The 57671-nt window shown below is 49.9% G+C and carries 44 protein-coding genes (1 of these 44 running past the window's edge); 9 read left to right on the plus strand and 35 right to left on the minus strand.

The window, feature by feature from the left end:
* The first annotated feature begins 185 nt into the window (after nt 1–185).
* Nucleotides 186–3227 (plus strand): glycoside hydrolase family 2 TIM barrel-domain containing protein, encoded by a 3042-nt coding sequence (locus KTH89_RS01890; RefSeq protein ID WP_238720425.1) that lies wholly within the window; start codon nt 186–188, stop codon nt 3225–3227.
* Nucleotides 3228–3407: 180 nt separating this feature from the next.
* On the opposite strand, the gene ilvC is transcribed toward KTH89_RS01890, so the two are convergent.
* The 16 genes from ilvC to KTH89_RS01970 all read right to left on the minus strand — a co-directional run bounded on the left by ilvC (nt 3408) and on the right by KTH89_RS01970 (nt 22596).
* A complete protein-coding gene (gene ilvC / locus KTH89_RS01895; protein WP_158344191.1) occupies nt 3408–4418 on the minus strand; it encodes a ketol-acid reductoisomerase in 1011 nt (336 codons plus the stop codon).
* A gap of 86 nt (nt 4419–4504) precedes the next feature.
* Nucleotides 4505–5005 carry an acetolactate synthase small subunit gene (ilvN, locus tag KTH89_RS01900; protein ID WP_158344190.1) on the minus strand — a complete coding sequence of 167 codons (501 nt, stop codon included), beginning with the start codon at nt 5003–5005 and terminating at the stop codon, nt 4505–4507.
* 162 nt (nt 5006–5167) lie between these two features.
* Complete coding sequence (locus KTH89_RS01905; RefSeq protein ID WP_238720426.1) at nt 5168–7597, minus strand: homocysteine S-methyltransferase family protein; 2430 nt, start codon at nt 7595–7597, stop codon at nt 5168–5170.
* 69 nt (nt 7598–7666) lie between these two features.
* Nucleotides 7667–9484, minus strand: a complete 1818-nt coding sequence (locus tag KTH89_RS01910; protein ID WP_238720427.1) for a bifunctional homocysteine S-methyltransferase/methylenetetrahydrofolate reductase — start codon at nt 9482–9484, stop codon at nt 7667–7669.
* A gap of 9 nt (nt 9485–9493) precedes the next feature.
* The gene (locus KTH89_RS01915; protein WP_238720428.1) at nt 9494–10480 is read right to left on the minus strand and encodes a Gfo/Idh/MocA family protein; all 987 of its coding nucleotides are present in this window, start codon (nt 10478–10480) and stop codon (nt 9494–9496) included.
* A 161-nt stretch (nt 10481–10641) separates the two neighbouring features.
* Nucleotides 10642–12630, minus strand: a complete 1989-nt coding sequence (feoB, locus tag KTH89_RS01920) for a ferrous iron transport protein B (protein WP_238720429.1) — start codon at nt 12628–12630, stop codon at nt 10642–10644.
* Nucleotides 12627–12854 (minus strand): FeoA family protein, encoded by a 228-nt coding sequence (locus tag KTH89_RS01925; protein WP_158344185.1) that lies wholly within the window; start codon nt 12852–12854, stop codon nt 12627–12629. The genes feoB and KTH89_RS01925 overlap by 4 nt, the downstream gene beginning before the upstream one ends.
* Before the next feature lie 115 nt (nt 12855–12969).
* Nucleotides 12970–14109 (minus strand): DUF6236 family protein, encoded by a 1140-nt coding sequence (locus KTH89_RS01930; RefSeq protein WP_238720431.1) that lies wholly within the window; start codon nt 14107–14109, stop codon nt 12970–12972.
* An 84-nt stretch (nt 14110–14193) separates the two neighbouring features.
* Nucleotides 14194–15708, minus strand: a complete 1515-nt coding sequence (locus tag KTH89_RS01935) for a peptidoglycan D,D-transpeptidase FtsI family protein (RefSeq protein ID WP_238720432.1) — start codon at nt 15706–15708, stop codon at nt 14194–14196.
* The gene (locus KTH89_RS01940; RefSeq protein WP_238720433.1) at nt 15590–17020 is read right to left on the minus strand and encodes an FtsW/RodA/SpoVE family cell cycle protein; all 1431 of its coding nucleotides are present in this window, start codon (nt 17018–17020) and stop codon (nt 15590–15592) included. The genes KTH89_RS01935 and KTH89_RS01940 overlap by 119 nt, the downstream gene beginning before the upstream one ends.
* Nucleotides 17020–19296, minus strand: a complete 2277-nt coding sequence (locus KTH89_RS01945) for a U32 family peptidase (RefSeq protein ID WP_238720434.1) — start codon at nt 19294–19296, stop codon at nt 17020–17022. The genes KTH89_RS01940 and KTH89_RS01945 overlap by 1 nt, the downstream gene beginning before the upstream one ends.
* Before the next feature lie 218 nt (nt 19297–19514).
* Complete coding sequence (locus KTH89_RS01950) at nt 19515–19922, minus strand: cell division protein ZapA (RefSeq protein WP_158344180.1); 408 nt, start codon at nt 19920–19922, stop codon at nt 19515–19517.
* A gap of 68 nt (nt 19923–19990) precedes the next feature.
* Nucleotides 19991–20992, minus strand: a complete 1002-nt coding sequence (ruvB, locus tag KTH89_RS01955; RefSeq protein ID WP_158344179.1) for a Holliday junction branch migration DNA helicase RuvB — start codon at nt 20990–20992, stop codon at nt 19991–19993.
* 109 nt (nt 20993–21101) lie between these two features.
* A complete protein-coding gene (ruvA, locus tag KTH89_RS01960; RefSeq protein WP_158344178.1) occupies nt 21102–21713 on the minus strand; it encodes a Holliday junction branch migration protein RuvA in 612 nt (203 codons plus the stop codon).
* A complete protein-coding gene (locus tag KTH89_RS01965) occupies nt 21710–22210 on the minus strand; it encodes a Gx transporter family protein (protein WP_238720435.1) in 501 nt (166 codons plus the stop codon). Before KTH89_RS01965 ends, ruvA begins: the two co-directional genes overlap by 4 nt.
* A gap of 11 nt (nt 22211–22221) precedes the next feature.
* A complete protein-coding gene (locus KTH89_RS01970) occupies nt 22222–22596 on the minus strand; it encodes a NusG domain II-containing protein (protein ID WP_158344268.1) in 375 nt (124 codons plus the stop codon).
* A 155-nt stretch (nt 22597–22751) separates the two neighbouring features.
* Here KTH89_RS01970 and KTH89_RS01975 point away from each other — a divergent pair, with 155 nt between their 5' ends.
* Nucleotides 22752–23222 (plus strand): tetraspanin family protein, encoded by a 471-nt coding sequence (locus KTH89_RS01975; protein ID WP_158344176.1) that lies wholly within the window; start codon nt 22752–22754, stop codon nt 23220–23222.
* Between the two features lie 148 nt (nt 23223–23370).
* On the opposite strand, the gene KTH89_RS01980 is transcribed toward KTH89_RS01975, so the two are convergent.
* On the minus strand, nt 23371–25467 hold the full coding sequence (locus tag KTH89_RS01980; protein WP_158344175.1) for an elongation factor G: 2097 nt from the start codon (nt 25465–25467) through the stop codon (nt 23371–23373).
* Nucleotides 25468–26077: 610 nt separating this feature from the next.
* Here KTH89_RS01980 and KTH89_RS01985 point away from each other — a divergent pair.
* Nucleotides 26078–26710, plus strand: coding sequence for a hypothetical protein (locus KTH89_RS01985; RefSeq protein ID WP_238720436.1), 633 nt, complete (start codon nt 26078–26080; stop codon nt 26708–26710).
* A 9-nt stretch (nt 26711–26719) separates the two neighbouring features.
* Here KTH89_RS01985 and KTH89_RS01990 read toward each other — a convergent pair whose 3' ends face one another.
* Nucleotides 26720–26986 carry a hypothetical protein gene (locus KTH89_RS01990; RefSeq protein ID WP_238720437.1) on the minus strand — a complete coding sequence of 89 codons (267 nt, stop codon included), beginning with the start codon at nt 26984–26986 and terminating at the stop codon, nt 26720–26722.
* 129 nt (nt 26987–27115) lie between these two features.
* Nucleotides 27116–27400, minus strand: coding sequence for a hypothetical protein (locus KTH89_RS01995; RefSeq protein ID WP_238720438.1), 285 nt, complete (start codon nt 27398–27400; stop codon nt 27116–27118).
* A gap of 491 nt (nt 27401–27891) precedes the next feature.
* On the opposite strand from KTH89_RS01995, the gene aroF reads away from it, so the two are divergent.
* The 4 genes from aroF (at nt 27892) to KTH89_RS02015 (ending at nt 32229) form a co-directional block, all read left to right on the plus strand.
* Nucleotides 27892–28905 (plus strand): 3-deoxy-7-phosphoheptulonate synthase, encoded by a 1014-nt coding sequence (gene aroF, locus KTH89_RS02000; protein WP_158348824.1) that lies wholly within the window; start codon nt 27892–27894, stop codon nt 28903–28905.
* The gene (locus KTH89_RS02005; RefSeq protein ID WP_238720439.1) at nt 28905–30002 is read left to right on the plus strand and encodes a prephenate dehydrogenase; all 1098 of its coding nucleotides are present in this window, start codon (nt 28905–28907) and stop codon (nt 30000–30002) included. Before aroF ends, KTH89_RS02005 begins: the two co-directional genes overlap by 1 nt.
* Before the next feature lie 43 nt (nt 30003–30045).
* A complete protein-coding gene (aroA, locus tag KTH89_RS02010; RefSeq protein WP_238720440.1) occupies nt 30046–31323 on the plus strand; it encodes a 3-phosphoshikimate 1-carboxyvinyltransferase in 1278 nt (425 codons plus the stop codon).
* A gap of 273 nt (nt 31324–31596) precedes the next feature.
* Nucleotides 31597–32229, plus strand: coding sequence for a GyrI-like domain-containing protein (locus KTH89_RS02015; protein ID WP_238720441.1), 633 nt, complete (start codon nt 31597–31599; stop codon nt 32227–32229).
* 91 nt (nt 32230–32320) lie between these two features.
* On the opposite strand, the gene KTH89_RS02020 is transcribed toward KTH89_RS02015, so the two are convergent.
* The 16 genes from KTH89_RS02020 to KTH89_RS02095 form a co-directional block, all read right to left on the minus strand.
* Entirely contained in the window at nt 32321–33334 is a 1014-nt protein-coding gene (locus KTH89_RS02020) for a hypothetical protein (protein ID WP_238720442.1), read from the minus strand.
* A gap of 557 nt (nt 33335–33891) precedes the next feature.
* Nucleotides 33892–35364: a stage IV sporulation protein A gene (spoIVA, locus tag KTH89_RS02025; RefSeq protein WP_158348477.1), complete on the minus strand. Its 1473-nt coding sequence runs from the start codon at nt 35362–35364 to the stop codon at nt 33892–33894.
* Between the two features lie 96 nt (nt 35365–35460).
* A complete protein-coding gene (locus tag KTH89_RS02030) occupies nt 35461–36696 on the minus strand; it encodes a DUF1015 domain-containing protein (RefSeq protein ID WP_238720443.1) in 1236 nt (411 codons plus the stop codon).
* Between the two features lie 152 nt (nt 36697–36848).
* Nucleotides 36849–38015: a phosphoglycerate dehydrogenase gene (locus KTH89_RS02035; RefSeq protein ID WP_158348473.1), complete on the minus strand. Its 1167-nt coding sequence runs from the start codon at nt 38013–38015 to the stop codon at nt 36849–36851.
* A 66-nt stretch (nt 38016–38081) separates the two neighbouring features.
* The gene (gene serC, locus KTH89_RS02040) at nt 38082–39164 is read right to left on the minus strand and encodes a 3-phosphoserine/phosphohydroxythreonine transaminase (protein ID WP_238720444.1); all 1083 of its coding nucleotides are present in this window, start codon (nt 39162–39164) and stop codon (nt 38082–38084) included.
* A gap of 157 nt (nt 39165–39321) precedes the next feature.
* Nucleotides 39322–40908, minus strand: a complete 1587-nt coding sequence (locus KTH89_RS02045) for a L,D-transpeptidase family protein (RefSeq protein ID WP_158348469.1) — start codon at nt 40906–40908, stop codon at nt 39322–39324.
* An 82-nt stretch (nt 40909–40990) separates the two neighbouring features.
* Entirely contained in the window at nt 40991–42673 is a 1683-nt protein-coding gene (ilvB, locus tag KTH89_RS02050; protein ID WP_238720445.1) for a biosynthetic-type acetolactate synthase large subunit, read from the minus strand.
* Nucleotides 42674–42696: 23 nt separating this feature from the next.
* Nucleotides 42697–44373: a dihydroxy-acid dehydratase gene (gene ilvD / locus KTH89_RS02055; protein WP_158348465.1), complete on the minus strand. Its 1677-nt coding sequence runs from the start codon at nt 44371–44373 to the stop codon at nt 42697–42699.
* Between the two features lie 70 nt (nt 44374–44443).
* On the minus strand, nt 44444–45526 hold the full coding sequence (gene leuB / locus KTH89_RS02060; RefSeq protein WP_238720446.1) for a 3-isopropylmalate dehydrogenase: 1083 nt from the start codon (nt 45524–45526) through the stop codon (nt 44444–44446).
* Between the two features lie 188 nt (nt 45527–45714).
* Entirely contained in the window at nt 45715–48537 is a 2823-nt protein-coding gene (locus tag KTH89_RS02065; RefSeq protein ID WP_238720447.1) for an ATP-binding protein, read from the minus strand.
* Between the two features lie 57 nt (nt 48538–48594).
* Nucleotides 48595–50064 carry a GntR family transcriptional regulator gene (locus tag KTH89_RS02070; RefSeq protein ID WP_238720448.1) on the minus strand — a complete coding sequence of 490 codons (1470 nt, stop codon included), beginning with the start codon at nt 50062–50064 and terminating at the stop codon, nt 48595–48597.
* A gap of 161 nt (nt 50065–50225) precedes the next feature.
* Nucleotides 50226–50528: a preprotein translocase subunit YajC gene (gene yajC, locus KTH89_RS02075; protein ID WP_158348458.1), complete on the minus strand. Its 303-nt coding sequence runs from the start codon at nt 50526–50528 to the stop codon at nt 50226–50228.
* A 144-nt stretch (nt 50529–50672) separates the two neighbouring features.
* The gene (gene tgt / locus KTH89_RS02080; protein ID WP_158348456.1) at nt 50673–51803 is read right to left on the minus strand and encodes a tRNA guanosine(34) transglycosylase Tgt; all 1131 of its coding nucleotides are present in this window, start codon (nt 51801–51803) and stop codon (nt 50673–50675) included.
* A gap of 128 nt (nt 51804–51931) precedes the next feature.
* Nucleotides 51932–53404 (minus strand): M56 family metallopeptidase, encoded by a 1473-nt coding sequence (locus KTH89_RS02085; protein ID WP_238720449.1) that lies wholly within the window; start codon nt 53402–53404, stop codon nt 51932–51934.
* Nucleotides 53401–53619, minus strand: a complete 219-nt coding sequence (locus tag KTH89_RS02090; protein ID WP_238720450.1) for a hypothetical protein — start codon at nt 53617–53619, stop codon at nt 53401–53403. Before KTH89_RS02090 ends, KTH89_RS02085 begins: the two co-directional genes overlap by 4 nt.
* Nucleotides 53612–54031, minus strand: a complete 420-nt coding sequence (locus KTH89_RS02095; protein WP_158348452.1) for a BlaI/MecI/CopY family transcriptional regulator — start codon at nt 54029–54031, stop codon at nt 53612–53614. Before KTH89_RS02095 ends, KTH89_RS02090 begins: the two co-directional genes overlap by 8 nt.
* Nucleotides 54032–54289: 258 nt before the next feature.
* On the opposite strand from KTH89_RS02095, the gene KTH89_RS02100 reads away from it, so the two are divergent.
* Both KTH89_RS02100 and KTH89_RS02105 read left to right on the plus strand, forming a co-directional pair.
* Nucleotides 54290–56689, plus strand: coding sequence for a cation-translocating P-type ATPase (locus tag KTH89_RS02100; protein ID WP_238720451.1), 2400 nt, complete (start codon nt 54290–54292; stop codon nt 56687–56689).
* Between the two features lie 739 nt (nt 56690–57428).
* Nucleotides 57429–57671: the 5' portion of a cupin domain-containing protein gene (locus KTH89_RS02105; RefSeq protein ID WP_158344377.1), read on the plus strand. 96 nt of this gene lie beyond the right edge of the window; only the first 243 of its 339 coding nucleotides appear in the window; the start codon lies at nt 57429–57431; its stop codon lies beyond the right edge, outside the window.

The following is a 57671-nucleotide window of genomic DNA, read 5'->3' on the forward strand; positions in this document are numbered from 1 at the left end:
GGAAAAACAGGCAATAACAATGAAACCCTTACAGGATACCTGTATGCCTGGAAAAACAGGCAATAACAATGAAACCCTTACAGGATACCTGTATGCCTGGAAAAACAGGCAATAACAATGAAACCCTTACAGGATACCTGTATGCCTGAAAAAAACAGGCAATAATAATGAAAGGAGTTTAATTCATGAAGCTTCCAACTTATCACGAAGATCTGTCCGTATTTCATGTCGGTACGGAGGATCCCCGTGCCTATTATATTCCCTTCTCTCCTTTATCCGCCTTGGGACCGGATTTTGAGGAGAGAAAGGATTCGGACCGGTTTCAGCTGTTAAGCGGAAACTGGCGGTTCCGGTATTATGAGAATACACGTCAGGTTCCGGAACAGGCGGTTCTTCCGGATTTCCCGATGCATTCCCTTGATATTATTCCTGTCCCGTCCACCTGGCAGTCTCTGGGCTATGAGCGTTACCATTACTCGAATCTGGAATACACGATCCCCTATGACCCTCCGTATGTGCCGGCCCAGAATCCATGCGGGCTGTATCTGACTGACTTTACCTGTTCTCTCCGGGACGGTCTGGAGCGGTACCTGAATTTTGAAGGAGTGGATTCCTGTTTTTATGTATGGGTAAATGGAAAACCTGTGGGATACAGCCAGATTTCCCATTCTTCTTCGGAGTTTAATGTAACGCGTTACATAAAAGAGGGAACGAATCGTCTGGCGGTTTTGGTATTAAAATGGTGTGACGGTACCTATCTGGAATGCCAGGACAAGATGCGTCTAAGCGGTATCTTCCGGGACGTCTATCTGTTAAGCCGTCCGCCGGAACATATCCGTGACTACCAGGTAACTACGGACGTACCGGAAGGCGGTACTACCGCTTTTGTTCAGATATCCTTTACTTACCGCGGCTCTTCTTTTCCCGTCCATTATGTGCTTACGGACCCATGCGGAGAAAAGATCGCTTCCGGTACCGCGGCAGACGGACCGCTTGTAATCGAGGTTCCTGATGCGAAACTGTGGAGTGACGAGTCTGCGCAGCTCTATTCTCTTCTGTTGTGCACAGACGGGGAATGTATTCGGGAAACCGTTGGAATCCGTACGATCTCGGTCCGACACGGACAAATTCTTTTAAATGATACTCCGATCCGTTTTCACGGAGTCAACCGGCATGAATTTCACGCACGGAATGGGTACACCGTCACATCCGAAGAGTTGGAACAGGAAATCCGTCTGATGAAGCAGCATCATATCAACGCGGTCAGAACCAGCCATTATCCCGCCGCCCCTCTTCTTTACACGCTGTGCGACCGATATGGGCTGTATGTAATCGATGAAGCGGACGTGGAAGCCCACGGCATCATCAAGCTCTACAAAGCCATGCAGCAAAGTACCAACGGAACGATAGCGGATAACCCCTGCTTCCGTGAGGCGATACTGGACCGGGAAACCGCGCTGGTAGCCCGGGATAAGAACCGCCCCTGCGTTCTGATCTGGTCCCTTGGCAACGAGACCGGCTACGGCTCCAATATGGAAGCCGGATGCCGCCTGGTCAAAGGATTGGACCCCACCAGGCTTCTGAATTATGAGAGCAGCACCCATCCGATCATGTGCCAGGACATAGACGGAATCGACGTACTCAGCCGGATGTATCTGCCGATCCCGGAATTGGAAGCCCTCCTTGCAGATCCCGCCACGAAAAAACCTGTCATTTTAACCGAGTATATTCATTGCATGGGCAACAGCCCCGGAGATATCGAGGACTATTTTCAGCTGATGAGCCGGTATCCGAACCTGGCGGGCGGATTTATCTGGGAATGGCGGGATCAGTCTGCGGATATGGGATATACGGAAGACGGACGGACGAAATATTTCTACGGCGGGGACTATGGAGATTTTCCCAACTGCGGCAACTTCTGCGTGGACGGAATCACGTATCCGGACGGCAGGCCCCACACCGGCCTGTTCGAACACAAAAATGTGTTTCGGCCTGCCAGGATCAAGGCCTGTGATCTGACCGCCGGGTCTTTTACTCTGACTAATCTTCTCTCCTTCACAGATCTGTCTGAACTGCTGGAGTTAAAGTATGAGATTACGCAGGACGGAATGCCATGGGAATCCGGCCGGATACCCTGTCCCGCTGCGCCCCCGCGCCAGACGGCAGCCTTCACGCTTCCTTATACGCTGCCGGAATCCGGAAGATGCTTTCTGAGAATCCGAATGATGGCTAATCGGAGCGTGCCGTTTGCGGACAGCGAAGAGGAATTTGAATATGGCTTTGACCAGTTCGAGCTTCCGATACCGGGAACCGGATTTGTCCCCGGATGTCTTGACGAAACGGGATCACTGACTGTCCGGGAGGAAGCGGATGCTTATCACATTTTAGGAAATGGATTTCTCTACCGTTTTAACCGCCTGAGCGCCTCGTTTGACCGTCTGTATGTGGATGGAGAAGAACTGTTGTCGGAACCGGCTGCGTACACGCTGTGGCGCGCCCCCACCGACAACGACCGGTATATCAGGGAGGAATGGGAGGCGGCCGGTTACGACAGGACCTTTCCCCGGGTTTATGAAAGCACCTGTCATATTATGGAAAATGTAGTCCGGATTGACTGCCATCTGTCCCTGACCGCGGTTGCCCTGCAGCCGATCCTGTATCTTGACGTCACGTGGCAGATCGACGCCGCCGGGCGCATCCGGGGATCTGTGGATGCGAATAAAGAGTCATGTTTTCCCTATCTTCCCCGCTTCGGCATTCATTTTGCCCTGCCCCGGGAATTTGATACGGTTACTTATTTTGGCTACGGCCCTTTCGAAAGCTACTGCGATAAACACCGGGCAGATTATGTCGGCCTGTTCCATGAGACGGTGGATGACCTCTTTGAGGACTATATAAAGCCCCAGGAAAACGGTTCTCACTTTGGATGTGAATATCTTAGCCTTGAGAGTCCGCGCCACGCCCTCACTGTTACAGCCCAACTGCCTTTTTCGTTCCAGGCGCTGCCCTACTCTGCCGCGGAACTGACCCGCAAGCGCCACAGCTGCGAACTTGTGAAGTCCGGCTACACCCATCTCACTGTGGACTACGCCATGAGCGGAATAGGTTCCAATAGCTGCGGACCTGCGCTGGCAGACGAATACCGGTTCAGCGAGACGGAATTCCACTGGGATTTTCTTCTTGCCTTTGAACGGTTGTCAGCACCGATGAGTCCCCGCTGTATATAATTCGTGCATAACACAATATATGCAGAAAAATGCACGCATAAGTAAGAAAGGCGGCCTGTTCTTTCGTCGAAAGAAATGTAGGCAGCCTTTCTTTTATCGCATAAAAACTCCCGAATTGCAATGCACATTCCTGCACAGCAATTCGGGAGTCTGATTTTAAATTCAGAGAGTAACCATCGATCAGTTGTCGATCAGTTTCTTCTCATCTGTCCAGCTCATCAGTTTACGAAGCTCTGCGCCGACCTGCTCCAGCTGATGCTGGGATTCCATTCTTCTCTTTGCGTTGAAGTTGGTGCAGCCGATCTGGTTCTCCAGCAGCCAGTTGCGGGCGAATACGCCTTCCTGGATGTCTTTCAGAACCTGACGCATAGCGTTCTTGGTATCCTCGGTGATGATCTTCGGTCCGGTGATATAATCGCCATATTCAGCGGTGTTGGAAATGGAATATCTCATACCGGCGAAACCGCTCTGGTAGATCAGGTCTACGATCAGTTTCATCTCATGGATACATTCGAAATAAGCGCTCTCCGGCTCATATCCGGCTTCCACCAGAACTTCGAAACCACATTTCATCAATGCTGTCACACCGCCGCACAGAACAGCCTGCTCACCGAACAGGTCGGTCTCGGTCTCCTCACGGAAGGTGGTCTCCAGGACGCCTGCTCTCGCGCCGCCGATTCCTAATGCATAGGCCAGACCGATGTCATGCGCTTTGCCGGTGTAATCCTGATGAACAGCGATCAGGCAGGGAACTCCCTTGCCTTCCTGATATGTACCTCTTACGGTGTGGCCCGGTCCCTTCGGAGCGATCATGATTACGTCCACGTTCTTCGGCGGGATGATCTGTCCGAAATGAATCGCGAAACCATGGGCGAACATCAGCATGTTGCCCTCTTCCAGGTTCGGGGCGATGGATTCGTTGTACATCTTCGCCTGTTTCTCATCATTGATGAGGATCATAACGATGTCTGCTTTCTTTGCAGCCTCTGCCGCGGTATATACTTCAAATCCGGCTGCCTCTGCCTTAGCCCAGGATTTGCTGCCCTCGTACAGGCCGATAATTACATGGAAACCGGACTCCTTAAGGTTCAGTGCATGTGCATGTCCCTGGCTGCCATAGCCGATGATTGCGATGGTCTTACCTTCCAGTAAAGCCAGGTTGCAATCTTCCTGATAAAAAATCTTTGCCATTTTACTCATCCTCCATTTTTTATAAAATGTACGCCGGTATCTTCCGGCAAAATATGGTTAAAGGTTATTTAAGCCTCTAGCACTCCTCAATCAAAATATCTGACGTCCTTCGAGCCCCGCGACAGTCCGGTAATCCCGGTCCTGGCCAGTTCCAGTATCTCATATCCGGATAACAGGCCGATAAACGCCTCCAGCTTGGACTGATTGCCTGTCAGTTCGATAATAAGGGAATCCGGAGCCACATCCACGATATTTGCCCGGAAAATATTCGCCACCGCTATAATCGCCTGGCGGTCCTCGGCCTGGGCTCTCACCTTTAACAGGATCAGTTCCCTGCTTACCGATTCCTTATCTACTAACTTTTTGATATCAATCACATCCACCAGCTTGCGAAGCTGATTCTCAATCTGCTCGATGATCACCTCATCTCCGTTGACAACTACCGTCATCCTGGAAAATCTGGGATCCGCCGTCACTCCTACGGTCAGACTCTCAATATTATATCCCCTGCGGCTGAACAAGCCCGCCACTCTGCTTAACACGCCGAAGGTATTGTCAACCAACATAGATAATACGGTTTGCTCCATACAGACAACCTGCTTTCTTTATAGAATTGTACTAAGTGTTATTCTATCAAGTCTTAAAATTTTTGTCAAATAGAATTTCAACACTTTACTGTGCTTAAGTAGGAAAGCAGGGAAAAATCAAGCGGCCTAAGCCTCTCCAGACACAGGCCTCTCTAACACAGCCTAGGCCTCCCCTAACAGCCGTTCGACTAATTTCACCGCCTCGGCGGCATCTTTGGAATAACCGTCCGCTCCGATTTCATCCGCGTAGCTTTGCGTGATCACGGCGCCGCCGATTATCACCTTGGACTCGATACCCAATTCCCTTACGTAAGCGATCACATGACGCATTTCCTGCATTGTGGTGGTCATCAGCGCGGACAGGCCGATGACGGCAGCGTGATGTTCCATGGCTGCTTTGGCGATTGCTTCCTTCGGGACATCTTTTCCCAGGTCTATCACGTCGTAGCCGCAGTTTTTTAACATCAGTCCCACCAGATTTTTGCCGATGTCGTGAATATCGCCCTCGACTGTGGCGATGACGATGACCGGCTTTTCTTTTTGGTCTTCATCCTGCTCCAGCATAGGTTCCAGATATTCGATCGCCTTTTTCATAACTTCCGCGCTGGAGATCAGCTGTGGCAGGAAATAGATCTGTTTGTCGAAAAGCTCTCCCACCTCGTGGATAGCCGGTATCAGCATTTCGTTGATAATGGAGGAGGGCGTGTAACCTTTTGCAAGGGCTGCGTTTACATGATCCAGAATACCGTTTCGGTTCCCTTTCATAACGCTTTCATATACCTTTGGCTGCTCTGATTTTTCTTCCGCCGACTTTGCAGGGCCGGTTATGGGAGTTGGAGCTTCATCCGCCTTTCTGGCATTCATCCGGTGAATATAGGCCAGATCCGCCTCCGGTTTGTTCATGAGCAGGTCTGAGGCCATGGCGCTGTTCACCAGAAGATCCTGGGAGGGATTCGCGATCGCCATCGTCAGGCCCTGCTGTATTGCCATGGTTAAAAAGGCGGCGTTGATAAAACTGCGCTCCGGCAGGCCGAAGGATATGTTAGACAGACCCACGATAGTGGCCAGACCTAACTCCTCCTTGCAGTAGCGGATGGTTTCCAGTGTCTCTAACGCAGCTTTTTGATTCGCACCCACCGTGGTTACCAGACCGTCTACGACGATATCCTCTCTGCAAAAGCCGAGGGTTAACGCGCGGTCCAGGATCTTTTGTATGATTTCTTTCTTTTCATCCAGCGATTTGGGCAGCCCCTCGTCGGACAGAGGGAGCAGGATGAACATGGCTCCATATTTTCCGGCAATGGGAAGCAGTTTCTCAAATTTCTCCGTTTCCAGGGAAATGGAATTGATCAGCGCCCGGCCCGGATAGCGTCTGAGAGCCGCTTCCATCACATCGATGTGGCTGGTATCCAGGCAAAGAGGAAGCGGGGTTACGGCCATCACTTCATCCATCACCTTTAACATGGTCTCTTTTTCATCGATGCCATTCATTCCCACATTGATATCCAGAACGGATGCGCCGCATTCGGTCTGATCCTCCGCAAAGGAACGTACCATACTATAATCTGCGTTCCGCAGTTTCTCCTGAAACTTTTTCTTGCCGGTGGGATTGATCCGCTCGCCGACGATATGGAACCGCTCGTTTAAGCCAAAAGCCAGCACCTTGCGCTCCGAAGCCAGCAGTCTTACAGGCTCTGCGGGCTGAAACGAGATGCGCCGGTCCGGAAGGGACTCGGATAGCTTTCTTATAAACTCCGGCGTCGTACCGCAGCAGCCGCCGAGGATCGTGGCGCCTGCTTCGATCAGCGCGTGCATGTGTGTTACATAGGTGTCGGCATCCATATCGTATACCGTCTCACCGGCCTCATTGATACCGGGAAGACCTGCATTGGGCTTCGCAATCAACGGCACCTTCGCGTATTTTTTCATTTCCCGAACGAAGTTTAACATCGTGTCCGGGCCGGAGGAGCAGTTTACGCCTACCGCGTCCGCCCCCAGGCTTTGAAGCACCACCACGGAAGTGGCCGGATCTGTGCCGTAGAACGTCCTTCCGTCGGTGTTAAACGTCATGGTAGCCATGACAGGCAGGCTGCAGACCTCTCTGGCCGCTATCAGGGCGGCTCTGGTCTCCTGAAGGCTCATCATTGTCTCAACGACCAGCAGATCAACGCCGGCCTGGTCAAGGAGGACGATCTGTTCTTTGTACACATCCACCAGCTCTTCAAAATCGAGGGTTCCAACGGGTGATAGCTGTTCTCCGGTCATGGTCAGGTCTCCGGCGATCAGGGCCCGGCCGGCGGAAGCCTCCCTGGATATGGACACCAGGGAGTGAATCAGTTCCGCCATCCGGTCTTCCAGGCCATATTCCCTAAGCTTGATCCGATTCGCCGTAAAGGTGGGGGCATAGAGAATATTCGTGCCCGCGTCTACGTATTCCTGCTGAAGCTTTCGCATCACTTCCCTATGCTCCGTGATCCAGGCCTCCGGGCAGACGCCGGACGGCATTCCCCGCTTCTGGAGATTCGATCCTGTGGCGCCGTCCAATATAACCAGATTCTTTGTTGTCCATTCTCTGAATTCCTGTCTTGTCATTTTTACCTCCATACTTGCGATATCCTGCACATAACCGCTTTCCGATCATGTTCTTACTTCTTAAATCCCTTATTCCCCGTCATCCCGCAGGCAGCGCGCCGCCAGATACGCTCTGTTAAACGGCAGCATAAAATAATATCCATCCGCCACATCCTTAAGTTCATCCATCATCCGCCGGGCGATTCTGACCCCGGCCTCTTCTCCCTGCTCCTTCGACATTCCGGGATCAAACGACCGGACCACCTGCTCCGGCACCTGTATTCCGGTCACTTCGTTTCGGATAAAGCAGGCGTTCCGATAGCTGACCAGCGGCATAATACCACAGAGTATTCTGGTATTTACTTCTTTTTTAATTTGACGGATCCGCTCTGTTTCTTCTATAGAGAATATAGGCTGGGTCAGAAAATAGGAAGCCCCTGCCTCTATCTTTTTCCCCATACGCCGGATCTCGGCGTCCAGATTTTTCCGGCCCTGATTGAGAGCGCCGCCGTAACAGATCGGCTCCTCCCGGAAATGCTCCTGGTTCATCTCTTTTAGGAACTGCATCAGCGTGATGGAGTTAAAGTCGAAGACCCCTGTGATATCTCCCCTGTCCCCTCCGGCTACCGGATCGCCGGTTACCACGAGGAAATTACGGATGCCGTTGACATATGCGCCCAGAAGGCCAGCCCGAAGCGCGATGGCGTTCTTATCCCGGCAGGCGATATGGGGCATAACCGGCAGCCCGGTTTCATGGAGCACCTTGGCACCCATCAATATAGAGTCCACTCTTCCGCGCCCCATAGGCGAATCCGCGAATGTAATGATGTCCACCGGGGCGGTTTTAAGGGAATTGGCATACTCCATGATCCGGTCCGTATTGGCATCATAGGGAGGGTCTAGCTCCACGGCGTTCACTTTTTGACCGCTTTGCATTTTCTGCAGCAGCGGATTGGTAACCGCCGCTTTTTTAAGAATCACCGGCGATGCTTCCGGTATATGCCGGACTGCAGTCTGCCGGAAATCCACCGTTTTTTCCACCGCTTCTATATAAGACGGATTCGTGCCGCAGCAGCCTCCAAGCAGGTTCACTCCAAGCTCTGCGATATCCTTCATCCTCTGCCCAAAATACTGCCTTGTATCTTTAAAATCCGTTCGTCCGGAACGTAAGGCCGGATAGCCCGAATTCGGAAATGCGGTGATTATCTTATCTTCCGGCAGCCGCAGTCTGCGCATCACCTGCCACAGATGTCCCGGGCCTATCCCGCAGTTAAAGCCGATCCCGTCAATCTCTTCCATTTGGGCGGCATCCTCAAGCAGCCGGGACGCGCGGATGCCATATTTCGAATAACCATAGCCGTTAACACAGAAGGATACGAAGACAGCCGCATCGGATTTATCCTTTAACCAATGGATCACAGGCTTTATATATTTCAAATCGGCAAAGGTTTCAAACATAAAGAGACCGGCTCCCTCGCTCAGGAAAGAGTCGCAGATATAGCGGTACTCTTCGATCACATGCTCCGCCGTCTGATGGATGTCCATGGGAATCGGGCCGATATCCGCCGCTGTCAGGATCGGTCCATGCTCAGCCGTTTCCTCTGTGTGCTCTCTCATATAAGCAGCAGCGGCAGACCGGGCGATACGGTATCCCGCGGCGGCGGCCTGTCCGGCTTCCCTGAGGCCGCATTCCAGTCTCCTGGTGTTGGCCGCAAAGGTATTGGTACGCAAAAATCGTGCACCGGCTTCCATATATGCCCGGTGCACCTGCTCTACCTTATCGGGGCGGCGCAGATTATCCCATTCGGGAATTCTTGCGGATCCGCCCTCAAGCCCGCTGTAATAGGTGCCAAAGGCACCGTCACCTAAGAGTCTGTGCTCTTTTAATCCTTTTAGCCATTCCTTCATGTTCAACCATTACTCCTCGAAATCAAACCGGAAATCCCATTGCTTCCGGCAGGTATCCATAATTTTCATCACGGTCAGAGTATCGTCAAGCGGGACCTTGTCACTTTCGGTCTTCCCCTCCCGCAGACAGCGCATAGCTTCCAGCGCCTCATATTCGTAGCCATTACAGATAAACGGCTCTTCAAAGTGCCGGATCACCTGATTATCATAATTAAGCACCTCGATCTTTGTGGCCTGGAAAAAGAATTCCTGGTTCAGCAGCACTTTACCTTTGGTTCCCTGGATATAGAAGAATACCAGTTTCTCCGGTCCCAGACCGCTGGAAAGCTGTGCATACGCTCCGTTTTCATACTCTAACACGACACTGTTGGTATAGTCTACCTTTTTTTCACCCATGAATGCATGGCTGATCACGTTCACCGGCGTCTGATGGAAAACAGACTGGGCATACATGATCGGGTACATTCCCAGATCCAGCAAGGCTCCTCCCCCGTTCTCATAAGAGTAGAGCCGGTGCGTCGAGGGAGCTGCGGTAAAGAAACGGCCCTCCGCCATTCGGATTTCTCCTAAGACCCCTTCCCTGATCCACTCCTGCAGCTTTAAAAAGGCAGGGTGGCATTTTGTCCACACCGCTTCCATAAAAAATAGTTTCTTTTCTCTGGCCAGAACAATCAGTTCTTCCGCCTGAGCCGCGTTGATCGTCAGAGGCTTTTCCGCCAGCACATTCTTACCGGCTAGCAGGCAGCTCTTGATTCCCTCATAATGATATCGGGCCGGAGTCGCTACGTAAACGATATCGACCTGTGGATCCGCCAGCAATTCCTCATAAGAACCATACGCCTTCTGAAACTGATTCAGTCCGGCAAACTCCTCAGCTTTTTCCAGAGATCTGGAACCGATCGCATACAGGGTCGCCTCCTCGCAGGCGCGCAGCGCCGCAGAAAAAATACCCGCAATCCTGCCTGCTCCCATAATTCCCCAGTTGATTTTATTCATTCCATCCGCTTCCTTTCCATCTTCGATCAATTTGGGACATGTCCGTTTCGGTTTGGGACATGTCCATTCCAATTTGGGACATGTCCGTTCCAGTTTGGGACATGTCCGTTTCAGTTTGGGACATGTCCATTTCGGTTTGAGTCGTCCCGCACAGTAGATACTTACATAAACAGACTACCGATTTGATACACCAGAACCGCCCCAATCCATGCGATCAACAACTGAAAGATCACCATTCCAATCGTCCATCGGGTAGAATTGGTTTCTTTGCGAATCGTTGCGATCGTGGCCATGCAGGGCGTATACAAGAGACAGAATATCATAAGCGCGTAAGCGTTTAAAGGCCCGAATCCGTAGGCGCCCAAAGCCTCCGACATCTGCATCATGCCTGCCGCGGAATTCACATTGGAGATTCCAAAAAGCACCGCGAAGCTGGATACCACAACCTCTTTTGCCGATAAACCTGAAATCAGCGCTACCCCAATCTGCCACAGGCCCAAACCAGCCGGGGCCAGGACAGGGACCAGGAACCGTCCGATGGAAGCGCCGAAGCTCATCGAGATATCCGATACCATACCGGTCGTTCCGAAGTTTAAAACAAACCAGATCACAATGGAGGCGATGAAAATGGTCGTTCCCGCTTTGCTCAAATAATCCTTAACCTTTTCCCACACATATACAGCGATGGTTCTGGCATTAGGAGATTTATATTCCGGCAGCTCGATCAGCAGGCTGTTGCTGCTTTTTCCTTTGAAGATCCGATTGGATAAGAGGGCGATCAAAATAGCTAGTACAACACCAATCACATAAAGGGAGAACGCGGCCAACATAGCGTAATCTTCAAAGAAAATATCGGCGAACAGCACGTAGATCGGCAGTCTTGCCGAACACGACATAAAAGGCGTAACCAGAATCGTCTTTTTCCGGTCCCCCTCGTGTTCCAGCGCCCTTGTAGCCATAACGGCCGGAACCGTACAGCCAAAGCCAAGGATCATAGGAAGAAATGCCTTTCCGGACAATCCGGCTTTTCCCATGATGCCGTCCATGACGTACGCCACCCGGGCCATATAACCGCTGTCTTCCAATATAGCCAGCGCCAGAAACAATATAAAGATGTTCGGCAGAAAAGTCAGAATTCCGCCGACCCCCGCGATGATTCCATCCACAATCAGTGAATTCATCCAGCCGGCCGCATGCAGGCCGGACAGCAGATTCGATACGGTAACCGAAAACCAGCCCAGCGCGACTTCGAACCCGCCCTTCAGGAAATCCCCCACCGTAAACGTCAGGAAAAAGACCAGCGCCATGATTCCCAGGAAAATGGGGATGCCCCAGATTCTGTGGGTCAAAACCTCGTCGATCCGGTCCGTACTGGCCAGCTTCTCTTTTTTATAAAAAAGGCAGTCCTCAATTACTTCCTCAATATAATCATACTTCTGATTAATAATATCTTTCTCATAATTACGGTCGATGATCGCGGTCACATCCACCGGATGATGCTTCATCACTTCCTCATCATACTCCAGGAGTTTGATCGCATGCCACCGGAGATTTGCCGCATCCGGATAGCGCGCTTTGATCACCACTTCCAGCTTCGCGATCTTATCTTCTATATTGTCGTCATAGGTAACGACATGTTCCGCCGGCCCTTCCTGATAGTGATGAATCACCGCATGAAGCAGAACATCTAGCCCTGTCCTCTTTCTGGCCGAAACCGGGACAACGGGAATCCCGCCTAACATCTCCGGAAGACGGTGCAGATCCAATTCCATCCCGCGCTCTTCCACTATGTCCATCATATTAAGCGCCAATATAACCGGCTTTCGAAGCTCCAGCAGCTGCATGGTCAGATAGAGATTTCTCTCCATGGAGGACGCGTCCACGATATTGATAATTACATCCACGTCATCACTCATGATACACTGGCGGCTGACTTTCTCCTCGATCGAATAAGAAGTCAGGCTGTAGATGCCCGGGAGATCGATCAGCTTTAATTTGCTGCCCTTATAAGTGGCGGAGCCTTCTTTTTTCTCGACCGTAACACCCGGCCAGTTGGCCACCTTCAGATTAGCTCCGGTATAGGCATTAAATAAAGTAGTCTTACCACAATTGGGATTTCCCACAAATGCGACGGATATCTGATCTTTCATTGCGCGATCTCCTTTACATCAATTCCTTTGGCAACCTGCTTTCCGATGGCCCAGCGGGTCCCCCGCACTTTGATAATCACGGCCCCGTTCCGTTTTTTGTTAAAAATCTCAACCCTGGTTCCTTCATTGATCCCCAGAGATTCCAATCTGCGGGTAATATTATCCTCCAGCCCCAAATCAACCACCTGATAAGATTGACCGATCGCACCATCATAAAGCCTCATGTTATCCTCCAGTGACGCATTTTGCTCTTCTCTACAAAATACGACTAATTTTTCTCTTCGTTTATCTTACGATTTTTCCCGGGGGATGTCAATAAAGTTAGAAGTATGGTTTTCGTCAGCTTTGAGCAGAAATAATTTTTTTGGTATTTGCGTGATACAGGTAGGCAAAGCCGGAAGCGGACAGGATTTCTTTTCTCTGCCTTCGAAGATTCAGACGGCCGGCAGTAATTTTTATCATACCGTAGCTTGCGGCGCTGAGCACACGGGAGCGGGAGCCTATGGCCATCGCGGATAGAATCGCCGGGACCGTAGATTGATCCAACTCGATCAGGGATTTCGCTGTAGTCAGGACCGCTTCCATTCCTGACTGATGCATGATTCTGGTAAGTTTTCCGGTTTCCAGCTCTATTTTTTCACGGAAACTTTCACTGAACCTTTGTATTTCCTGCACGTCCCCGCAGGTTTTCAAACTATTTTCAAAGGAATCCAATTCCTGGCGGAATTGGAGCAGCTCATCCCGATACCGCCGCCGGAAGGAAAGGATTTTTTTAAGCGGCACCCCTTTTCCGGGCGTTGGAAGTATATTCTGCATTACACAGTCCAGACACCAGCTGCCGTTCTCCGGGGAAGAGGACTCTTTTTCATAGGCATAGGACAGATTCACCGGCCTGTCCGTACCTACGGCGATAAAATGCCCTGTTCTTACGCTCTCCGCTTTCGCCAGGTATTTGGCAAGAAGAGACATGTAAAGTCGGGCGGTCTTTTCATCCAACACATACCAGTTACCGGTGCCGTCCCGCTTTAAAAGGTTACGCTCACACATGAAATCATACAGTTTTCTATTGGTTTTTTCGTGATGAAGCATAACGGGTAACTCATGCCAGGGCAGCTTGTCCTCATGTATGTAATAGCGGCCGTATTCTGTGTCTGAAAGAAGCTTGTCCGTACCGCAGGAAGCGGATTTTGCGGAGGAAATGAGCTTGTTGGACCGAAGATCCGGCAGCCGGTCCGGAGCAGATAACCGTTCTATGACTTCTTCCTCAAAATCCGGCAGGAATTCCGAGGCAAACAGGCTGGACGGATACATCGGACGATAATAGTCCTGTTCCATCAGTTCGCATATTTCCGGGGATAGGACGATCGTCTTATCTTCTTCGGGAACGATGGAACTTACTTTGTCCCAATACAGTACCGCATTTCGCAGCCAGCTCTGATCCTTCATATTAATATCCGGATAATACAGTATAGATCTCAATTCATCCCTCCATTCACTTAACGGTATGAAACGCGCCTTTCAACAACGGTCTAAGCGCACATTCACCGGTCTGAAACCCGCCCCTCAACGGTCCGCATAGGCGGCAAACAGTTTCTTCGCAACCGGTACTGCGTAATCGCTCCCGGCCCCGGCGCCCTCCAGGATTACGGCAACCACCAGATCCGGGGAATCCACATTGGAAAATCCGACAAACCAGGCATGGCTTTTCGCTTTGTTGCTGCTGTACTCGGCGCTTCCTGTTTTCCCGGCCGCCGTATAATTCTGCCCGGAAAGCTTGGTGGCCGTCCCCTCTTCCACTACGTCGATCATATAGGATTTTAAAAGCGCCGCCTCCCCTTCTGAGAGCAGGGCTCCATATTCCGCCGGCTTGTACTGTTTTACTTTATCCCCGGTATAATTTTCAACCCGGTCTATGAAATAGGGCTTCATCAGCACGCCGTTGTTGGCGATGGCCGAGGTGATCAGCGCCATATGCATGGGAGATACCAGCGTGCCCTCCCCCTGGCCGATGGCCGTCATCAGCTTCTGCGCGGTATCATCCTGCGCCGGCGCCGCGAATTTGCTCTTGCTGTATGGGATAGAGACCGGAAGCTCCTTGTTAAACAAAAGGCTGTCGCACAGGCTGTTGAAGGACTTCATATTCAGATCCATCCCGATATTGGCATAGGAGGAATTACAGGAATGGGCAAAGGACTCCATCAGGTTCTGAACGCCGTGGGACTTGTGCTTATAACAGCTGATGGTCACGTCGTCGGCCGTAAACTCTCCATGACAGTCATAGCTGTACTGTTCATAATTCCCGTTCTCCCGCACATATTGAAGCGTGGTTATAATTTTAAAGGTGGAACCGGGAGGATACAAGCCCTGGGTCGCCCGGTTCAGAAGCGCCGTGCTGTCATTATCCTCAGAAGTCAGCGCATCCCACTGCTCCTGTATTTTATTCGGATCATACGTGGGTTTGGAGACCATGGCCAGCACTTTACCGGTGGACGGCTCCAGCGCAATCACGGCGCCGTCATATTTCCCCATAGCATCGTAGGCTGTCTTCTGCAGCCCAACATCCAGCGTGGTTACCACATTATCTCCGATATTTTTCTCCCCTTTGAACTCATTTTCCAGCTGTTCCAGGAAAAAGGCGTGAGAGGACAGGAGGCTGAAATTTCCCAGGGATTCGATTCCGGTTTTTCCTACCGTGGAATACCCCACCACGTGGGCGAACAGGTCTTTGTACGGGTAGCGCCTGGTTTCCGTTCCATCCCCCGACAATGCGGTTTCTGCCAGGACTTCCCCGTCATTTGCCAGGATTTTCCCACGGATATAGCGGTCCGCAAAAGTATCCTGCCTGGAATTATAAGGATTGTTGATCACGTCGTCCGCCTGGGCCGTATTAAAATATACAAAATAGGCCATCAGTAGCGTAAACATCCCTACGAACAGATAGGCAACCAGTAAAAGCTCTCTATTTTTCTTTTTTCCGTCCCGCTTTTGCGGGCTTATCGTCCCGTCGTCCGCGCCCTGAAGATACAGGTTCAGAATTTCCTGTTCTTTTTCGGCTTTTTTGTTTTTGAACTTGAACATTGGCCTTACCATCCTCATCTTCTCTTAATAAATACATGCCCTGGATGATGGCAAACATAATCAGCGTGCTAAGCATAGAACTGCCGCCGTAGCTGACAAGCGGCAGCGTAACTCCGGTGGAGGGGATGAACTTTGTGACGCCCCCGATGGTCAGAAACACCTGAAATCCATAGACGGTCCCCAGACCCAATGCCACCAGTTTATAAAAATCATCCTTTATCTGCATCGCAATATTGATAAACATTAAAAAACAGCTGACACAGATCAGGATCAGACAGAGTGCGAAGATTCCGCCCAGCTCCTCGGAGATGGCGGAAAAGATAAAATCCTGATCTACCACGGGAATCTTATCCGGTGACCCCTGAAAGAGCCCCATTCCGAACCAGCCTCCGGTCCCTATGGCGAACAGGGACTGGGTGATCTGATAGCCCTCTTTTTCAATCACGTCCCACGGATTGCTCCAGGCCAGTACCCTGGTGCGCACGTGGCCGAACAGGAAATAGCCGGCCACAGCGGCGATGCTGCCTCCGGCCAGCCCGCCCATCAGATATAAAGGTTTTCTCGAAGCCACATAGAGCATGATCAGATACACAACGAAATAGATCAGCGCCCCGCCCAGGTCTTTGGAGAGCACCAGGATCAGTACGTGGGCAACCGCAACAGCGGTAGCCTTCACAATATCCTTAAATTCCGTAGACCTGCCAAGAAGCGCCGCCACAAAAAACACAAAGGTGATCTTCACAAACTCGGACGGCTGCACGGAAAACTGCCCGAAGGATATGTTCAGTTTCGCCCCGTATACCCGGCTTCCGGCGACAGCCACGACCCCCAGAAGCCCGATCCCCGCCGCCGCGTACAGCCATGTGAGATTCCGCAGGAACTTCATCTTCCTCACCAGAAAAGGCACCAGAAGCGATATGGCAGCCGAGCCGGCCACGATCATAAACTGCCGCTTGGATTTGTCAAAGGAGAGCCTGGTGAGAATAATGAAGCCGATGGAAAGCAGCATACACATATTGTTGACCACCAGGCGCGAAGCCTTCGGATAAGCCACATGGTAAAAGGCCAGGATCGCCGCCAGCAAAATCACCTGCTCCGCGTAGAAGAACAGAATCTGAAGATTATTTGTTTTCAAATACATCACCAGATAAGCGGTCAGATGAATGAGAAACATCAGCGTGTTCTGCTTCCGGAATATATTCTTCTGCCGGGCCGGAGCCTCATGCCTGAATACCGTATAGCTCTGATACGTATACATGGCAATCAATATGATCATCAAATATTTGGATAACTCAACGATGACATTAACCATTACTCTACGCCTCTCTTGAAGTGTCCTCTGGTAAATTCCTTCCAGGGCATGTCTGCTTGAATGCCATGAAGATATCGGCCGATATAAAGCTCTGCCGTTTTAAGCGCCTCCGTCCCGGTCTCGACGGTAAAATCCAGCCGGACAGCCGCAGGATGCAGGGCCTTGATTTCCCGGTCCTGATCCAGCAGTACCAGCGGAACGGAATTATAAATCACATTATAGCAGCTTTCCGGCATACAGTAATTCTTGACATAAAAATGCTTCTGATACCTGTCTTTTAACTGCCTTGTCTCCGGGACACGGGTACAGCGGTCCGCTGTTTTTATCAGGCACTGGGCGGAAACCATCATAGGCAGATGTCCGTAGGCAATGATTTCACCGCCCTCGCAGCCCCTTGCTTTTAATTCCTTCAAATTAAGCTCCACCGGCGCGGTATCCCGGCCGCAGCCCTTTTTTGCCCAGAATTCACGGCTTCTCTTATTAAACGTATAGACGTTGGCATCCAGGATCACAGGTTTTTCAAAATGATGCCGCTTCAGGAACTCGTACTCCTCGCAATTTCGAATGACAATGCCGTCCACGCCGGTTTCTGCCAGCCTGTCCCATATTCCTTCGAAGACCTGTCTTAAGCTTTCCCGGAAAATGACCGGGAGAACCAGATAACATTTTTTCTTACGGCGGTGAATCTCATCCGTCCATCTGTTCAGATCAGCCAGTTCTGTTTTCTTTGCAAATATAGAAGGAAAAATAGAATAGTTTACATACAGATCCGATATCTCTTCCAGGTTGACAAGCGCTTCCAGCTGTTCTATTTCTTCCACATAAGCCCGGATGCGCACAGTATGTTCCCGGCCCTTGCGGGCATCCGCGTCCTTCTGCGCGTTCTCTTGTTCCCAGATCACAGGAGCCGTGCGCCGGAAGGGGGCTAAGAGTTTCTGCTCCAATGCCTCCAGGGCATTCCTTCGCAGTTCATTGACCGCCTGCAGCGGTAAAAAGAGATCCTCTTCCATCTCGATCTGAAGCTGCCCGAACTGGAACTGGGTGCCGCCCGTTTTCCGAAGCTGTTTTTCCACCTGTTCCCTTTGGAGCGGCCGCTGCTTTGCCTGCTCCGGGCAGGCCCCCGTCACAGTGACGGAGGCGTTCTGTGCATTTACACAGAGTTTAGCATGATTATCTTTAGAAAGTATTAACATACCATTAATTTTTTCTTTGGATTGGTTTTCGACATAATCTCTTCGCAGCGTCTCCATGAGATCTCCCATTCGGATTTCTCCGCCCGCGTTGTTTAAGCTTAACATTTTCCGCCCGTTGTGCTGGACATAATAGCCTTTTGTGAATCCTTCCCGGCTGAACAGGCATTCCAATTCCCGGCGGTCTTTCTCCGATACCTGGTAAGCGCCTGCGCCCTTTTCCAGATACAGATCCAGATATTTCCGGTAAATCCGGACCACGCCCGCCACATATTCCGGCTGCTTCATTCTTCCCTCGATCTTCAAGGAGGTTACTCCGGCTTCCAGAATGTCAGGCAGAAGATCAATGGTGCACAGATCTTTCATGCTTAACAAATGTGAAGCGGCCGGAACCTGCTGCTTTAAAGCGGCTGGGACAGAGCGTTTGGAGGCTGCTAAGACAGCCTGCTTCCCCTTGCCGGCTCCTCCGGTCAACTCATAAGGCAGCCTGCAGGGCTGGGCACACCGCCCCCGGTTCCCGCTTCTGCCGCCCAATATACTGCTTAACAGGCACTGGCCCGAATAACAGTAGCACAGCGCCCCATGGATAAACGTTTCGATCTCCAAGCCGGTCTGTTCCCGGATCATGCGGATCTCCCGCAGAGAAAGTTCCCTGGCGGGAACGACACGGGATACCCCTTCTTTTTTAAGAAATCCCGCCCCCAGCGGACCTGTGATGGTCATCTGGGTGCTGGCATGTACGGGAAGATCCGGAAAGTATTCCCGCACAAAGGACAAAACCCCCATATCCTGCACGATCACCGCGTCAAGCCCTTCCTCGTAATAAGGCCGCAGGTAATCATACAGCTCCGTCTCAAGTTCCCGTTCCTTCAACAAGGTATTCACCGTCAGATAGATTTTCTTTCCTCGCAAATGGGCCTCCCGAAGCGCCCGCAGCAGCATATCCTCCTGCGGATTATCCGCGTAGGCTCTGGCCCCGAATTTACTTCCTCCCATGTAAACCGCATCCGCGCCCGCCTGCACCGCCGCCCGAAAGCTGTCGTAAGAACCGGCCGGAGCCAGCAGTTCGATTTTTTCCCTGTCCATATCTTATACTCCCATAATCCTTTCCTACTGCGTTTACAAAAACTTCCGCATTTTCACGAAATTCTTGTTTTTTACGAACTTCCTGCATTTTAAGGAACTTCCTGCATTATAAACTTCTGCATAACGTTGGATTTCTATATTTTAAAGGAAATGAATGAAAAAGGACGTGGGATTTCGACAATCTCACGCCCCCGCCTTTTCATTTATCCTGAGTTTAACTATCTTTTACGCCCGTCCAGCTCGGTTTCCAGCTTCACGATCTGCTTTTGCAGATCATAGGTCTTGGTCTGCATTTCTTTCATGGCTTTTTCCATATTCTCAAGCTGTACCTGTGCAGCGATCATTTCATGTTTCAGATCATACATCTCTTTGTCTTTTGCTTCCATCTCTTCGGACAAAAGATCCGCCTGCTTCTTGGCTTTAAAATAATCATCGGCGATGTTCAGCAGAACCATCAGATTCCGGTTCTCACCCGACTGTTTGCGAAAATTTTCTATCTGGTTGAATTCTTCCAGCCTGTTATTGATATAGGTAGCAACCTTGTGCAGGTATTCTTCGCCCTCTACCCCGGCCAGATGATAAACCTTACCGTCGATCAGCACTTCTGTATGATTCTTCTCTGCCATAACCTCACCCCTTCTGTCCTAAGCATCCTATTTCTATTATAAACAAATTTGTCTAAAAAACAACCTTTTTATACGGTCTCACGTTCCAAACCCAGATGCCGGTAAGCCAGATCGGACGCCATCCGTCCGCGGGGCGTGCGGAGCAGAAAGCCATTTTGTACCAGATAGGGCTCGTAGACATCCTCAATCGTTCCCGCATCCTCGCCGATCGACGCAGCCAGAGTATCTAACCCCACAGGGCCGCCGCTAAACTTCTCGATCAGTATGCGTAAGATCGTCCGGTCGATCTGGTCCAAGCCCATCCGGTCCACATCCAGCAGATCCAGCGCGAATCTGGCCACATCCTCCGTGATATTGCCGTCATATTTTACCTGGGCGAAATCCCTGGTTCGCTTCAGAAGCCGGTTCGCAAGTCTTGGCGTACCTCTGGATCGTCTCGCGATCTCCTCCGCTCCTTTGGCATCGATCCGGACCTTCAGCACTTTCGCCGAACGGATGACGATGGTCTTAAGCTCCTCCACCGTATAGAATTCCAGATGATGGACCACTCCGAACCGGTCCCGCAGCGGGGCGGTCAAAAGCCCTGCCCTGGTCGTCGCTCCCACCAGCGTGAATTTCGGCAGATCCAGACGGATCGAACGGGCGGTGGCTCCTTTTCCGATCAGGATGTCGATCGCATAATCCTCCATCGCCGGATACAGAACCTCCTCCACCTGCCGGTTCAGCCGATGAATCTCATCCACAAAAAGCAGATCCCCCTCCTGCAGATTATTCAGGATCGCCGCCATCTCGCCCGGCTTCTCGATCGCCGGCCCGGAAGTGACCTTGATATTCACTTCCATCTCGTGGGCGATGATACCGGCCAGCGTGGTCTTGCCCAGTCCCGGCGGGCCATAGAACAGCACATGGTCCAGTGCCTCCCCCCGCTGTTTTGCCGCCTGTATAAACACTTTCAGATTTTTTTTGGCTTTCTCCTGGCCGATATATTCATCCAGGGTCTGCGGCCGCAGACTATGTTCGATTTTCAGATCCTCTTCCAGGGTCTGTGTCGTTATGATCCGTTTCTCCATACTTTTCTCCCGCTATTATCCCGCCTGTTTAACCTGCTTATATTTAACTTGCTTATATTTAACCTGCTTATGTTTGTCCTGCTTATGCTTGTCATGGCAGGCTTGTCTTTTATAAAAAGGACATTTTTTTCAGCGCCCCTTTTAATATCGCTTCCACATCCATATCTTCCGTAATATCAACCGTCTTCACCGCATGCAGCGCATCGGTGCTGGAATATCCAAGCGCCACCAGCGCCTGCACCGCCTCGTCCCTGGCATCTGAGACAGCCTTCTGTTTTCCGGTCAGGTTATGCTCAAGCTTCCGTTCAAAGGCATCCTCCAGTCTTAATTTATCCTTCAGCTCCAGGATAATCTTCTGCGCGGTCTTGCCGCCGATTCCGGGAGCCTTGGCGATAGCCTTCGCATCGTCCGTCAGTACCGCGAAGCGAAGATCATCCGCCGACAATCCGGACAGGACCCCCAACGCTGCTTTGGGGCCTATCCCATTAACATTTAACAGCAGCTGGAAGACCTCCAGATCATCCCTGGTCAGGAAACCATAGAGCTGCATCGCGTCCTCCCTGACATTAAAATATGTGTGCAGCTTTATCTGCGCGCCCACGGCCGGTAGCTCCGATAATGTCTGGGTACTGATAAAAACCCGGTATCCGATATTCCCCGATTCAATGATCAGGGCATTTTCCTCCACCTCAGCCAATTCTCCTTTTATATAAGCGATCATTTTATCCTCCTGTTCCCGGCGGGCAGTTTCTTCAAAACCTCCCTGGCCGCTACACCGATCAGCATTCCGGTAATCACTCCGGAAATCAAAAGCGGCGGCATATAATACGCGAGGCTGACATTCTCCACCACCGCCATGGCCACCAGAATCTGTCCCACATTGTGGAAGACTCCTCCCGCCATGCTCACTCCTACCACACTGAAACGGTTCCACCTTTTCAACAGCACCATGACCAGAAAGCTTAACATCCCGCCGGCCAGGCTATATAAGATACTGTACAGATTACCGAACAGAAAGCCGGCCAGCAGTATCCTGGCAAAAGATACGGCCAATGCTTCCTTTGTTCCCATCAGATACAACACCAGTACAATCACTGCGTTTGTCAACCCCAGCTTCACGCCCGGTATTCCAAAATAAAACGGAATCAGGGACTCGATATAGCTGGCAATCAGGGCAAACGCGGTGAACATTCCCAGAAACGCTATTTTATGCCTCAACTTTCAACCTCCTAATGCGCAACCGCATCCACCCCGTCCGCTTCGCTTCCATCTGTATTTCCGTCTCCTTTAACCTCGGCCACCACCTGATTGGGCAGGCATACGATGGTTTCCCCGTTGCGCTGTATCGCCTTTTGGTGCACGCAGAGCTTATCGGGACAATCCGCCCAGACCATATCCGCCTTGCCGTCCCGGATCTCCAGCCGATTCGTCCCCTGAATATCGATCACCGCGTCTTCGTTTAAGGGATACGTCCCATACAGCTTTCCCTCCACAGTTACCACGACTTCTTTCCCCGGTTTATGAATAATCCAGGTATTTACCACATAAAGGCCGGCCGCTATGACAATCACAGCCGCCAGCAGCATCCAGTCATTTTTCTTCATACTGCGCTCCTTACAATCTTGTACCATTCTAGCACAAATACTTACCGGCTTGCAATGCTTATAACTCCTTATTGTTTATAACTGCTTATAATAGTATTTGCGGCTCAAGATGGATTATGATAGAATGAGGCTATCACGAAAAAAGGAGTTTGGATATGGGAATTTATAAAAAACCGGAGGAACGATATGAAGAGACCCGCTCCTCGGCCTATACATTTTTGATCGTGGGGGGAATTGGATTAATTCTGGATCTGCTGGGGTTTGCCGGTATACTGCCGCTTCCTTTCGGAAGGGAAAGCAATACGCTGATGCTCAGCGTGATGGGGATTCTGTTTGTGGCCTGTGTTATTTTTGGGGTCTATTCTATGAAATCCGCTAAAAAGATATCGGAACAGGTGGTATCCGAAAACGCCCAGACAGAAGAAATACTGACCTGGTTTCAAAAGACGATCACCGCCGACGCGCTGGAAGCGGGGATTGACGCGGACTTTTCTGAGGAGGAACGGTATTTTAAACGGTTGGAAAATATTAAGGACGTCATCAACCGTTCTTATGGGGAGCTGGAAGAATCCTATCTGGACAAACTGGCCGATGACCTGTATCTGATATTTTTTTCGGAAGAATAACGATCTGTCCGGAACCAGATTCTCCCTTGATCCGTCCGGTTACAGGAAAATAAGAACACAGAGTCCGGCAGGACGAAAAGAGCAGCCTCCTTTTTTGGGAAGCTGCTCTTATTTGGTTAGACCGCTAATATTGTTCTGTCTGTATCATTTAGGCGTCTTCAGAACCACTCTCCGCTGCAGCCGCTCTGGCCGCAACTTCTTTTTCCTGAATATCGGACGGCGCCTGTTCATAACGGGCGAACTCATATCTGTAATCCCCGCGTCCTCCGGTCATGGAACGAAGGTCGGTGGAGTATCCATATAATTCCATCATCGGAACATCCGCTTCGATCACCTGCTTACCGCCGGCGGTAGGATTCATACCAAGCACACGGCCGCGGCGTTTGTTCAGATCACCCATAACGTCACCGGTGAATTTATCCGGAACCGTCACTTTCAGAGAAGCGATCGGCTCTAACAATACAGGAGAAGCTTCCATGAAGCCTTTCTTGAAGGCCAGGATCGTCGCCATCTTGAAAGCCATTTCCGATGAATCCACCGGATGGAAGGAACCATCATATAAAGTGGCTTTCACGCCTACTACCGGATAACCGGCCAGCGGTCCCTTCTGCATGGAATCCGCAAGTCCTTTTTCCACTGCCGGGAAATAGTTCTTCGGTACCGCGCCGCCCACAACGATCTGTTCAAATATGAAAGATTTCTCCAGATCACCGGAAGGTTCAAAGGTCATCTTTACATGGCCATACTGTCCATGTCCGCCGGACTGTTTCTTATGCTTGCCTTCCACATCGGCTTTCTTGCGGATCGTCTCACGGAATGCCATCTTCGGCTTAGTCAGCTCGATTTCCACTTTATACTCATCCTGCAGCTTGCTGGTAATAATATCCAGATGCTGATCTCCCATGCCATATAACAGGGTCTGGCGGTTTTCACCGTCATTGATTACCTTGATGGTCAGATCTTCGATCATCAGCTTGTTCAGAGCCTGTGAAATCTTATCGTCATCGCCTTTATTTTTGGCTTTGTATCTCTTGTATGTATACGGAATGGACATCTCTGTCTTGCCGTAAGCAATCGGGATCGCTTTCGTGGCAAGAGTATCTCCGGTTCTGGCGGCGGACAGCTTGCCGATCGCACCGATATCACCGGCATGAAGCTCTTTTACTTCGATGGGTTTGTTTCCCTGGAGCACATAGAGCTTATTCAATTTTTCTTCCATATCCTTATCCGTATTGTACAGCACATCATCATTCTTGATAACGCCGGAAACCACTTTGATCAGCGAATATTTGCCGATAAACGGGTCTACGATCGTCTTAAAGATATAAGCAGATTTCGCTTTCTGGAAATCATAGTTTCCTTCGAAGATCTCATTGGTCTTCTTGTTCAGTCCGGCGCACTGGCGTTTGTCCGGGCTGGGGAAATATTTTACGATATCGGTCAGCAGGTTATGAATATTCCTCAGCTCAACAGCGGAACCCATCTCCACCGGTACGATTGAGCAGTCGTCAATATTAAACCGAAGGGCCGCCCGGATCTCATCCACGGAGAAATCCTCTCCTGAGAAGTACCGTTCCATGAACTCCTCGCTGGTTTCCGCAACGGAATCCATCAGCGCCTCGCGGTAGATATCCAGATACTCTTTACAATAATCCGGGATCTCGCATTCTTCCCTCTTTCCTTTGTCTATAAAACGGCGTCCCGCCATCTTCACAACATTCACATAGCCGACAAACTTTTCATTTTCACGGATCGGCTGGAACAAAGGTGCAATTTTCTTTCCATACATATTGGTTAAAGTTTCCACTACTTCACGGAAACTGGCATTGTCCACGTCCATGTCGCTTACGTAAAACATTCTGGGCAGATTGTATTTTTCACAGAGATCCCAGGCTTTTTCCGTACCGACTTCCACGCCTGCCTTGCCTGAAACAACGATAATCGCCGCGTCAGCCGCCGCAACCGCTTCTTCCACTTCACCCACAAAATCAAAATATCCGGGAGAATCCAATATATTAACCTTCACGCCTTCCCATTCCAGAGGGATCACGGAAGTTGAAATTGAAAACTTTCTCTTGATCTCTTCTTTGTCATAATCACTAATGGTGTTTCCGTCCTCGACTCTTCCCATCCGGCTTGTAATACCGGCTAAATATGACATAGCCTCTGCCAAAGTAGTCTTTCCTGAACCGCCGTGGCCTAATAAAACGACATTTCGAATTTTGTCCGTGGTATAAACGTTCATATGAATTCCTCCGATACTGTTAGATTTACAGCGATAAACCGCCCCGCTGCATGCTGGAAATGTCCATGGGTATATTCTACTAAAAATCCACTATATTTACAAGTGTTTTATTCATATTATACAAAGTTATCTGTGGGATTGAGGGGCCGGAGCGGGCGGGCGCCGGGAGGTTGGCTGGGCTTGGGGGCGTATCGCGCCGGGAGTAGAATCGCTTCGGCTATGCCTAAGAACGGGTAACTCCGAAGAGGGCGAAACCTCTGATTGGCAGGACCCGGGACAAACTTGCCAAAAATCGGCTCAGACAGTGTCCCGGGTCCTGCGAGGTTTCTCCCTCTTCTGCGTAACCCGTTCTAAGGCATGGCCTTAAGCGATTCTACTCCCGGCGCGATACGCCCCTAAGCCCAGCCAACCTCCCGGCACCCGCCCGCTCCTACTTTATTGCCGGCTCAGATTTGTTTGCAGGATTTGGTTATGATGTTATGACATATGAAGTTATAACTTGTTTGACATTTCCGTATGGTGATATTAGAATGGAACAAGTTGTGTGATGCTGGTTCGCTTTTGGGGGATCAGGCATTTTCGATAGGATGGAATCTGAGAGGGATATGAAATGGATAAATTTTTGGAACACTCTGTGATATCTTATATAAAAATCTTTTTGATTGGCATTTTCATAGGCTGTATTTGCAGACTGGCAGATTATTTTCCCGCGGATACCTTATGGAGCTTTTCGTCAATCCAAACGCTGCTGGGATTTTGGATGATTACTAATACTTTGATTGTGCTGTTAAGCACCTCCAATATTTGTGCGGGAATCAGCTCGTTTTTGTATATGTTTGGAATGTCTTTGAGCTTTTATGGCTTACAGGCCGTATTGGGTTTATTCATTCCTTTGTTCTCGGGCGGCTTCCGTCTTTCTTTATTTGTATTGTTTGCTGTTCTTTCAGTTCCATGTGGTATAGCAGCGTTTGTTCTTTATTATTGGAATAAGGATACTGTTTTTAATTCCGTATTATATGCTTTACCGGTGGGAGCTCTGGCGGCGGAAACCATTGGCATTTCTATTTATTTATCTAAATATCACATTTTTTTGTTTCAATTAATAATGGATAGTATTGGGTTGGTTTTGTTCGGAATCTTATTTTTTAAGAGGGCAAAAAGCAAAATAATTTATGTGATTTCTTTTGTAATAAGTTCCTTGATATTTTACTTTATATTGTATCACAAAGCGGTATCCATATAACTATTTTTGCTATTCCATGACAATGGAACCTGTGATATCAAACCCCGTATTTGCTATGAATATAAATTGAATATCAATATAGTAATCTTCGGTATATTCTTTAGAATATCCGTCCAATTTTCCACTTTCCCAGACCAAGTCCCTTGCAGCGTTCTCCATACAGCCTACCCTAATATATTTTTCGCCTATATTATTTTCGGGACTGATACCAACGAACGGGCTTCCTCCTGAACCGCCATGGATATCATAAAGTATACTTAACAGCGTCCCATTCATACATGCCCTTCTGGCGGATTCGCAACACTTGCTCCTCAATAATATATAGATTTTGCATTGCGAAGCTCCGGTATTGCTCCCAGACAGATTCCTAAACCCGAATTAGGGTGCGGATCGCGACCGGAATTTCTATTTCCCGGAATCATCCGGTTCATACGACAGGCCAAGACTGGGATTATCTAAAAAATTCACACAGGTATATCCTGTTACGAATATGTCTATTTTGTTTCCTTCCGCTCCGTTCGCGTACTCAAATCCATTGCTGGCCTTAATAAAACAGACCGGGTAAACAGGTGTAGCAGCGTATCCCCCCATAGTGGCAGCCGCTATTGCCAGAACAACAGTTAGCGCGAGCATAATTGTGACAGCAGCCTTTGATGCCATCTTAAATTTCATGATTACGTCCAGTCCCATATTCTCGTGCCCCCAGTTATAAAAACAAGAAATCCAGCCTGCAATAAACCAGGGAAGGGAGGAAAGTGGCAAAGACCTGACGGGGCGGATAAATCTCGTGGGGACGGATCGCTTGAGGCCGGGCCTTAAAACGGGTTACTCCGATGGTGGGAGAACCTCGCAGGGCCCGGAACGGTTCTTCCCCAGCCTTAGGCAGCGGGCATACCCAAACCTGAGGAAGAACCATTCCGGGCCCTGTGAGGTTCTCCCGCCATCGGAGTAACCCGTTCTAAGGCCCGGCCTCAAGCGATCCGTCCCCGCGAGATTAGCCCGCCCCGTCAGGCCTATGCCGCTTCCCTCCCTTCCCGTCCCCCTCTATCCCTCCAGGCTTTTCAAAACCATATTTTTTCACTTTAAAGCGAAAAAGTGTTGACAATCTAAACTTGCAAAAGTACAATGGATAAAGAAAAATCGCCGTTGGGAAACGAAACGGTCTTGGAGGAATTGTAGAGATGATTATTGTAATGAAACCCGGCGCTCCGAAAGAAGCGGTCAATAATGTGGTAAAAACGATTGAGGATAACGGACTGACTCCCCATCTGTCGGAGGGAAGCCAGCTGACCATTATCGGTGTAATCGGCGACAAATCCAGATTAAATAACCGGAATCTGGAATTGGCGCCTTATGTGGATAAGATTGTTCCGGTCACGGAGAGCTATAAACTGGCAAACCGCAAATTTCACGCCCAGCCGGCCAGAATCAAAGTTGGAAAGGCCGAGATCGGACCGGATACGCTGGCCTTGATGGCCGGTCCCTGTGCGGTCGAGAGCGAGGAGCAGATTATGCTGATCGCCCAGGCCGTAAAAAAGGCGGGCGCTAATTTTTTAAGAGGCGGTGCTTATAAGCCCAGAACTTCCCCTTATGCGTTCCAGGGGCTGGAGGAAGAAGGCTTGAAATATATGCAGGAGGCGGGAAAGGCCACCGGGCTTTATACTGTGTGCGAGGTGACCAGCTTGGAAGCAATCAATGCTGCGGTAAAGTACGTGGATCTGATCCAGATCGGCGCCCGGAATATGCAGAACTTCTATCTGTTAAAGGAGGCTGGAAAATGCGGGCTTCCGGTGATCCTGAAACGGGGCTTGTCCGCAACGCTGGAGGAATGGCTCAATGCGGCCGAATACATTATGTCCATGGGAAATGAAAATGTGATTCTGTGCGAGCGCGGCATCCGGACCTTTGAAACCGCTACCCGCAATACGCTGGATATCAGCGCGGTGCCGGCCCTGAAGTCAAGGACGCAGCTGCCGGTTATCATAGATCCAAGCCATGCCTGCGGAGTCCGGGCTTACGTTCCGGCATTGGCCAAAGCTGCCGTAGCGGTGGGGGCGGACGGATTGATAATGGAGGTGCATAACAATCCCGAATGCGCGCTCTCCGACGGACCCCAGTCTCTTACTTTTGAACAGTTTGATACTTTGGCCCGTGAGCTGAAAGCTTACGCGGCTCTTTCCGGGAGGACGCTGTAATGGAACAGCTGCGCATCGGTTTTATTGGCCTGGGCCTGATCGGGGGTTCTATTGCGAAGGCTGTCCGCAAATTCTATCCGGACAGCGAGATGCTGGCTTATGATACCAACCGCACCACCTTGTCCGCCGCCATGAAGGACGGTACCATTGATCTTGCCTGTACCAGCATAGACAGTCAGTTTTCCGGCTGCCGCTACATTTTCCTGTGCGCGCCGGTCTCCAATAATTCTTCCTGTTTGTCCGCTCTTAAGCCTTATCTTGCAGAAGATACGGTTTTGACCGATGTGGGAAGCGTGAAAACCGGAATTCACCAGGCGGTGGCCGCTGCCGGTATGGAAGCGAATTTTATCGGCGGACATCCCATGGCCGGTTCAGAGAAATCCGGGTATGAGAACTCCAATGACCACCTGATCGAAAACGCCTATTATATCCTTACCCCCAGCGCGTCGGTCTGTCAGGAGAAGGTAACGGCCTACAGCAGTCTGGTCCGCTCTCTGGGGGCGATCCCGCTGATTCTAGACCATCAGGATCACGATTACATAACTGCGGTGGTCAGCCATCTTCCTCATATCATCGCCTCCAGCCTGGTGAATCTGGTGCGGGATTCGGATTCCGCGGAAGGCACCATGAAGGCCATCGCCGCCGGCGGCTTCCGGGACATTACCCGAATCGCTTCCTCATCCCCGGTGATGTGGCAGCAGATCTGTCTGACAAACCGGGAAAATATTATAAGATCGATGGATGATTACATCCGTATGCTTAAGGCGGTCCGGGACGAAATCAACCATTCCGACGAGGATGCGCTTTATAAGCTTTTTGATACCGCCAGGGATTACCGCAATTCCATACCGGAATCCTCCCTTGGGCCTATCAAAAAGGCGTACGCCGTCTACTGCGATATTATAGATGAGGCGGGAGGCATCGCCACGATTGCCACCATACTCGCCACCAATCATATCAGTATCAAAAATATTGGAATCATTCATAACCGGGAATTTGAAGAGGGCGTCCTTCGTATTGAATTCTACGAGGAAGAGGCCTCCCGGCTTGCAGCACAGCTGCTGCGCAAATATCACTATACGGTTTATGAGCGATGAATATCACCCTGCCGGGTAATCTATAACAGATTGGAGTTTTTCTATGAACTTTCAAAGAGTACATCATGTAAAAGGCGAGGTACGGGTTCCGGGAGACAAATCCATATCCCACCGCGCCGTTATGTTCGGAGCGCTGGCCAAAGGCACCACCGCCGTTACTAATTTTTTGCAGGGCGCGGATTGTCTGTCTACCATCTCCTGCTTTCAGCAGATGGGTATCCCGATTGAAAATAACGGAAACGAAGTGCTCATTCACGGGAAAGGCCTGCACGGCCTGTCCATGCCGCAGCAGCCGCTGGATGTGGGCAACAGCGGGACTACCATGCGCCTGATGTCGGGCATCCTGGCCGGACAGGAATTTAAGTCTGTGCTCACCGGGGATGCTTCGATACAGAAAAGACCCATGGGACGGGTTATCGATCCGCTCTCCCAGATGGGGGCCGGTATCGTCAGTGTCCCGGGAAATGGCTGCGCACCGCTTCAGATTCGCGGCGGCAGCCTGACCGGCATCCATTACCACTCGAAAGTCGCCTCCGCGCAGGTCAAGTCCGCGATTCTGCTGGCGGGCCTCTACGCAGACGGAACGACTACGGTAACGGAACCCCAGCTCTCCCGCAATCACACGGAGCTGATGCTTCGGATGTTCGGCGCCCAAATATCCTCTCAGGATACTACCGTAACGATTCAGCCGGAGCCAAAGCTGGACGGACGTATGATTCAGGTCCCCGGTGATATCTCTTCCGCCGCCTATTTTATAGCGGCCGCCCTTATGATCCCGTGTTCCGAAGTCCGGATACGAAATGTGGGGATCAATCCTACCAGGGATGGAATCTTAAGAGTCTGCCGGGAAATGGGCGCCGATATCACCCTTGAACATATCAGCGACACAGACGGCGAACCTGCCGCAGATCTGGTCGTCCGCTACAGCAGGCTCCACGGGACGGTCATTGGGGGGTCCATCATACCCGCTCTGATCGATGAACTGCCCATGCTGGCCGTACTGGCCTGCTTCGCCGAAGGCACCACCATCATCCGCGATGCCCAGGAGCTAAAAGTGAAAGAGTCTAACCGGATCGATGTGATGGTTCAAAATCTTACCGCTATGGGCGCCAGAATACAAGGAACGGAGGATGGCATGATCATCGAGGGCGGCGTTCCCCTGCACGGAGCGGTCATCGACAGCCGCCTGGATCATCGGATCGCTATGTCCTTTGCCATCGCAGGCTTAGCCAGCGACGGAACCACACAGATTCTCGGAAGTGACTGCGTAAATATCTCCTATCCCGGATTTTATGCCGATCTTCGGAAGTTAACCTTATAGATGTTTTAGTAAGGGCTTTGATTGCTAAGGGCTTTGATTACTAAGGGCCGGAGTGAGCAGGCGCAAGGGCGGGTTCCGGGCGGAGCGGACAAAGGTAACGGGAGCCGCCCTTGCGCCTGCTCACTCCTACTTTGGTGATCGATAGGCTGCTTAATAATCGATGAGGCTGATTCATGATCGATAGGCTGATTTGTTTATTGTCTTTTCTTAATTTGACGTATAGTTGTCATATTTTGGATGTTATAATGTTCTAAACGAGAAAGGGGAATGAAGATGGCATTTGATTTTAAGAAAGAATACAAAGAATTTTATCTGCCTAAAAATAGACCGGAAATCATAGAAGTTCCTTCCATGAATTTTATTGCAGTCAGAGGTCAGGGGGATCCTAACGAACCGGACGGGGAGTATAAGGCGTCGATCGGGCTCCTCTATGGTATCGCCTTTACCTTGAAAATGAGTCCGAAGGGTGATTATAAGATTGACGGGTATTTTGATTATAAGGTTCCGCCTTTGGAGGGGTTCTGGTGGATGGAAGGCGTCAAGGGAATCGATTATAGCCGGAAAGATCATTTTCAGTGGATCTCCGTTATCAGGCTGCCTGATTTTGTGCAGCGCAAAGATTTCGACTGGGCGGTTATGGAAGCTACCCAAAAGAAAAAAACAGATTATTCTAAAGTAGAATTTTTTCATTATACGGAAGGGCTGTCTTTACAATGCATGCACATCGGGCCATATGACGATGAGCCGCGGACTATACAGCTGATGGATGATTTTGCACAGGAGCATGGTTATCAGATCGATATTACGGAGGAACGTTATCATCATGAGATCTATCTCAGTGATGTGCGAAAATGCAACCCCCAGAATCTGAAAACGGTTATTCGTCATCCCGTTAAGTTAATCTAAATTTTAAATATTCTTTTTAAGTCAACAACTAAGACTGTCCCAAGGCCTGGCCTGGACAGTCTTAGTTATATTTTATCTATTTTATTTTATCTTATTTTATTTCTACTATACCGGATTCATCCTCGGCTTTTACAAGATCTACTACTATATTGGGACGGTCTCTTATAATTAACGGGTTACTTCCTAAATCGCCTACAACGTTTCCTAATTCACCTTCTTCAAGATGCAGCCCGTCTGATGTTGGAATGATGTTAAAATGTAGAACACCATACTTTATATCGACACTTTCTTTTGAAGGATCATATGCAGCAATAATACACGTATAATTTTCACCCATTAGTTCTGTTGAACATTGCTGAACAATTTCTTTCGTTATGCTCATATAAGTAACCAGGGATTCGTAAAAATCCACCTTGCTAGGATCGATTTCTATAAACAAGTTTTTTACTTTTTCATCTGAACTTTCTGTATTTTCTAAACATTGTAAAGTAACCTTTGGATATATCTTAGTAATTGCATCATAAACATTTCCGGATTTTATCCATGTAGTCTTATCCCCGTTAGAGTATGATACTTCGTTTATCGATTTACGTTCTTCTTCCGTAAAAATTGTATTCTCTTGTGTTTTCTCACTAGTAATGATTTGTTCTACACGGAATTTCTTGTATAGCTCGCCGCCAATCGATTCACAATATAGTTCAACATACGCATCAGAATAATGCACGTTTAATTTTAATAATACATTGTCTTTTATAATGAGAAATCCGAATGGATACTTTATGGAATCTTCAAATTCCTGTGCTGCCTTAACCGCTTTTTCATTATTTTTATAAATTTCAATTACGCCGCTATCCTGATAATCATTAAAAACATTAGCCTCCATTCTTGCGGCCATATCTTCATCCGTAAAACTCACTGACGCTTTACATCCATTCGGCAGATTTTTACTAATCTTATCGGTCGACTCCATGGTCATTCCGTTATTATTAAACTGTTCTATGATCTCGTCAATTTGCTGATATGGCGGTATTCCTGCCGATGTTTTTCCGCATCCGCTCATCAAAATGATCATGCCAATAATTAAAACACACAAATACTTTTTCAAAATATCCCTCCTCCCTTTCTGGTATCATTATACTATTCTAATATAAAAATACAAATAAAATTTAAAATTAATTGCTTGCTATCCAGGCCTGGTGCTTTTTGCGGGGCGGGTTCGGGGCTTGTCGGTCCGTTAGGCGGCTTGGGCTGGAACTTTGGCTTTGGGCGGCAGGGCTGCGGGCTTGGGTTTCGGGGCGGCCCTCCGGGTCTTTGGCCGTGCCCAGGGGCATTGGGCGGCCGCGCAAATGCTTAATAAAAGAGGAAGGGCGGATTCAGGATGTGTGTCGGCGTTCCCCGCCGACACACAAGGGCCTCTGAACCGGGAACACATCATGTGTTCCTGGTGAATAGGCCCGGTTCCTGAATCCGTCCTTCCTCTTTTATTTAGCAGTTGCCGGCGCAAGCCCACAGCCCCTGGGCACGGTCAAAGACCCGGAGGGCCGCCCCGAAACCCAAGCCCGCAGCCCTGCCGCCCAAAGCCAAAGTCCCAGCCCAAGCCGCCTAACGGACCGGCAAGCCCCGAACCCGCCCCGCAAAAAGCAAAAACCCCTCCTCTGCAAATCAAATGATAATACAGACAATTCCGCCGTTGCTGTCGTTTACGATCTTCTGCATTGTTTCCTGCAGCTTCACCTGGCTTTCATCGCTGATCTGGGAAATCTTCGTCCGGATTCCGTCTTCCACCAGCTGCTGTACGGATTTACCAAATATATTCGTATCCCAGATCCCGTTCTCACCCTCGCTGTTGGCCTTAATGTAGGTGATCAGATCCTGGGCCTGCTGTTCACTGCCGACAATGGGCGCGATCTCGGTCTCTATGTTGGCTTTAATCATATGAATCGACGGGGATTCCGACTTGATCTTCACGCCGAACTTATTCCCCTGCTTGATGACGGTCGGTTCATCCAGCACGATTTCATCCAGATTCGGTGTTACGACCCCGTAGCCTTTGTAGCGCACATCGGATACGGCTTCCAGTACCTTGGCGTACTCCTTCTTCATAGAGGATAGCTCTTTGATGGTGGCGATCAGCTGGTATTCCCCGGAGATCGGGGTTCCGGTCAGCTCGCTTAGTATCTCGTAGTAGAAGCTGTCGTCCACATCGACGGTGATTCGGATACAGCCGGACGCCATGTCGATCTTATCCAGTTTCGTTTTCTTCGCAAAGTCTCCGGTGAACTGGATGTTGTCATTGGTCACATCCCGGATCGTGTTGATCTTCTTCAATAGTTCTCTGACATTGGCGATCATGTCGGCTTTTACTTTGTGGTCGGGCGGCAGCATTTCCACCCATTTTGGCATAAAGAATTCCATCTGGGCGACCGGGAATTCGTATAAGATGCTTTCCATGATTTTATGTATGTCGTCCTTGCGCAGTTGTTCGCAGTTTACCGGCATGGCGATGACGCCGTATTTTTCTTCGATCTGCGCAGCCGTCTTCTGGGCTTCCTCACTGTATGGTTTTTCCGAGTTCACCAGCACCAGGAACGGTTTGCCCAGCTTCTTAAGCTCCAGGATCGTCTTTTCTTCCGGGGCCAGATAGTTTTCCCGGTTCAGTTCCCCAAAGGAGCCGTCGCAGGTGATCACGATGCCGATGGTGGAATGGTCGTTGATGACTTTCTTTGTTCCAAGCTCCGCCGCCTGGGTAAACGGAATTTCATAATCGAACCAGGGGGTTTTGACCATCCGTTCTGTGTCCCCCTCGATGTGCCCGGTGGCTCCCTCGACCATATAACCGACGCAGTCGATCAGGCGGACTTTCACCTGTACATCCTCGCCCAGGGAGATCTGCGCCGCCTCCTTCGGTATGAATTTCGGTTCCGTTGTCATAATGGTCTTTCCGGCTGCGGACTGCGGCAGTTCATCTCGCGTACGGTTCTTGGCATGCTCATCTTCCATGTTCGGTAAAACCATCAGGTCCATGAAACGTTTGATAAATGTGGATTTTCCGGTGCGTACCGGCCCTACGACCCCCAGATATATTTCTCCGTTCGTCCGGGCCTGGATGTCTTTATATACGTTAAAGCTGTCCATAAAAGTAACCCCTTCCATATGTGCTGTTACAATATATGATGGAAGGGGGTTTGATATGACAGGAAGTTCTCCTGTGATGATGATAGGGTATGCTCTTTATATCTGATGGATAAACAGACCGCTGCGCAGCTTGGGCTCAAACCAGGTGGATTTCGGAGGCATTAAAAGGCCCGCGTCCGCCACGGCGAAAAGCTCCCCGATGGAGGTCGGATACATGGCGAAAGCCACCTGGCAGTCGGCCGCGACACGTTTCTCCAGCTCTTTTAAACCGCGGATGCCGCCAACAAAGTCGATCCGCTTATCGGTCTTCGGGTCCCGGATGCCGAGAACCGGCTGCAGAAGCTCCCGCTGCAGGATAGACACATCCAGCCCGTCTACCGGATGTTCGGAACGAAGTTCCCTCTTTACGGTCAGCTTATACCAGCTCTTGTCCAGATACATGCCGATTTCACCCTTACAGGAGGGACGGCAGGGCGTTGCGCCCACTTCTTCCAGCTCGAATTTTTCTTTGACTTTCAGCAGGAATTCAGGAGTGCTTAAGCCATTCAGATCTTTGACCACCCGGTTGTAATCCAGGATCATCAGCTGGTCATCCGGGAATAACACGGAGAGAAAATAGTTGAATTCCTCTGTCCCATTGAAATCCGGATGCGCTTCTCTTCGCATAAGACCCACTTTTACCGCCGACGCCGCCCGATGGTGCCCGTCCGCGATATAGATCCTGTCCAGATCCGCGAACGCTTCCCGCAGGCCTTCCACTAATCTGCGCTCACAGATACGCCAGACGCGATGTCCCACCCCGTCGGGGGAAACGAAGTCATAGATCGGTTCTTCCCTCTTTTTCCATTTGACGATCTGGTTGATCCGCTCGTCCGAACGATAGGCCAGGAAAATGGGGCCGGTCTGGGCGCTGCAGGCGTCCACATGGCGAATCCGGTCTTCTTCCTTATCCGCCCTGGTATTCTCGTGTTTCTTTATGACACCGTTCACATAATCATCGATGGAGGAACAGGCGGCGATTCCGGTCTGGGAGCGCCCGTCCATGGTCAGTTCATATATAAAATAACACTCGTCACAGTCTCTTAAAAAATATCCGTCCTCGATCATTTTTTGCAGGGTGGCGCGCGCCTTTTGATACACTTTCGGATCATAGGTGTCCACTTCCGGCCCGAACTGGGTTTCCGCCCGGTCGATCTTTAAGAAGGACATCGGCTCCCGCTTTACCTCTTCCAAAGCCTCTTCCCGGTTATATACGTCATAAGGCAATGCCGCTATCCGGTCCGCCAGATCAGATCTGGGACGGATACAGCAAAATGGTTTTACAACTGCCATAGGATTTCCTCCCTTGTTAAGAATAGAACGCTCTTTTTCTATGGATTTTCCCGTTGAACAGGAAACTTTCCTGCTGAACAGTAAGAGACGGAAAGCAGATACCCCTTCCGTCTCTATGCAGCTTGCGTTACTATGAATCTTTTGTTTCTGCGCTATTTTTTGATTACACGGACCTTTAACACGCCGTCAACCGCTCTTAATTTATCAATGACCTCTTTATTTACTCCGGTCTCCAGATCCAGAAGCGTATAAGCGTAGTCCCCTTTACTCTTATTTACCATGTTGGTGATATTGACATCGGCCTCAGCCAGCATGTTGGTGAACTGTCCCAGCATATTTTTAACGTTTCTGTGATTGATCGCCACACGGGATACGCTGCTGCATACGCCCATGTTACAGGAGGGATAGTTTACGGAATTATTGATATTACCATTTTCCATATAATCGACCAGTTCCTTGACTGCCATGACCGCGCAGTTGTCCTCGGATTCCTCTGTGGAAGCGCCCAGATGAGGAATGACCAGCACTCCTTTTGCGTTGGCTACCTTGGGATTCGGGAAATCGGTAACATATCTTTTTACCTTGCCGTTTTCCAGGGCGCTGAGCATCGCGTCTTCATCCACCAGCGTATCTCTGGAGAAATTCAATACGACTACGTCATCTTTCATCATGTCGATGGCGTCCTGATTGATCATCTGTCTTGTACCGTCGGTCAAAGGCACATGGATCGTAATATAGTCGCACTCGCTGTAGATATCCTCTACTTTTTTGATGTGCTTGATACTTCTGGACAGGTTCCAGGCAGCGTCTACGGAAATATAAGGATCATATCCCAACACGTTCATGCCCAGATGGGTTGCCGCATTGGCCACTTTGACGCCGATGGCGCCCAGACCGATGATACCTAACGTCTTACCCTCGATTTCATTTCCGGCAAAGGCTTTTTTCGCTTTTTCCGTAGCTTTGGTGATATCCGGATTCTCTTTTTCCTTCTGAACCCAGTTGATACCGCCGATCACGTCTCTGGCGGCCAGGAGCATACCGGCGATCACCAGCTCTTTCACGCCGTTTGCATTAGCTCCGGGCGTATTAAAGACAACGATACCTTTTTCCGCGCATTTATCCAACGGGATGTTATTGACGCCGGCTCCGGCTCTTGCGATCGCTTCCAGCGTATCGGGAAGCTCTAAGTCATGTACGCTGGCGCTTCTGACCAGAACGGCATCCGCTTCCGCGAATTCCTCTACTCTCTCATATTCATCGCTGAACAAATCCAATCCTACCTTGGCGATGGGATTCAGGCACTTATATTTGAACATTTTATGTTCCTCCCTGTCTAATCAGATTTCTATCGTTACCATAAAGATTCGGGTTACCGATCCGGATTACAGATTCTTCTCTTCGAATTCCTTCATGAAGGCAACCAGTTTCTCCACACCCTCGATGGGCATGGCGTTATAGATGCTGGCGCGCATTCCCCCAACCGTTCTGTGGCCTTTCAGGTTCTCAAATCCGGCCGCTTTGGCTTCTTTGACAAACTTGGCATCCAGTTCTTCATTTCCTGTAACAAAAGGCACATTCATCAAAGAACGGTCTTCTTTTCGCACCGTGCCCTTGAACAGCTTGCTCTGATCCAGGAAATCGTACAGGATCGCCGCCTTCTTCTCATTGTGTTCTTTCATAGCCTCCAGGCCGCCCATGGACTTGATCCATTTGAAGACTTTCCCGCAGATATAAATACCGTAACAAGGAGGAGTATTATAAAGGGATTTGTTATCTGCATGAATCTTATATCTGAGCATGGTGGGTGTTCCCGGGAGAACATCGTCTGTGATCAGGTCTTCCCGCACGATCGCGATGGCTACGCCGGCAGGCCCGATATTTTTCTGCACGCCGCCGTACATAATCCCGTATTTCGTGATGTCCACCGGTTCCGATAAGAAACAGGAGGATACGTCCGCTACCAGGGTTTTTCCTTTGGTATTGGGAAGGGTTTTATATTTGGTGCCATAGATCGTGTTGTTTTCACATATGTACACATAGTCGGCGTCTTCGCTGATGGGCAGGTCGGAGCAATCCGGGATATAGGAGAACACTTTGTCCTCGGAAGAAGCGATGGCATTGGCTTTTCCGTATAACTGCGCCTCTTTGAACGCTTTCTTCGCCCACTGTCCGGTTATGATATAATCGGCCACCTTGTTTTTCATCAGGTTCATGGGGATCATGGCGAATTGGGTGGATGCGCCGCCTTGTAAAAACAGGACCTTGTAATTATCCGGAATCCCGATCAGGTCCCGCAGATCCGCCTCCGCCTCATTGATGATCTCTTCGTAAGCTTTGGAACGATGGCTCATCTCCATAACGGACATGCCGGTACCCTTATAATCCAGCATTTCCTCTGCCGCTTCTTTCAGCACCGCTTCCGGCAATACCGCCGGCCCGGCCGAAAAATTATACACTCTGCTCACTTTCATTTCCTCCTTGCATTTTCATTTATCTGAATAGTTGTGGCTTTTCACACGGCGCTTTGTCCAATGGATAACGCCGCATGTCCGCCCGTAGAGCAGGACTCGCCTGCTCCCGGACGGATGAACTATTACCAGCATTACATTAAGTATGATTCGATCAGCTCTCCGGCTCTTCCTCCGTCTCCGGAGTCTGCGCTTCTTCCGGAGGGGTCACATTTTCCGGTCCATAGTAAAAGACGCAGGGCGTTCCCGTCTCGATGTTTTCAAATATCACCTTTACCGCGCTGTACGGCGTGTTGATACATCCATGGGAACCATTTTTGACATAAATCTGTCCGCCGAAGGACCTTCTCCAGCTGGCGTCATGAATCCCAATATCTCCGGCCACAGGCATCCACATCTTCACCGGGGTCTCATAATCTTCCCCCCGCAGCACCGCGTTGCGCTGCTTGTAATGGATAAAGCCGACTAAAGGCGGGGTGGCCCGTCTCTCCGTCATCATACCGCTGACGATATCGGTATCTTTCACCAGGGAACCATTTTTATAAAACCACATATGCTGAGTGGTCAGATTTACTTCCACATAAGTATTTCCTATATCATTGGCGCCCCGGGTCGCTGCCGTCTGGGAATATACCGGCTCCCTGGTTTCCTGGGCCCCGCTTTGAATCAGCCCGTAGAGGGCTTCTCTTTCTTCCGCCCGATTGATTTTCCAACCGTAGGGTCCTCCGCTGACCTCCTGGACATATCCTCCGCTGGTCTTGAATTCCCGTTTTTTACCCACGGTGTCGTAATTATTGGCCAGTTTTTTTACATAGGAGGCCACGTCGTCCTCGCTTAGAACCGCTTCATTCTGCTCATCGATGCTGATCCACTGGTGTATCGTGTCTTTGTCCAGCACCTCTTTATCCGAACCAAATTCATAAGTGATCTTCGTCTCCAGATATTTTTCAATCTGTGCCTTCGGCTTGCTGATCTCCTCGGATTCCATCGTAATCTTCGGTTTTACATAGCAATCCGTTTCTTCCAGGGATAACTGGGTATCACCGGCGTTGACAGCGGCTTCCACCTGCTCCTTCACCTGGCTTTTTACCAGCTTATTCCCCTGCACTTCTTCCACAAAATCAAATCCGGTATCCGTATGCTCGATATAGGCGTCCTCCGGCTCCGTCACATTGGAGGGATCGAAACAGGAAAGCGCGTCCAACACGTCATTAAACTTTTCCTGCTCAAACCGCACCTTGGGCTCTATGGTAAAATTCTTATGGTCCATCAGCAGCACCGGCCAGGCAAAAGGATTCTGGGCATCCAGAAATTCCTGCACCTCTTCGGAATAATCCCAGGTAAGCCCGATGTCAGGCCCGCTGATCATCTCCGTCTGGCCGGAGCGTTCCAGCAGAGTCAGCTGATATTCGGACGCCTTTGCAGCCAACAGCTGCGAAATCTTCTCCGGAGAACTGCCGAAGCAGTCCACACCATTTATCGTGGTTCCATATAGAAAAGAATTCATGAAAAAAACGGATATGCCAATATAGGCAAGCAGCAATACCCCTAAAGGAATTCCTATGCCCAAAACCAGTTTCTTATGCGACTTCTTTTGTTTTACTCTCCGGTTGGCCTGGTCAGTCAGATCCAGGATGGCCGCTTCCGCGGTTGACGCGGTTTCGGCAGCCGGATCTTTGGGTGTCTTTATTTTCTTTTCTCTCTTAGTATTATTCACTCTTCGGGTTTTGTTTTCTTCCATAATCTGCTATCTTTTTTCATAAACTCCTCTCTGGTTTTTTAGATATCTGTCCCCCTCACAATATATGACACAGCAACAAGCATTATCCTCTATTTTCCAGATCCTTCTGATCAAAGGCTTCCTCAATCGAAGCCCCGGGAGATACCATGGGGAATACTTTATCGTCACAGTCGATCTGGAAATCAATGACAACCGGCTTGTTCAAGGCGATAGCCTTTTCGATGGCAGGAGCCACCTCTTCTTTTTTGGTCACGCGGATACCTTCCGCTCCCATGGCCTCCGCCAGTTTCACAAAATCCACCGGATCGTTTAAAACCGTATAGGAATACCGCTGTCCGTAGAACAGGGTCTGCCACTGGCGCACCATTCCCAGCACATGGTTATTGATAACCATCTGGATAATCGGTATATTATATCTGGTCGCCGTAGCCAGCTCATTCATATTCATCCGAAAACAGCCGTCTCCGGCGATATTTACCACCAGCTTATCCGGGCAGCCCACTTTGGCTCCGATACAGGCTCCCAGGCCGTATCCCATAGTGCCAAGTCCTCCTGAGGTTAAGAAAGTCCGGGGCTTCGTATACTGATAATACTGGGCGGCCCACATCTGATGCTGCCCCACGTCCGTGGTGATAACAGCTTCGCCCTTTGTGATCCGGTACAGCTCTTCTATAATATAAGGACAGGATAACCCATTTTCATTATATTTTAAAGGGTATTTTTCTTTTAATTCCAGAATATGGGATACCCAGGTGTGTCTCTGATTCTGTTCAATCAGGGCATTCAGCCGTTTCAGCACTTCCTTTAAGTCACCGATGATGCTAAGAGACGTCATCACATTCTTGTTGATCTCCGCCGGGTCCACATCAATCTGCAGCACCTTGGCGTTTCTGGCAAACCGCTTGATATTGCCGGTCACACGGTCACTGAAGCGCACGCCCAGAGCGATCAGCAGATCGCATTCGGTTACGCCCAGATTGGAAGTCTTCGTTCCGTGCATTCCCAGCATACCGGTGTATAACGGATCGGTTCCGGGAAACGCCCCTTTTCCCATCAGGGAATCCGTCACCGGCGCGTGGATCTTATGCGCAAATTCTTCCACTTCCGCACTGGCGCCGGAAATAATCGCGCCTCCGCCCACAAAGATATAGGGCCGTTTGGAACGGTTGATCATGTCCACCGCCTGTTCCAGATGCTCCTGGACGATGGTGTCCGTAACCCGGTGGATCGGAGCCGGAACCGCGGGCTCATACTCCGTGACGGCTGCCGTTACATCCTTTGTGATATCGATAAGGACCGGGCCCGGCCGGCCGGATTTGGCTATGGTAAACGCTTTGCGGATCGTATCCGCAAGCTTGGTTACATCTTTTACAATATAATTGTGCTTGGTAATCGGCATGGTCACGCCGGCGATATCGATCTCCTGGAACGTATCCCTGCCCAGAAGGGGCACCGCCACATTGGCGGTAATGGCGATTAACGGTACCGAATCCATATAGGCGGTAGCGATACCGGTCACCAGGTTGGTGGCTCCGGGTCCTGAGGTGGCGAAGCAAACGCCCACCTTCCCGGTGGACCGGGCATATCCGTCGGCCGCATGGGCGGCCCCCTGCTCATGAGATGTCAGGATATGCCGGATTTCACTTTGGTGCTTATATAATTCATCATAGATATTCAGAATTGTACCGCCGGGATAGCCGAATACGGTATCCACTCCCTGTTCTTTCAGACACTCTATGACGATTTCTGATCCATTTAACTGCATAGACGAAACCTCTCTTCCTATTTCTATTTCTTCTGTCCCGGAACTTCCAGGACCGCGCCGCGGTTTCCGCTGGTAACCATGGCCATATATCTGGCCAGATATCCGGTGGTGATCTTCGGCTCTCTGGGCTGCCATTTTGCCCGTCTGGCTTCCAGCTCTTCCTCGGAAACCTTAAAGTTCAGCGTATTATTCGGAATATCGATCTGGATGATATCCCCTTCTTCCACCAGTGCGATATTACCGCCCACAGCAGCTTCCGGCGATACGTGGCCCACACAGGCTCCCCTGGACGCCCCTGAGAATCGGCCGTCCGTAATCAGAGCGACGGAGGAGCCCAGTCCCATACCCATGATCGCGGAGGTGGGATTTAGCATTTCCCTCATGCCAGGGCCCCCTTTCGGGCCTTCATAGCGGATGACCACCACGTCGCCGGGGTTGATTTTCCCGCCCTTGATCGCGTCGATGGCATCCTCCTCGCAGTCGAAGACTCTGGCAGGTCCTTCATGAACCCACATCTCCGGCGCCACAGCCGAGCGTTTGACCACACCGGAGTCCGGAGCCAGATTTCCTTTCAGTACGGCGATTCCGCCCGTCTCGCTGTAAGGGTTTTCTACCGGCCGGATCGTTTCGGGATCTTTATTCTCACATCCCTTAATATTTTCCGCTATAGTCTTACCGGTTACGGTGATCAGGTCCGTATAGAGCAGGCCTTTTTTATCCAGCTCATTCATAACCGCGTAGACTCCGCCCGCTTCATTTAAATCTTCCATATAAGTCGGGCCCGCCGGCGCCAGATGGCACAGGTTCGGGGTCTTCGCGCTGATCTCATTGGCAATATCCACATTTAAGTCCACGCCGGCCTCATGGGCGATCGCCGGCAGGTGCAGCATGGAATTCGTGCTGCATCCCAGAGCCATATCTACGGTCAGGGCGTTTAAGAACGCTTTTTCTGTCATGATATCCCTGGGTCTTATATTTTTTTCGAGAAGCTCCATCACTTTCATTCCGGCATGCTTCGCCAGTTTGATCCTCTCGGAATACACCGCGGGGATCGTGCCGTTGCCCTTAAGCCCCATGCCGATCGCTTCGGTCAGACAGTTCATACTGTTGGCCGTATACATACCGGAGCAGGAACCGCAGGTGGGGCACACCTTGTTCTCGTACTCCGTGACCTCTTCCTCCGTCATCTTTCCGGCGCTGTAGGAGCCAACCGCTTCGAACATGCTGGAGAGGCTTCTCTTCTGCCCTCTGACCTTGCCGGCCAGCATCGGCCCGCCGCTTACGAACACGGTGGGAACATTGATCCGGGCGGCCGCCATCAAAAGCCCGGGCACATTCTTATCACAGTTGGGCACCATCACCAGAGCGTCGAACTGATGGGCCAGAGCCATGGATTCGGTGGAATCCGCGATCAGGTCTCTCGTGACCAGGGAATATTTCATACCGGTATGGCCCATGGCGATTCCGTCGCAGACCGCGATGGCCGGAAATACGATCGGCGTTCCTCCCGCCATAGCCACTCCGATTTTTACTGCCTCCACAATCTTATCCAGGTTCATATGTCCCGGAACAATCTCATTATACGAACTGACAATTCCGACCAGCGGCCGTTCCAGCTCTTCCTTTGTAAGTCCCAGCGCGTTAAACAAAGAACGGTGCGGGGCCTGCTGCATACCTGTTTTTACTGAATCGCTTCTCATATCCATTCCCCTTTATTCTGAAAATTGTCTTGTTTCTATTATAAATGCATGATTCCATTCAATTTCACATTCAAATTCTTTCGGCGATCAGGTCTCCCATTTCCACAGTTCCAACCGGGGAGCAGCCTTCCGATGCGATATCCGCCGTCCGGTAGCCTTCCTTTAATACCTGCTTCACGGCCGCTTCCACCGCGTCCGCCTCCTGATCCAGATCCAGGGAGTAACGCAACAGCATCGCCGCGGACAGAATCGTGGCGATAGGATTGGCGATCCCCTCTCCGGCGATATCGGGAGCCGATCCGTGGCTCGGCTCATACAGTCCAAGCTTCGTATCGTTTAAGCTGGCGGAAGACAGCATTCCGATCGAACCGGTCACCATGCTGGCCTCATCGGATAAAATATCCCCGAACATATTCTCGGTCAGGATCACATCGAACTGTCCCGGATTCTTCACCAACTGCATGGCGCAGTTATCCACCAGCATATGTTCCAAAGTCACATCCGGATAATCCGCCGCCACTTCCTGAACCACTTTTCTCCACAGCCTGGAGGAATCCAGTACATTGGCCTTGTCCACACTGGTAACTTTCTTCCGTCTTTTTCTGGCTACGTCAAAACCTCTTATGGCAATTCTTCTGATTTCGTTTTCGTTATATGTAAGCGTATCGACAGCTGTCGTGAGACCATTTTCTTCAAATGTTTTACGTTCTCCGAAATATAGACCTCCGGTCAGTTCCCTCATTATCAACATGTCGAATCCGTCGCCGATGATTTCGTCCCGAAGCGGGCAGGCGGCTTTTAATTCATCATACAGAACAGCCGGTCTTAGATTTGCAAATAGATTTAATTCTTTTCTGATTTTCAGCAGTCCGGCTTCCGGGCGCAGCTCCGGTGCCAGCTTATACCAGGGCGAGGTGGTTGTGTCCCCCCCTATGGATCCCATCAAAACCGCGTCACTTTTCTTTGCGGCGGCCACAGTTCCGTCCGTCAGCGGGACTCCGGTGGCGTCAATGGAAGCGCCTCCCAGCAGCAGCTCCTCATATTCAAACTTATGTCCATATTTTTCAGCAATCCGGTCCAAAACTTTCCTGGCCTCGGCTACGATCTCGGGGCCAATCCCGTCTCCCGGAATCAACGCAATATGATAATTCATTGTCCTCTCTCCTTTGTTCCTTTAACCTAAAAAAGCGATATTAGTATCATGATAGCCTATTTCTTTCGAGATTTCAACTATTTCTTCAATTAACCAGAGCTTGGAAAATCGCTTTTTTATGTGCAGGTGCGGGCTGCGGCCCGCAGGAATTTTTAAAGAGGACAACAAATAGCCCCGGGGAATACCTTTTATTCCCCGGTTTCAGGTCGGTTGATCGTTCTTTTACTGACCCATTCCTGAAGGACCATATAAACACGGTTTATATCTAAAGGCTTAGCCAGGAAATCATTCATACCGGCCTCTCTCGCCATCTCCCGGTCTTCCTGGAATGAGTTCGCAGTCAGCGCAATAATCGGGATTGCGGCCGCGTCGGGATGATCTGAGTCTCGTATGCACTTTGTCGCTTCTAACCCTCCCATATTAGGCATCTGAAGATCCATTAAGATCAGCGTAAAATAACCGGGCTCGCTTTGTTTAAAACACTCGACCGCTTTTAACCCGTCTTCCGCCAGCACTACATGGGCTCCGCGCAGGCTTAAGAGGTCTGTGGCAATCTCCGCATTAATGGGATTGTCTTCCGCCAGCAGGAAATGTGTGCCGGCAAATGTAGCCTCCTCATCCTTGAGCGCCGGCGCTTCTTTCGGTTTGCCGTAGGGGAGGAAAATGCGGAAGTAAAACTCGCTGCCTTCCTCCGGTTTGCTTTTTACTTTTAATGTGCCGCCCATCATGTGGACGATACTGCGGCTGATAGGCAGACCAAGCCCTGTCCCCTGGCTACGCATATGGTTGGTGCCGACCTGCTCAAAGGATTTGAAAATACGTTCCTGATCTTCCTCATTAATACCGGAACCGGTATCCGTAACTTGAAAAAGATAGGCCGCCCGTTCCTTATCCGACTCCGTTTCCGTTACGGATAACTGAACCGTACCATTGGCAGACGTAAATTTAATGGCATTCGAAAGCAGGTTCATTAAAACTTGTTTGAGTCTGATCGAGTCCCCGATCAGGTCCGAATGTTTTATTTTTGTTTTGCTGGTAAGCGTAATCTGCTGCCGCTGCGCCTGTATTTGCATGATACTGCACAACTCATCCAGCATCTGATTCAGGGAAAAATCTTCCTGCGCGATTGCGAGCATGCCGTTATCAATACGGCTCATATCTAATATATCATTGATCAGGCTCAGCAGATACTGGGACGATGCGTCCAGCTTCTTCAAACTGCTTTTCATACGTTCTGGGACTTCCGTATCCATACTCATCAGCGCGGTCGTTCCCACTATAGCGTTCATGGGCGTTCGTATTTCATGGCTCATACGGGAGAGAAATTCACTTTTGGCTTTGTTTTCAGCCGCCGCCTTATCCCGTTCTTTTTCCATATTTACCGCCCTTATCCGCATACTGGCTATAATTGCAACCGCCGCCATCGTGACGATCAAAAAAGAAGCCATAACGCAAACGGACAGTATCGGATTTGTTTCAATTAATCTTTTCAAGGACGTGGAGGAATTTCCAATCGAAACCAGATTGTGATCGATAATGGCAAGTTTATCTTTTTCAGAGAGGCTGTTGATTCCTTTATTGATAATCGTCAACAACTGAGGATTCGCCGGCATTGGCATAGCAAAACTGACTTCCATGCGGTTTTCAGATAAGGTAACAGGAACTACATTGCTATAAATATTATCTTGTAACAGCTGCTCCAGACGGGCGAACAAACCGCAGGCGAAATCCACCTCCCCATTATTAACCGCGTCCACAACTTCTTCAATGGTCGCATAATATTTAACGCTGCTGGCGCTTGCGTATGACGGAAGATGGCGGCCCTCTAAAATTCCGCAAGTCAGTCCTTCTCCCGGATAAGTCACTGATTTATTGCGCACGACCAAATCGTTTAAAGACGCATATGACTGTGTCTGCACCAATTCATTCTGCATTTCCTCGGCCACATCTGTGAAGTAAAACCCCGCCATATCTGCCGCGCCCTGTTTGACCAGCTCCAGAGCCTGTGCATAACTGTCGACACATACAAACGAGAATTCCAAATCATAGAGTCTCTCTATCCTTTCCAGCAGTTCCGGGATAATACCTTCATGATTACTGTCTTTGGAATCAATGCAATAAAACGGATGGTAATAGTGAGGTACCGCCACTGTCACCGAACCTTTTTGCTCGATATACGCTTTTTCTTCTGCGGTCAGCGTCAGATTCCGCACACCTAAATCCTTGAAATACCGGTCATATACTTCTACTGCGAAATTAGGGTTAGCAGATAAAATGTTCTCCATTGCCCAATTCAGTTGTTCCAGTAATTCCTGATTGCCCGGCTGGGTAACAATGTAATGCGGCTGTGCGTCAAAATAGGCCACAGCGTTAAATTCTCCCACGTCATCTCCCACATTCCCGAGTTTCAGATCGATGACCCCGCTCTTTAAATCCTGATTGATTTTACCGGCGGCAACCTCTTCCGGCAGATATTCCCTGATCGTACAATCCAGTGCATTGGCGGACAAAAATTCTCTCAGCCGGCGCACGTTTTCCGTTGCCCGCTGGGCAACACCGATGGTTTTTCCATCCAGATCTTTCATATCGTAACCCCGGATATCATCATCCTCCCGCCTGGCTAACAGCACAGATTTGCTGTAGCCGCAGCTGTATTCCGGGTATCCAAAGTATTGTTCCATGGATTCGGAATAATAGGTCCCGCCCATCAGATCATATTTGCCATCCAGGAAATCATTTAACATGTCTTCGCCGGTGGTTTCCGTAAATTCGTACACCCAGCCGGTATACTTGGCAATTTCATTCAAATAATCAACTATGATACCGGACCGGTTTCCTTTTTCATCGGTCATGCTGAATCCCTCGACCTCCGGAAAGGGTATCTGAAGCACTTTCCTGTTCTCTGCGCCCTCTGCATAAATGGGCAGAAGAAATGAAACGATTGTCAACAACGCAATAAATAAAGCCCAAAGCTTCCTCTGCGGTGTTTTATCTTTTTTCGTATGTAACACCTTATTACCTCCTGTTGATCTGATCCGGCACCTAAATATGTCGTTTTATGGCGCCTGCTATTTCCAAAGCTGAGAACCATCGTAGATATCTTTAACGGCTTCCCAGTAATTAAACTTTTTACATTCGTTGACGATCAAACGATGCGCATAGTGAAACATTTCCGCGGCCTGACTTGCAAAGGTATGGATATCCTGCTGCTGCAAGGCATATGCCGCATTGATACACATGCGTTGGATCTGAAGTTTTTGCATAACGCAGCCAATGTTCATAAGTTTCGGTATTTTCCGGCCTATACGGTAATTTTTCAGGATTACCATATAGATTTCCCGCAAAGTCTCATACTGAATCTGCGCTGCTATAAACTCCAACAGGATGATCGGAGCAGGCTGATATAAGCCGCCTGGATTTCTTATACTCTCCAATCGCCGAATCAGCTCCTGCGCCAGTCCCGGAGAAACATGAGCGGCGGCGTGGCGGGCGACTTTCTCCACAGTAAGGGATAAAATCTGCACGCTCTCCAGATATCTTCGGATATGGCTGGCAATGAGGCGGGGATCGATATAAATATCATTCAGCGCCTGTAGATTGTGTGAGACAAATATCCCTCTGCCGCTGGCTGCCTCCACGACGCCCCATTTTTTTAGGATATGGATCGCCTGGGTCGTGGTATTTACACTGACTCCATATTGCTTCTGCATCTCAATATGGGAGGGCAGCCGATCGCCGGGACGGTAATATCCGATCGCAATAAGCCCGAGGATGTCCAGATATATGCCGGAATAACGCTCCTCATCGGTTTTCATCCAGTTGTCAAGCCCCTTAAGCCCGATTCGAAAGGGCGAGTCCGCTGGGACATAATATAATACATGATCGTCCGCAAGCGGGGTTAGTTTACGGATACTTAAAAGGGTATCCCGCACCATATCGCTTACATAGCCGTCCTTTCTTATTTCTCCGACAAACTTTAACAGAGCGTTCCGATACGCGTAGCCCATATCTATATTGCTGTTTTTATATTCCAATTCTGAAAATCCGAGACTGTCAACCGTTCGCAGGCTCAGTTCGTTTTCGCACCGGGCAATAAAAAAGCGCCAGAATAATTTAGAATTTCTCCAAAACAATGCTGGCTGCTGCGGATCCATCTGTTGAACAATTTTTTCCGGAATGGCCCAATCTTCCTCCTTGCACATGGAAATACCATAGTCAATAAGCGGATAACAAATCAGTTGCGCCGTATATAAGACATCCTGCATAGCAAGGATGTTGGTTTCCATCCAGCTGCCGGTCAGACTGCTTTCCGGGGCTTGGTTAAAAATGACGATCGGACGTTTTCGTTCCCTGGTCTCGATCAATCCTGCATCTGTCAGCATAACAAGCACGCGCCGTACGGTCTTGCTGGATACGCCATATTCCTTGCAGAGACTGGAGCACGAGGGAAGCGTTGAGCCTTTGGGGATTAATCCGGACTCAATTTTGTTTTTTATAATATGAAATATTTTCGTATACTGATATCCGTCATACTGCATAGGATCCGCCTCCAAGGCAACTGTGTACCTGTACCAAATAAGTTTATCGCACATAACGACAAAAGTCAATGATTTACGCCTTTCTACGGACAAAAAAACCGACGCACTTGCGATCTCTCAATCGCAAGTGCGTCGGCATCTTGTCTGATTTTTTGGTATGTCTATTCCACTTCCGCTTTTTCTACGTCGGCGATCGCGGATTTTTTCATTGGAATTCTGCAGTTTTTATTGCTTCCGAATTCTACGATCACATCTTCGTCGGTAATATCGATAATAACGCCGTAAAATCCGCTGGTAGTGATGACACTGTCGCCGATTTCAACAGAGGACAGCAGCGCGGCCATTCTCTTTTGCTCTTTCTTCTGAGGACGGATCGCGATGAAATACATCAGACCGCCAAATACAACCACATAAAAAATCAACAGCACCCAGGGACTGCCTCCGCCTTGTGTTGCTAATAACATAATAGTTCCTCCTAATCTCACTATAATCTCTCCTGGTATTTTTACCCATTACGTCCATTCTACACAATTGCCAAAGATTCATCAAGTACTTTCTCGGATTTTATAGTTTTTTTATATATTCTATAATTGCAATTCACACTGCCTTTACTCCCCCGCGCGCATGCGGGCGATTTTCTCCCGTTTGTATTCCTGGTAGCGTTCCGCATCAATGGCGTCGCGGATTTCTGCCATCATGGTGTTATAGAAATACAGATTGTGGAGCACGCAAAGCCGCATGCCCAGCATCTCCTTGGCCTTGAGCAGGTGCCGGATATAGGCCCGGCTGTATCTGCGGCAGGCGGGGCACTGGCATCCCTCTTCCAATGGCCGTGGGTCCAGCTCGTATTTGGCATTAAACAGATTTAACTTGCCGTGATTCGTGTAGACATGGCCGTGCCGTCCGTTTCGGGTGGGATAGACGCAGTCAAAGAAGTCCACGCCGCGGTCCACGCCTTCCAGGATATTTTCCGGAGTACCGACTCCCATCAGATAGGTGGGCTTATCCACCGGCAGATGGGGAACCGTCGCGTCCAGAATCCGGTACATTTCCTCGTGGCTTTCGCCTACGGCCAGGCCTCCGATTGCATAACCGTCCAGGTCAAGGCCGGCGATTTCTTTCGCATGGTCGATCCGGATATCCTCGAAGATAGCTCCCTGGTTGATCCCGAACAGCATTTGGCGGGGATTGATGGTATCCGGCAGGGAATTTAATCTCGCCATCTCCTCTTTGCAGCGGGAAAGCCACCGGGTGGTCCGGGCTACGGAGTCTTCCACATACTTCCTCTCAGCCACGCTGGACGGGCACTCGTCGAAGGCCATCGCGATGGTGGAAGCCAGGTGGGACTGGATCTGCATACTTTGTTCCGGTCCCATGAAGATCTTACGGCCGTCGATGTGGGAGTTGAAATAAACCCCCTCTTCCTTGATTTTCCGAAGCCCTGCCAGGGAAAACACCTGGAAACCGCCGGAATCGGTCAGAATGGGCTTGTCCCATACCATGAACTTGTGGAGTCCGCCCATCTTGTACACTACGTCATCCCCGGGCCGGACGTGCAGATGGTAGGTGTTGGATAATTCCACCTGGGTGCCGATGGCGTTCAGATCTTCTGTGGATACGGCTCCCTTAATCGCCGCCGCGGTTCCGACGTTCATAAATACAGGGGTCTGAATCACGCCGTGGACGGTGTGAAGCTCCCCTCTTTTCGCTTTTTTATCCTGTTTCAGTAATCGGTACATGATACTCTCCATCTTTATAAGTTGTAGTGAATCTTAATATTCTGTTAGAGTGTATCATATCCGGGAATAAGATTCAATAGAGAGGAAAATCACTTCCGTACCGGGTACCGACATTCGCAGACAGGAATTTAATCTGCTGCCTCCTTGGAAAAACGGCAGGTAAGCAGATAGACAAGATCAAAGCTGCGCAGCGTCTCCTTGTCCGTGGGATCTATGGGAATCACCTCCAGACGGTTGTCCGCGTCCATGATCAGCTGAGCCAGAACGATCGGCCGGTCTTCTTCGATCGGCGTTACTCTTTCCGACGCCAGGTCTCCCAGGCATCCGTAGGAGGCCCCTATAAACGGGGGGTCCTGAGGCATTCTGACGCTCCATTTTACCATAACCATGGATTCCGGACTGATGCGCTTGTGAAAGAAGCCTTCCGGTATCTGTCGGACTCCCGCGCGCCAGCCGATATCCTGATTTTCCCGGAAGATCGCGTCGGAATCAAAAGCCGCGGTCAGCTCTCCTTTTGTCTCGTTCAAGGGCAGGATCTGCTGACCCAGTATGTCCTGCAGTTCGCCTTTCACCCACATTTCTAACTGCAGCTTCACAGACCGGTAAGACGCATCGATCTCATAGGAATATTTGGCGGCCGTACCGCTCGTTTCTTTTCCGGTGATTTCGTTTTCTTCCTCCTGCGTCAGATCCATCCTAGTCAATAGATCCTTTCCGCTCCCCGACTGCTGCAGTTTAAGAAGGCCGCCTGTCAGAACCAGAAGGAGGGCTGCCAGTACCGCCGCCACAGCGCCGAGGCGTTTTCTCCGGCTGTTCATCACATTTTTCAGACGCTCCTCCAATGACTTTTTGCTCTCAGCAAATCCGGTGGAAAACGCGCGGTCCGGCTGCCTCTTAAAAGAGGCGGCTTCCAGGAGTATCAGCGCATACGCTTTTTTCTCCGAGGGGCCCGCATCTTTTAGAACCAGCTCATCGCAGCAGCATTCCATATCTTTGTACGCCTCCCGGCGCATCAGGTAGATAAGCGGATGGAACCAGTAGAGCGCATTCACGACCAGGAACAGCAGCTTATACCAGATATCCTGCTGCTTGACATGGAGTAATTCGTGCTTTAGCAGATAGGTCAGCTCCTGTTCTTCCATCCGCCGTTTCGGAAGGCAGATCCGGGGCCGGAAATATCCAAAGGCGCAGGGGAGACTCAATTCACCGCTCCAGTTCAGAGTAACCCGGCCAGGCTTCAGTCCCAGCTGTCCGTTTAATTTGGAAAAGGTATTCCATACAAAGGGGTCTGTGACCTCCTCGGCGCTTTGCTTTATTTTTTCTACAAACATATAATATCGGATCAGGCAGCACAGGAAAAATCCGACGGCCACAGCCGCCCATATCCATATGATATAGCGGAAACCATCCGACGCTCCGGCCGCTGTCATGCCATCCCGGTCTTTTCGGTCCGACGGATTCCCGGCGGCGGGACTTAGCGTATTTTCAAAGCCCCCCTGCAGCTCTGTTCCGGTGCCCTGTAGTTCTGTTCCAGTTCCCTGCTGTTTTGTTCCGGCGCCCTGCGCATTCTGGCCGGACGGTTCTTTTTCGCTGCTCTTCATAGCTGTCTGTATTCCTGACCGGAAAAGCGGACATGGAATACCGCCTCCGGATATGGAACCGGAATCAGCAGACGCACAGCCAGCATCAGCCATATCCCTTTTTTCCAGCTCATACGGATTCGGCGGTTGATGACTTGGGACAACAGTAAAAGCGGTATGAGAATCAAGGCCGAGGTTACGGATACACCGACCATACCCAGAAAAAGTTCAGTCATGAGACTCCTCCTCTCCTGCCAGCCTGTCAATCATGTTCCGCAGTTCCAGCAGATCCTCTTTTTTTATTGCTTTGCCATTATATAAGGAAGCTACCATGTCCGGAAAAGAATCACGGTATAACTTTTTGAGCATGGTTTTCCCCTCTGACGCCTGATATGCTTCTTCCGTGACAGCCGGACGGTAATAATTATTGCGTCCATGCTTTTCACAGGTCAGAAAGCCTTTCCGGGTCAGCCGGGTCAGAACGGTCATCAGCGTGGGAAGCGCCCAGTCCCGGTTGGTCAGCATAGACAGAATATAGCTTGCGCTCACCTGGTCCTCGCATCTCCACACAACCTGCATGATCTCCAGCTCGGCTTCCGGCAGATGTCTCCCGGCTATCTGGCTATTGTCCGATTCTTTTATTCGCATCCTTGCATTCCCCCCTTTATCTATCCTTTTCATTTTATACAACTGTATAACAATTATATTATACAGTTGTATAATTTCTCTGTCAATGCCCGCCCGCAAGCTTTTCATCCGAACCGCGGCATTTGGAAAAATTTAGAATATTATAAGAGAAATTTTATACTTTTTTAAATGACAATATTAGAAATAGCGTTATAATAGATTACATAGGATACCGTAATACTGGATATGGAAATACTAAGAAAAATGGAGATTATCCGAATGAATACACAGCTCGAAAAAAGGATTGAAAAAGGAATAGATATCCGTGCCGGCCTGACCACCGCCCAGGTCGAACAGCGGCTGAACGACGGCCTGTTTAATTATCAGGAGGATGCCAACGAAAAGAGTGTCAAACAGATCATCCGGGACAACCTCATGACGTTTTTCAACTTAATCAACGCTGTCTTAGCGGGTCTGATTATCTTCGTCGGGTCCTTTAAGAATCTGTTTTTTCTGGGAATCGTGATCTGTAATACTGCGATCGGTATTTTCCAGGAAATCCGCGCGAAAAAGACATTGGACAAACTCTCCTTGATCACTGCCTCGAAGGTAACCGTCCGAAGGAACCACAAATCCGAGAAGATTGCCATCGAGGACGTTGTGCTGGATGATATTATGCTGCTCACCACCGGCAACCAGATCTGCGCCGACTCTGTGGTGCGCCAGGGTACGCTTGAGGTGAACGAATCCCTGATCAGCGGGGAATCCGATATCATCGTGAAGCATCCCGGAGATCATCTGTTTTCCGGCAGTTTTGTGGTATCGGGACAGGCTGCCGTGCAGGTGGAACATGTCGGGGAGGACAATTTTGCTTTTAAAATCATGTCTGAAGCCCGAAAATTAAAAAAATACTCCTCCGAACTGCAGCGTTCCATCAATATAATCCTGAAAATCATCAGTATATTAATCGTACCGCTGGGCGCCGGACTGTTTGCCAGCCAGTATTTTATCAGCAAAGCCACATTTGCCGACTCCATCGTCAATATGGTGGCTGCGGTGCTGGGTATGATACCGGAAGGTCTGGTGCTGCTGACCAGTATCGCCCTGGCCGTCGGGGTCATCCATCTGGGCAAACGGCAGGTGCTGGTTCATGAGCTGTTCTGTATCGAGACATTGGCCCGGGTGGACGTGCTGTGTCTGGATAAAACCGGTACGCTGACCGAAGGCACCATGAAGGTGGAGGACTTGATCGTGCTGGAAGAACAGGTCCCCGCGGAAGAAATTATCGGAAATATCCTGCACAGCCTGCAGGATGACAACGCCACCTTTATGGCGATGAAAGAGCATTTCACGGAATATCAGAACTATCATGCCGTGCATACGATCCCCTTCTCCTCCGCCAGGAAGTACAGCGGCGTATCGTTTGAGGGAAAGGGAACTTATATCATGGGCGCTTATGAATTTATGTTCCCTAAGGAGGATTCTTTCCTGCGTCAGAAAATAGATATGCACACCTCCAAGGGAATCCGGGTCCTTGTGCTGGCCCACAGTCCCGCTATGGCCTCCGGTACCGATCTGCCGGAAGGCTTAAAAGCCTGCGCGATCATCCTGTTAAGCGACGTCATCCGCAGCGACGCCAAAGACACGTTGCGCTATTTTGCCGAGCGCGACGTGCGGCTGATGGTTATCTCCGGGGATAATCCCGCCACCGTGGCAAATATAGCGAGAAAAGCCGGTTTAAACGGGGCGGATTCCTATGTGGATGCCACAAAACTGAAATCAAAAAAAGAGTTGCAGGAAGCCGTTGACAAATACCAGGTTTTCGGACGTGTCACGCCGGAACAGAAAAAAGAGATCGTGCTGGCCCTGAAAAAGGCCGGACATACGGTAGCCATGACCGGCGACGGCGTCAACGACGTGCTGGCGTTAAAAGAAGCGGACTGCAGCATTGCCATGGCGGCCGGAAGCGATGCCGCCAAGAACTGTTCCAATCTGGTGCTGCTGGATTCCAACTTCGGATCAATGCCCTATATCGTGCGGGAAGGCCGCAGGGTCATCAATAATATCCAGAGCGCCGCATCGCTCTTTCTGGTCAAGACGATCTTTTCCCTGATTTTGACCATTATGTCTTTGCTGATCAGCGCCTCCTATCCGTTTATACCGATCCAACTGTCGATTATCAGCATGTGGGCGGTCGGTATTCCGACCTTCGTGCTGTCGCTGGAACCGAATTTTAACCGTGTCAGCGGAAGCTTTTTAAAGAATGTTCTGCAGAATGCGCTGACCGGCGCATTGACCATCGTACTGGAGATCATATGCATTACCGCTTTCTGCCGGCTCTTTGACACCCCTGTGTCGGTGCGTTCTACCATGTGTGTTCTCACTACCGGTATTACAAGCCTGTATATGATCCGAAAGGTCTATCCGCTGGAATCCATTCTTCGGAAAGTTATTTATTATGTGATGTTTTTCCTCTTCCTGGTGAGCCTGATCTTGGTGCCGGATATGCTAAACATGGTGGATATTAAGTTCCGGGAGATTATCGTGGTTCTGGGGCTGGTGCTCTTTACTCCCCATATCATCGATACTATTTATGAGATTCTGAATTATGCAAAACGGGGGTATCGGAAAATTGCGGCTTATTTCCACAATCGGAAGCGGAAGAAGTCTGTTGCTTAATAGGGGGGCCGGGATGAGCGGGAAGCGGCAGGACCTTGGGGGGATGGGCGGCAAATCTCGCGGGGCCAAATCGCTTCGGCCGGACCTAAGAACGAGTAACTTCGAAGAGGGCGAAACCTCTTATTAGCAGGACCCGGGGCAAACTCGCCAAAATACGGCTCAGACAGTGCCCCGGGTCCTGCGAGGTTTCGCCCTCTTCTGCGTAACTCGTTCTAAGGTCCGGCCTCAAGCGATTTGGCCCCGCGAGATTTGCCGCCCATCCCCCCAAGGTCCTGCCGCTTCCCGCTCATCCCTACACTATTACAGGCTTGGGAGGTATGTTCTTTCGTTTTGGGTTGGCTTTTTGGGGTGGTAGTGTTTTTTGGTTTTTGGGGTATTGCTTTTCTGGTTGTTGTTTCTGTTATTTCAGTTCTTTTTTGCTTCTCAGATTTATTATTATTGCTTTCTGCGTTCTTTAGTATTTAGTACTGTTGTCCTATGACTTTTCTATGACTTTTCTATGGCTTTCTTATTGGTCTCTTGTTGTTTATTTACTACTTTTTTACTGCTTTTTTGCAGCCTTCTTATTGCTTTCTTGTTGGTTTCCTTGTTAGTTCCCTCGTTGGTTTCCTTGTCGTTTCACTGATGGTTACTTATTGTTTTCTTATTGACAGTTGGATTTGGACAGTGTACGATACTTCTGGGAAATTTATGTCTTGTCGATGATTTTTTGGTGGATTACGCTATTGGGGGGAGTTTTATGATAAGGAAAGAGGTTGGTAGAAAGGTTTGTAATCGTTTTGGCGGAAAAGGTGAGATTGAGTTGTATCCGGTGTTAAATGAGGAGGATTTGATGGGGAAAGGCGAGGTTATGCTGCGCATGGTGCTGCCCCCTGGGTCCTCTATTGGTTATCATCAGCATTTGGGGAATTTCGAAGTTTATTATATTATTTCCGGGGAGGGGATCTTTCAGGATCAGGAGGAAGAGAGACCGATTCGGGCT

The organism is Diplocloster agilis (genome assembly GCF_019042275.1).
Lineage (GTDB): Bacteria > Bacillota > Clostridia > Lachnospirales > Lachnospiraceae > Diplocloster > Diplocloster agilis.

Bases quoted from the DNA above. Each gene is read 5' to 3' on its own strand.
- KTH89_RS01890 (WP_238720425.1), top strand. From the start codon at position 186: ATGAAGCTTCCAACTTATCACGAAGATCTGTCCGTATTTCATGTCGGT.
- ilvC (WP_158344191.1), bottom strand. From the start codon at position 4,418: ATGGCAAAGATTTTTTATCAGGAAGATTGCAACCTGGCTTTACTGGAA.
- ilvN (WP_158344190.1), bottom strand. From the start codon at position 5,005: ATGGAGCAAACCGTATTATCTATGTTGGTTGACAATACCTTCGGCGTG.
- KTH89_RS01905 (WP_238720426.1), bottom strand. From the start codon at position 7,597: ATGACAAGACAGGAATTCAGAGAATGGACAACAAAGAATCTGGTTATA.
- KTH89_RS01910 (WP_238720427.1), bottom strand. From the start codon at position 9,484: ATGAAGGAATGGCTAAAAGGATTAAAAGAGCACAGACTCTTAGGTGAC.
- KTH89_RS01915 (WP_238720428.1), bottom strand. From the start codon at position 10,480: ATGAATAAAATCAACTGGGGAATTATGGGAGCAGGCAGGATTGCGGGT.
- feoB (WP_238720429.1), bottom strand. From the start codon at position 12,630: ATGAAAGATCAGATATCCGTCGCATTTGTGGGAAATCCCAATTGTGGT.
- KTH89_RS01925 (WP_158344185.1), bottom strand. From the start codon at position 12,854: ATGAGGCTTTATGATGGTGCGATCGGTCAATCTTATCAGGTGGTTGAT.
- KTH89_RS01935 (WP_238720432.1), bottom strand. From the start codon at position 15,708: ATGTTCAAGTTCAAAAACAAAAAAGCCGAAAAAGAACAGGAAATTCTG.
- KTH89_RS01940 (WP_238720433.1), bottom strand. From the start codon at position 17,020: ATGGTTAATGTCATCGTTGAGTTATCCAAATATTTGATGATCATATTG.
- KTH89_RS01945 (WP_238720434.1), bottom strand. From the start codon at position 19,296: ATGGACAGGGAAAAAATCGAACTGCTGGCTCCGGCCGGTTCTTACGAC.
- KTH89_RS01950 (WP_158344180.1), bottom strand. From the start codon at position 19,922: ATGGCAGAGAAGAATCATACAGAAGTGCTGATCGACGGTAAGGTTTAT.
- ruvB (WP_158344179.1), bottom strand. From the start codon at position 20,992: ATGGAGAAACGGATCATAACGACACAGACCCTGGAAGAGGATCTGAAA.
- ruvA (WP_158344178.1), bottom strand. From the start codon at position 21,713: ATGATCGCTTATATAAAAGGAGAATTGGCTGAGGTGGAGGAAAATGCC.
- KTH89_RS01970 (WP_158344268.1), bottom strand. From the start codon at position 22,596: ATGAAGAAAAATGACTGGATGCTGCTGGCGGCTGTGATTGTCATAGCG.
- KTH89_RS01975 (WP_158344176.1), top strand. From the start codon at position 22,752: ATGGGAATTTATAAAAAACCGGAGGAACGATATGAAGAGACCCGCTCC.
- KTH89_RS01980 (WP_158344175.1), bottom strand. From the start codon at position 25,467: ATGAACGTTTATACCACGGACAAAATTCGAAATGTCGTTTTATTAGGC.
- KTH89_RS01985 (WP_238720436.1), top strand. From the start codon at position 26,078: ATGGATAAATTTTTGGAACACTCTGTGATATCTTATATAAAAATCTTT.
- KTH89_RS01990 (WP_238720437.1), bottom strand. From the start codon at position 26,986: ATGAATGGGACGCTGTTAAGTATACTTTATGATATCCATGGCGGTTCA.
- KTH89_RS01995 (WP_238720438.1), bottom strand. From the start codon at position 27,400: ATGGGACTGGACGTAATCATGAAATTTAAGATGGCATCAAAGGCTGCT.
- aroF (WP_158348824.1), top strand. From the start codon at position 27,892: ATGATTATTGTAATGAAACCCGGCGCTCCGAAAGAAGCGGTCAATAAT.
- KTH89_RS02005 (WP_238720439.1), top strand. From the start codon at position 28,905: ATGGAACAGCTGCGCATCGGTTTTATTGGCCTGGGCCTGATCGGGGGT.
- aroA (WP_238720440.1), top strand. From the start codon at position 30,046: ATGAACTTTCAAAGAGTACATCATGTAAAAGGCGAGGTACGGGTTCCG.
- KTH89_RS02015 (WP_238720441.1), top strand. From the start codon at position 31,597: ATGGCATTTGATTTTAAGAAAGAATACAAAGAATTTTATCTGCCTAAA.
- spoIVA (WP_158348477.1), bottom strand. From the start codon at position 35,364: ATGGACAGCTTTAACGTATATAAAGACATCCAGGCCCGGACGAACGGA.
- KTH89_RS02030 (WP_238720443.1), bottom strand. From the start codon at position 36,696: ATGGCAGTTGTAAAACCATTTTGCTGTATCCGTCCCAGATCTGATCTG.
- KTH89_RS02035 (WP_158348473.1), bottom strand. From the start codon at position 38,015: ATGTTCAAATATAAGTGCCTGAATCCCATCGCCAAGGTAGGATTGGAT.
- KTH89_RS02045 (WP_158348469.1), bottom strand. From the start codon at position 40,908: ATGGAAGAAAACAAAACCCGAAGAGTGAATAATACTAAGAGAGAAAAG.
- ilvB (WP_238720445.1), bottom strand. From the start codon at position 42,673: ATGCAGTTAAATGGATCAGAAATCGTCATAGAGTGTCTGAAAGAACAG.
- ilvD (WP_158348465.1), bottom strand. From the start codon at position 44,373: ATGAGAAGCGATTCAGTAAAAACAGGTATGCAGCAGGCCCCGCACCGT.
- leuB (WP_238720446.1), bottom strand. From the start codon at position 45,526: ATGAATTATCATATTGCGTTGATTCCGGGAGACGGGATTGGCCCCGAG.
- KTH89_RS02070 (WP_238720448.1), bottom strand. From the start codon at position 50,064: ATGCAGTATGACGGATATCAGTATACGAAAATATTTCATATTATAAAA.
- yajC (WP_158348458.1), bottom strand. From the start codon at position 50,528: ATGTTATTAGCAACACAAGGCGGAGGCAGTCCCTGGGTGCTGTTGATT.
- tgt (WP_158348456.1), bottom strand. From the start codon at position 51,803: ATGTACCGATTACTGAAACAGGATAAAAAAGCGAAAAGAGGGGAGCTT.
- KTH89_RS02085 (WP_238720449.1), bottom strand. From the start codon at position 53,404: ATGAAGAGCAGCGAAAAAGAACCGTCCGGCCAGAATGCGCAGGGCGCC.
- KTH89_RS02090 (WP_238720450.1), bottom strand. From the start codon at position 53,619: ATGACTGAACTTTTTCTGGGTATGGTCGGTGTATCCGTAACCTCGGCC.
- KTH89_RS02095 (WP_158348452.1), bottom strand. From the start codon at position 54,031: ATGCGAATAAAAGAATCGGACAATAGCCAGATAGCCGGGAGACATCTG.
- KTH89_RS02100 (WP_238720451.1), top strand. From the start codon at position 54,290: ATGAATACACAGCTCGAAAAAAGGATTGAAAAAGGAATAGATATCCGT.